Origin of the sequence: Vibrio nomapromontoriensis (genome assembly GCF_050337205.1) — a bacterium.
GTDB classification, from domain to species: domain Bacteria; phylum Pseudomonadota; class Gammaproteobacteria; order Enterobacterales; family Vibrionaceae; genus Vibrio; species Vibrio nomapromontoriensis.
Map to the genome: position 1 here is coordinate 57672 of NZ_JAKJSS010000007.1, position 57671 is coordinate 115342.

At 43.0% G+C, this 57671-nt stretch carries 50 protein-coding genes and 2 pseudogenes (2 of these 52 cut by a window edge); 27 read left to right on the top strand and 25 right to left on the bottom strand.

Features of this window, described 5'->3' with window-relative positions; all coding sequences use genetic code 11:
- The 3 genes from L4D05_RS04340 to L4D05_RS04350 all read left to right on the top strand — a co-directional run.
- Positions 1-982 carry the 3' portion of a TolC family outer membrane protein gene (locus tag L4D05_RS04340; RefSeq protein ID WP_428793149.1) on the top strand. It extends 338 nt beyond the left edge of the window, so the window shows 982 of its 1320 coding nt (coding positions 339-1320); its start codon lies beyond the left edge, outside the window; it ends in the stop codon at positions 980-982.
- 3 nt (positions 983-985) lie between these two features.
- Positions 986-1609 (top strand): OmpA family protein, encoded by a 624-nt coding sequence (locus L4D05_RS04345; protein WP_428750743.1) that lies wholly within the window; start codon positions 986-988, stop codon positions 1607-1609.
- A gap of 124 nt (positions 1610-1733) precedes the next feature.
- A complete protein-coding gene (locus tag L4D05_RS04350; RefSeq protein WP_428750744.1) occupies positions 1734-2087 on the top strand; it encodes a DUF2750 domain-containing protein in 354 nt (117 codons plus the stop codon).
- 98 nt (positions 2088-2185) lie between these two features.
- Here L4D05_RS04350 and queC read toward each other — a convergent pair whose 3' ends face one another.
- Both queC and queE read right to left on the bottom strand, forming a co-directional pair.
- A complete protein-coding gene (gene queC, locus L4D05_RS04355) occupies positions 2186-2875 on the bottom strand; it encodes a 7-cyano-7-deazaguanine synthase QueC (RefSeq protein ID WP_428793150.1) in 690 nt (229 codons plus the stop codon).
- A 20-nt stretch (positions 2876-2895) separates the two neighbouring features.
- Entirely contained in the window at positions 2896-3576 is a 681-nt protein-coding gene (gene queE, locus L4D05_RS04360) for a 7-carboxy-7-deazaguanine synthase QueE (RefSeq protein ID WP_428750746.1), read from the bottom strand.
- 153 nt (positions 3577-3729) lie between these two features.
- Between queE and L4D05_RS04365 the strand changes: the two genes are divergently transcribed.
- Both L4D05_RS04365 and yegS read left to right on the top strand, forming a co-directional pair.
- Positions 3730-4533, top strand: a complete 804-nt coding sequence (locus tag L4D05_RS04365) for a Cof-type HAD-IIB family hydrolase (protein WP_428793151.1) — start codon at positions 3730-3732, stop codon at positions 4531-4533.
- Between the two features lie 200 nt (positions 4534-4733).
- Entirely contained in the window at positions 4734-5645 is a 912-nt protein-coding gene (gene yegS, locus L4D05_RS04370) for a lipid kinase YegS (protein ID WP_428793152.1), read from the top strand.
- A gap of 90 nt (positions 5646-5735) precedes the next feature.
- Here the strand turns inward: yegS and L4D05_RS04375 are convergent, their stop codons facing one another.
- From L4D05_RS04375 to L4D05_RS04405, 7 genes are all read right to left on the bottom strand, one after another.
- A complete protein-coding gene (locus L4D05_RS04375; protein ID WP_428750749.1) occupies positions 5736-7037 on the bottom strand; it encodes a dicarboxylate/amino acid:cation symporter in 1302 nt (433 codons plus the stop codon).
- Positions 7038-7388: 351 nt separating this feature from the next.
- Complete coding sequence (locus tag L4D05_RS04380; RefSeq protein WP_428793153.1) at positions 7389-8000, bottom strand: FKBP-type peptidyl-prolyl cis-trans isomerase; 612 nt, start codon at positions 7998-8000, stop codon at positions 7389-7391.
- 365 nt (positions 8001-8365) lie between these two features.
- Complete coding sequence (gene phaC, locus L4D05_RS04385) at positions 8366-10192, bottom strand: class I poly(R)-hydroxyalkanoic acid synthase (RefSeq protein ID WP_428793154.1); 1827 nt, start codon at positions 10190-10192, stop codon at positions 8366-8368.
- Positions 10193-10277: 85 nt separating this feature from the next.
- Positions 10278-10625, bottom strand: a complete 348-nt coding sequence (locus L4D05_RS04390) for a phasin family protein (protein ID WP_428750752.1) — start codon at positions 10623-10625, stop codon at positions 10278-10280.
- Between the two features lie 72 nt (positions 10626-10697).
- Complete coding sequence (locus L4D05_RS04395) at positions 10698-11903, bottom strand: acetyl-CoA C-acetyltransferase (RefSeq protein WP_428793155.1); 1206 nt, start codon at positions 11901-11903, stop codon at positions 10698-10700.
- Between the two features lie 12 nt (positions 11904-11915).
- Positions 11916-12656 (bottom strand): SDR family oxidoreductase, encoded by a 741-nt coding sequence (locus L4D05_RS04400; protein WP_428750754.1) that lies wholly within the window; start codon positions 12654-12656, stop codon positions 11916-11918.
- Positions 12657-13263: 607 nt separating this feature from the next.
- A complete protein-coding gene (locus tag L4D05_RS04405; protein ID WP_428793156.1) occupies positions 13264-14907 on the bottom strand; it encodes a methyl-accepting chemotaxis protein in 1644 nt (547 codons plus the stop codon).
- A gap of 913 nt (positions 14908-15820) precedes the next feature.
- On the opposite strand from L4D05_RS04405, the pseudogene L4D05_RS04410 reads away from it, so the two are divergent.
- The 7 genes and pseudogenes from L4D05_RS04410 to purT form a co-directional block, all read left to right on the top strand.
- Positions 15821-16639, top strand: a pseudogene (locus L4D05_RS04410) (sensor histidine kinase); the annotation flags it as partial.
- A 315-nt stretch (positions 16640-16954) separates the two neighbouring features.
- Positions 16955-17434 (top strand): annotated as a pseudogene (locus tag L4D05_RS04415) (response regulator); the annotation flags it as partial.
- Positions 17435-17816: 382 nt separating this feature from the next.
- Positions 17817-19241 (top strand): exodeoxyribonuclease I, encoded by a 1425-nt coding sequence (gene sbcB, locus L4D05_RS04420; RefSeq protein WP_428793157.1) that lies wholly within the window; start codon positions 17817-17819, stop codon positions 19239-19241.
- Positions 19242-19381: 140 nt separating this feature from the next.
- Entirely contained in the window at positions 19382-19747 is a 366-nt protein-coding gene (locus L4D05_RS04425) for a CidA/LrgA family protein (RefSeq protein WP_265672908.1), read from the top strand.
- A complete protein-coding gene (locus tag L4D05_RS04430) occupies positions 19747-20430 on the top strand; it encodes a CidB/LrgB family autolysis modulator (protein ID WP_265672909.1) in 684 nt (227 codons plus the stop codon). Before L4D05_RS04425 ends, L4D05_RS04430 begins: the two co-directional genes overlap by 1 nt.
- Before the next feature lie 186 nt (positions 20431-20616).
- Positions 20617-21504: a cytidine deaminase gene (gene cdd, locus L4D05_RS04435; protein WP_428793158.1), complete on the top strand. Its 888-nt coding sequence runs from the start codon at positions 20617-20619 to the stop codon at positions 21502-21504.
- A gap of 204 nt (positions 21505-21708) precedes the next feature.
- Complete coding sequence (gene purT / locus L4D05_RS04440; RefSeq protein WP_428793159.1) at positions 21709-22884, top strand: formate-dependent phosphoribosylglycinamide formyltransferase; 1176 nt, start codon at positions 21709-21711, stop codon at positions 22882-22884.
- A 74-nt stretch (positions 22885-22958) separates the two neighbouring features.
- Here purT and L4D05_RS04445 read toward each other — a convergent pair whose 3' ends face one another.
- Positions 22959-24377, bottom strand: coding sequence for an aminotransferase-like domain-containing protein (locus tag L4D05_RS04445; protein ID WP_489686379.1), 1419 nt, complete (start codon positions 24375-24377; stop codon positions 22959-22961).
- A gap of 188 nt (positions 24378-24565) precedes the next feature.
- On the opposite strand from L4D05_RS04445, the gene L4D05_RS04450 reads away from it, so the two are divergent.
- A complete protein-coding gene (locus L4D05_RS04450) occupies positions 24566-24766 on the top strand; it encodes a hypothetical protein (RefSeq protein WP_265672913.1) in 201 nt (66 codons plus the stop codon).
- Positions 24767-24931: 165 nt separating this feature from the next.
- Here L4D05_RS04450 and L4D05_RS04455 read toward each other — a convergent pair whose 3' ends face one another.
- Positions 24932-25585 (bottom strand): thiopurine S-methyltransferase, encoded by a 654-nt coding sequence (locus L4D05_RS04455; protein WP_428793161.1) that lies wholly within the window; start codon positions 25583-25585, stop codon positions 24932-24934.
- Positions 25586-25816: 231 nt separating this feature from the next.
- Here L4D05_RS04455 and L4D05_RS04460 point away from each other — a divergent pair, with 231 nt between their 5' ends.
- Positions 25817-26593, top strand: coding sequence for a RelA/SpoT domain-containing protein (locus L4D05_RS04460; protein WP_265672915.1), 777 nt, complete (start codon positions 25817-25819; stop codon positions 26591-26593).
- A 72-nt stretch (positions 26594-26665) separates the two neighbouring features.
- On the opposite strand, the gene ihfA is transcribed toward L4D05_RS04460, so the two are convergent.
- From ihfA to L4D05_RS04485, 5 genes are all read right to left on the bottom strand, one after another.
- Positions 26666-26959: an integration host factor subunit alpha gene (gene ihfA, locus L4D05_RS04465; protein WP_102467832.1), complete on the bottom strand. Its 294-nt coding sequence runs from the start codon at positions 26957-26959 to the stop codon at positions 26666-26668.
- Between the two features lie 506 nt (positions 26960-27465).
- Entirely contained in the window at positions 27466-29886 is a 2421-nt protein-coding gene (gene pheT / locus L4D05_RS04470) for a phenylalanine--tRNA ligase subunit beta (RefSeq protein WP_428793162.1), read from the bottom strand.
- Between the two features lie 18 nt (positions 29887-29904).
- Positions 29905-30888 (bottom strand): phenylalanine--tRNA ligase subunit alpha, encoded by a 984-nt coding sequence (pheS, locus tag L4D05_RS04475; RefSeq protein WP_265672917.1) that lies wholly within the window; start codon positions 30886-30888, stop codon positions 29905-29907.
- Between the two features lie 188 nt (positions 30889-31076).
- Positions 31077-31781: a class I SAM-dependent DNA methyltransferase gene (locus L4D05_RS04480; protein ID WP_428793163.1), complete on the bottom strand. Its 705-nt coding sequence runs from the start codon at positions 31779-31781 to the stop codon at positions 31077-31079.
- Between the two features lie 15 nt (positions 31782-31796).
- Positions 31797-32294 carry a GNAT family N-acetyltransferase gene (locus L4D05_RS04485; protein WP_428793164.1) on the bottom strand — a complete coding sequence of 166 codons (498 nt, stop codon included), beginning with the start codon at positions 32292-32294 and terminating at the stop codon, positions 31797-31799.
- A 166-nt stretch (positions 32295-32460) separates the two neighbouring features.
- On the opposite strand from L4D05_RS04485, the gene L4D05_RS04490 reads away from it, so the two are divergent.
- The 8 genes from L4D05_RS04490 to L4D05_RS04525 all read left to right on the top strand — a co-directional run bounded on the left by L4D05_RS04490 (position 32461) and on the right by L4D05_RS04525 (position 43031).
- Entirely contained in the window at positions 32461-33084 is a 624-nt protein-coding gene (locus tag L4D05_RS04490; RefSeq protein ID WP_428793165.1) for an NAD(P)H-dependent oxidoreductase, read from the top strand.
- Positions 33081-35006 carry a monovalent cation:proton antiporter-2 (CPA2) family protein gene (locus L4D05_RS04495; RefSeq protein WP_428793166.1) on the top strand — a complete coding sequence of 642 codons (1926 nt, stop codon included), beginning with the start codon at positions 33081-33083 and terminating at the stop codon, positions 35004-35006. The genes L4D05_RS04490 and L4D05_RS04495 overlap by 4 nt, the downstream gene beginning before the upstream one ends.
- A 101-nt stretch (positions 35007-35107) precedes the next feature.
- Complete coding sequence (locus L4D05_RS04500; protein WP_428793549.1) at positions 35108-36397, top strand: MATE family efflux transporter; 1290 nt, start codon at positions 35108-35110, stop codon at positions 36395-36397.
- Positions 36398-36499: 102 nt separating this feature from the next.
- Positions 36500-36856 carry a rhodanese-like domain-containing protein gene (locus L4D05_RS04505; protein WP_428793167.1) on the top strand — a complete coding sequence of 119 codons (357 nt, stop codon included), beginning with the start codon at positions 36500-36502 and terminating at the stop codon, positions 36854-36856.
- A 548-nt stretch (positions 36857-37404) separates the two neighbouring features.
- Entirely contained in the window at positions 37405-39066 is a 1662-nt protein-coding gene (locus L4D05_RS04510; RefSeq protein WP_428793168.1) for a mechanosensitive ion channel family protein, read from the top strand.
- Positions 39067-39375: 309 nt separating this feature from the next.
- Positions 39376-41496 (top strand): diguanylate cyclase domain-containing protein, encoded by a 2121-nt coding sequence (locus tag L4D05_RS04515; protein ID WP_428793169.1) that lies wholly within the window; start codon positions 39376-39378, stop codon positions 41494-41496.
- Between the two features lie 353 nt (positions 41497-41849).
- Positions 41850-42491 (top strand): CatB-related O-acetyltransferase, encoded by a 642-nt coding sequence (locus tag L4D05_RS04520; protein WP_428793170.1) that lies wholly within the window; start codon positions 41850-41852, stop codon positions 42489-42491.
- 264 nt (positions 42492-42755) lie between these two features.
- Positions 42756-43031 (top strand): nitrogenase-stabilizing/protective protein NifW, encoded by a 276-nt coding sequence (locus L4D05_RS04525; RefSeq protein ID WP_428750773.1) that lies wholly within the window; start codon positions 42756-42758, stop codon positions 43029-43031.
- 201 nt (positions 43032-43232) lie between these two features.
- On the opposite strand, the gene L4D05_RS04530 is transcribed toward L4D05_RS04525, so the two are convergent.
- The gene (locus L4D05_RS04530) at positions 43233-44312 is read right to left on the bottom strand and encodes a TRAP transporter substrate-binding protein (protein ID WP_428750774.1); all 1080 of its coding nucleotides are present in this window, start codon (positions 44310-44312) and stop codon (positions 43233-43235) included.
- A 622-nt stretch (positions 44313-44934) separates the two neighbouring features.
- On the opposite strand from L4D05_RS04530, the gene L4D05_RS04535 reads away from it, so the two are divergent.
- A complete protein-coding gene (locus L4D05_RS04535; RefSeq protein WP_428793171.1) occupies positions 44935-45555 on the top strand; it encodes a LysE family translocator in 621 nt (206 codons plus the stop codon).
- Positions 45556-45619: 64 nt separating this feature from the next.
- Here L4D05_RS04535 and L4D05_RS04540 read toward each other — a convergent pair whose 3' ends face one another.
- Complete coding sequence (locus L4D05_RS04540) at positions 45620-47830, bottom strand: hypothetical protein (RefSeq protein WP_428793172.1); 2211 nt, start codon at positions 47828-47830, stop codon at positions 45620-45622.
- Positions 47817-47987 carry a hypothetical protein gene (locus tag L4D05_RS04545; RefSeq protein WP_428750777.1) on the bottom strand — a complete coding sequence of 57 codons (171 nt, stop codon included), beginning with the start codon at positions 47985-47987 and terminating at the stop codon, positions 47817-47819. Before L4D05_RS04545 ends, L4D05_RS04540 begins: the two co-directional genes overlap by 14 nt.
- Positions 47988-48411: 424 nt before the next feature.
- On the opposite strand from L4D05_RS04545, the gene nirB reads away from it, so the two are divergent.
- The 4 genes from nirB to cobA all read left to right on the top strand — a co-directional run bounded on the left by nirB (position 48412) and on the right by cobA (position 53170).
- Positions 48412-50970 carry a nitrite reductase large subunit NirB gene (gene nirB / locus L4D05_RS04550; RefSeq protein ID WP_428750778.1) on the top strand — a complete coding sequence of 853 codons (2559 nt, stop codon included), beginning with the start codon at positions 48412-48414 and terminating at the stop codon, positions 50968-50970.
- Positions 50971-50972: 2 nt separating this feature from the next.
- Positions 50973-51296 (top strand): nitrite reductase small subunit NirD, encoded by a 324-nt coding sequence (gene nirD, locus L4D05_RS04555; RefSeq protein ID WP_428750779.1) that lies wholly within the window; start codon positions 50973-50975, stop codon positions 51294-51296.
- A gap of 115 nt (positions 51297-51411) precedes the next feature.
- Positions 51412-52269, top strand: coding sequence for a formate/nitrite transporter family protein (locus L4D05_RS04560; RefSeq protein WP_428750780.1), 858 nt, complete (start codon positions 51412-51414; stop codon positions 52267-52269).
- A gap of 145 nt (positions 52270-52414) precedes the next feature.
- Complete coding sequence (gene cobA, locus L4D05_RS04565) at positions 52415-53170, top strand: uroporphyrinogen-III C-methyltransferase (RefSeq protein WP_428793173.1); 756 nt, start codon at positions 52415-52417, stop codon at positions 53168-53170.
- Positions 53171-53247: 77 nt separating this feature from the next.
- Here the strand turns inward: cobA and L4D05_RS04570 are convergent, their stop codons facing one another.
- The 6 genes in view from L4D05_RS04570 to L4D05_RS04595 are tightly spaced (at most 6 nt apart) and all read right to left on the bottom strand, a layout consistent with a single transcriptional unit that may run on beyond the window.
- A complete protein-coding gene (locus L4D05_RS04570; protein WP_428750782.1) occupies positions 53248-53928 on the bottom strand; it encodes an OmpA family protein in 681 nt (226 codons plus the stop codon).
- A 6-nt stretch (positions 53929-53934) separates the two neighbouring features.
- Entirely contained in the window at positions 53935-55518 is a 1584-nt protein-coding gene (locus tag L4D05_RS04575) for a TadE/TadG family type IV pilus assembly protein (protein WP_428793174.1), read from the bottom strand.
- Between the two features lies 1 nt (position 55519).
- On the bottom strand, positions 55520-56044 hold the full coding sequence (tadF, locus tag L4D05_RS04580; RefSeq protein WP_428750784.1) for a tight adherence pilus pseudopilin TadF: 525 nt from the start codon (positions 56042-56044) through the stop codon (positions 55520-55522).
- Positions 56041-56523, bottom strand: a complete 483-nt coding sequence (locus tag L4D05_RS04585) for a TadE family protein (RefSeq protein ID WP_428750785.1) — start codon at positions 56521-56523, stop codon at positions 56041-56043. Before L4D05_RS04585 ends, tadF begins: the two co-directional genes overlap by 4 nt.
- A 5-nt stretch (positions 56524-56528) precedes the next feature.
- On the bottom strand, positions 56529-57242 hold the full coding sequence (locus L4D05_RS04590) for a tetratricopeptide repeat protein (protein WP_428793175.1): 714 nt from the start codon (positions 57240-57242) through the stop codon (positions 56529-56531).
- Between the two features lie 2 nt (positions 57243-57244).
- Positions 57245-57671, bottom strand: partial view of a type II secretion system F family protein gene (locus tag L4D05_RS04595; RefSeq protein WP_428793176.1) — the 3' portion only. It continues 422 nt past the right edge of the window; only the last 427 of its 849 coding nucleotides appear in the window; its start codon lies beyond the right edge, outside the window; it ends in the stop codon at positions 57245-57247.

The following is a 57671-nucleotide window of genomic DNA, read 5'->3' on the forward strand; positions in this document are numbered from 1 at the left end:
CAGAACGGCGGCAGAAGCCGAGTCAGTGCGCTATCAACTTTTAGCTGACGCTTCTGATATCGCGTTAGAGGTCTCTAAGATTTATCTAGAGGCAACCAAAGCTTATGAAATACTCTCACTGTCTGAAGCTAACTTAGAAGTACACAAAAAAATATTTGCAGACATTAAAAAACGCGTGGATTCCGGAATCGGGTCTACTGCCGATTTATCGCAAGTTGAAGCCCGTATTGCAAAAGCTCACGGAAACTTACTTGCTGCCCAAAACAACTTATTTGACACCCACACGCAATTTAAACGTATCGTTGGACAAATACCACTTGGCCTGAAATACCCACAGGCGGACCTTAACGCTATTCCACCAACCGTCGATCAAGCCCTTGAAATTGCCATAGAGCAGCACCCCGTCATTCGAATTTCGCAAGTCGATGTCGACTCAGCTCGTTTTCAATATCAACAAACCAAAGGTGTAAACTACCCTACTTTCTACATCGATGCGGGTCACAATTGGCGTGATGACGCTGGCGGCAACATCGGCACTGATAACGAAACCAGAGCAATGGTTCGAATGCGTTACAATCTGTATAACGGTGGATCTGATTCCGACCGCACAGAAGCCGCAGCTTATCAATTAAACAAGGCCAAAGATTTCCGTGACCGCACGTTCCGTATGGTTGAAGAAGGGTTAAATCTGTCATGGACGGGACTTGAATTCACGGTGCAACAAAAAGAATTTTTAGCTGATCACGTAGATTCTGCATCCGATACCGTTGTTGCTTATCAAAAGCAATACAAAATAGGTAAACGAACGCTTCTTGACGTTCTCAATACAGAGAATGAATTGTTCGAAGCGAGAAAAGGTTATTTGGACGCAAAGTACGCTGAGCAATTGGCTAAATATCGCGTTATGAATGCCACTGGCAACTTGTTACAAGGGCTACGTATTGACACCCCAAAAGAGTGGAATGAAAAGGTGGAGTACTAAATCATGAAACTACAAAATTTACTGTTACTTTGTAGCCTAGTGGCGTTTTCAGCCACCTCAACCGCCACCACTCGTGATCAGGATGAGTACGACTACATACCTACTCCTTTAGCAGACCAGAAAGCAGATTTAATTGACGATGATAGTGACGGCGTTATCAATGCAAGAGATTTATGTGTTGTCACTCCTAATGGCTCAGTTATCGATAACGACGGCTGTGAAAAACATATCGATACCACACAATCAATGGCAATTAGAGTGTTGTTCGATAATAACTCAACGATAATCAAATCTGTTTTTCAAAATCAAATTCGACAAATGGCTGATTTTTTGAAAGCCTACCCAGATACCACGATTGAAATTCAAGGATATGCGAGTATCGTCGGCAACCCAGAAAAGAATTTGGTATTGTCACAAAACCGTGCCGACGTTGTTAGGCAAGCGATAATTAACAATGGAATCGCCCCCGACAGACTGACTATTATTGGCTTCGGAGACACAAAACCAGAAGAATTAGGAAACAATGAATTCTCCCATGCGATGAACCGCAAAGTGGTCGCCTCGGTTGTAGGATATAAGGGCGAAGTAGAAAAACAATGGACAATATTTACTAAAATAGATAAATAGCCCCTTCTTAAGCGCTATTTTTGCTAAGGGCGGTCAAATCGACTGCCCTTTTTAATGTCGCTCATTTAGTTCTTTTGAAACTCGTGCTACTCTTAACGCAGTTATTACTAAGAGTATAAAAATCATGAGCAAATTGACTTCAGATGTCGAGCAAAACCTAGAACTTTTCATTCGTGACACCAAAGCTACTGAGCTAGTTTGGGGTCTACGAAATGAAGAAGGTTGGTTGGCATGTGACTCAACGGAATTCGAAAATTCTGAAGTGATGCCATTTTGGTCTTCAGAAGAAGAAGCAAAATTACATAATGTTGAAGAGTGGGCCGATTTTGAAGTGTTACACATTCCGTTAGATATCTTTGTGGAAGATTGGTTACTAACTCTTGCAGAAGATGGTGTCTTAATTGGTGCAAACTGGAACACGCAGTTAGATGGTAAAGAATTAGAACCATCTGATCTCGCTAAGCTGTACCTGAAATAGAACCCATAACACATAATAAATAGAGGCTTTTGCCTCTATTTTTATGTCAGTACTAAATTACAGACCTATTAAACAATACCGTTTATAATCAATACCGTTTATCCCGCTTGCTTTTTCGTTAACGAGTCTGACACAGCTAGTTTGTTATCCAAGTAGTGCTGTAGCCCATTTTTCCGAAGATCACACGCAGGACAATCCCCACACCCATCTCCAATCACGCCATTATAACAAGTGAGCGTTTCTTCACGTACTAACGCTAACGCTTGATGCTGGTCAGCAAGAGCCCACGTTTCGGCTTTGTCCAACCACATAAGTGGTGTTTCAATGGTAAACGCTCTATCCATCCCTTGAATTAAAGCCGTATTCATCGACTTTACAAACTCATCACGACAGTCAGGGTAGCCCGAAAAATCCGTTTCACAAACCCCTGTAATAACACTCTGTGCGCCAATTTGATATGCATATATTCCAGCAAGAGTTAGAAACAAAATGTTACGGCCTGGCACAAATGAATTTGGTAAGCCATTTTCACCAAGTTCATGTGACACAGGAATATCATCGCGGGTAAGTGAGCTTATCGCGAGTTCATTTAGCAAGCCTACATCCATCACCTTATGCGCGGCAACACCCAGCTTTTTGGCCAATGCTTGTGCGACTTCAATTTCTAACTTATGACGCTGCCCATAGTCAAACGTAATGGCATGTACTTCATCGTACTCCTGCAACGCTTTCACTAAACACGTAGTGGAGTCTTGCCCCCCACTAAATACGACGACGGCTTTTTTCATTCTAGTTATTCCTAATCCTATTACGCGATACTGAGATATTTATGTGTTTGAACTGAGAGACGCCAGTTACGCTTAATACACGTTTCAATACACAGCTCAGTCGCCCGTAATTTTTGGCTGATGGGTTGTAAGGCAATCTCAACATTAGGCTTTAATGTCACACCTACGAGTAGTTCATCAAGCTGGTCTATATTTTTCTGCGTTGCCACTGGGTGCTTGATTTCATTTGCTCTTTCTAGCGCTGATGTCAGAACTGGTAGCTTGCCTTTCATCGCCACCTTTGGTGACACTGTCACCCATGTGTTTTCGGTAACGCTAACCGGGGCTGTACCACTGGTTTCAATCTGACACTGACAGCCAATCGATTCAAATGCCTGCGTTAAAGAAAGTAGATCAAACTCACAGGGTTCACCACCGGTGATGACAATGTGTTTAGCGTTATAGCCCAATGCTTTGTACTGGGTAATCACATCACTCGCGGAAGCAGAGTACCAAGTAGGATCATCGCCTTGCTTTGCAATTACTTCCCCAAATGTGCGTTCATCCCCCTTCTCAGCAAGCCATGTCTGCTTAGTATCACACCAAGCACAACCGACACTGCACCCCTGTAGACGAACAAACACCGCAGGGACACCAGTATAAACGCCCTCGCCTTGAATGGTCTCAAACATTTCGTTGATTTTGTATTGCGTAGTATTCATTAAAAGCTGCTAATCATGACTATTGATAACCGATGTGCAGACCTTAAAGTATGCGTATTAGAAATTCAACACAAAGTCACCACCTAAATGTCTGGTAGTTCTCTAAGAGTTTTTTTATTCTAGCGGCATTGTTTTAATTTAAGGTAAGTTACTGTGTATAAACTCATCGCCATTGATATGGATGGCACACTTCTCACATCTGATAAAAAAATTTCCGTGCGCACTAAGCGCGCTATTCAAGCGGCAAAAGACAAAGGCGTAACCGTCGTACTCGCCTCCGGGCGCCCAATCAATGGAATGCTTGATGCTGTTAATGAACTTGAACTAAATTCACCCGACGACTACATTATTCACTTCAATGGTGCGTTTGTTCAAAAAACGCAAAGCAGTGAAGTTCTTCACCAAAAAATCATAGATGGCCGCAGCGCAAAAGAAATCGCCGCTCTCGCTAAACAGCTTGGTTTATATTGCCATGCATTTAGCCAAGAGTTGGGCCTTATCACCACTGAGGCTAACCCTTACACCGATCATGAAGCCGAGATAAATAAACTCGATATTACCGTGTACGATTTCGACAAATTGGAAGACGACCATAGCATCATTAAAGCCATGATTGTGGGCGAACCAAGTCAGTTAACAGCAGGCATTACGCATATTCCGAGTTCGTTTAAAGATACTTATACTATTGTACAAAGTGCCCCATTCTTCTTAGAGTTTCTTAATCCTTTAAGCAATAAAGGAGAAGGCGTCAGTGTGGTCGCTAAACAGCTCGGTATTTCCCCAGACCAAGTAATGTGTTTTGGTGACGCGGAAAACGACCACCACATGATCCAGTTTGCTGGAAAAGGGGTTGCGATGGCAAACGCGATGGATGCAACCAAAGCCTTAGCCGATTACATCACAGATAGTAACGACGAAGATGGTGTCGCTAAAGCCATTGAAACGTTTGTACTATAGTAACAGTTATTCTAGTAACAACATTAGCGCTGTAATGATTAAATCTATTAGCCAGTACAGCGCTGCCATCAGTCCTAAACCCAGATTAAAGCACCTGAGCAACCAGATTAGGCCAAACAGAATTCACTTGTAACGCTAACAGTTAATCGCAGTAATCGTGCTTAAAATAGACCGTAATCAACCGATACGATGGAGCCATCATGACGACACGCCTACTTCTTAATGGCAAAAAAGCCGCCCAAGAAGATATTAGACAAGCTGTGAACCAACTTCGTACTGAAGGTTATGACATTGAAGTACGCGTGACATGGGAATCAGGCGACATGGACCGTTTAGTGACAGAAGCTTGCAAACAAGGTGTTCAACGTCTTATCGCAGGCGGTGGCGACGGCACTGTTAATGAAGTTGTCGACTCTCTGCTCAGAAACAAGGACGCTAACGTACAATTAGCGATTTTACCCTTGGGAACCGCCAATGACTTTGCAAGCGCTTGTACTATTCCAACCAACTCGCCTTATGACGCACTAAAACTTGCTCTAACAGGACAAGCATTCCCTGTAGACGCCGCACAAGCGAACCAACGACATTTTATTAATATCGCGACCGCTGGTTTTGGTGCACAAGTGACCGCGAACACCCCTATTGCGTTGAAAAACTTCCTCGGTGGCGGTGCCTACACGCTAGCCGGACTCGTTCAAGCGATTAACTTTCAACCCTTTCAAGGTACAGTAAAATATGATGGGCATGTCATTGATAGCCATATTGTCATAGGGGCGGTTTGCAATGGTCGCATGGCCGGAGGTGGTCAAGCTCTTGCCCCTATGGCATATATTGATGATGGTTATTTAGATGTTGTGTCTTTAGAAGAATTCACGCCTTCCGATATTCCAACCGTTCTCGATGAGTTGATACAAGAAGACGACTTTACCGGTCAATTTGTAAAACGTAACCAAGTTAAAACCATTGAATGGGTTTCAGACAATATCATGCCGACGAACTTAGATGGTGAACCACTGGCTGACACCACTATCACCTTTAGCATTTTGCCACTGGCAGTAATGTTGGTATTACCAACGAGCTGCCCACTTTTATTTAAAAATCGTCTACTTTAAACAAAAAAACCAGCGAATATTATCCGCTGGTTTTCAATTCACGCTTTAGCCATAATTGTTATCATGAATAACAATTATGGCTTACTCACGTTACGTTCGTGCTAACTCAACCGTTTCTTCTTTTTGTCCTGCGGCAGGGTCATTAAATTTATTGATATCTAACGAGCCCTCAGATTTAGCTACAATACACGTTACTGCGCTATCACCGGTAATATTAACCGCGGTACGAATCATATCAAGCAGGCGGTCAACACCCATAATCAACGCAATACCTTCAAGAGGTAAGCCTACTTGATTAAGAACCATTGCTAGCATAATCAAACCTACACCAGGAACACCAGCCGTACCAATTGACGCAATTGTCGCCGTTAGGATGACCGTTAGATAATCTCCCATTGTCAGGTCTATGTTAAACGCTTGAGCAATGAATGCCGTCGCCACACCTTGCATGATCGCGGTACCATCCATGTTGATGGTTGCCCCTAGAGGAATGGTGAACGATGAGACTCTATTGTCTACCCCTAAACGGTTTTGCGCCGTTTCCATTGTAACTGGAATCGTCGCGTTTGATGATGCTGTAGAAAATGCAAACATAATCGCATCTTCCATCTTCTTCATAAATGTCAACGGACTAAGGCCCGTGAATGACTTTAATAGTACGCTATAAGTAACTAGACCGTGTAGCAATAACGTTGCCGTCAAAACTAGGAAATATTCGGCCAAATTAAAAATGGCACTGATTCCCAAACCAGTAAACAACTTAGCCATAAGGAAGAAGACACCGAATGGTGCGATGTTCATTAGTAAAGCAACAAGCTTCATTATCACATCGTTCAGATCTCTAAACATGGCTGCAATACGCTCGCCAGGTTCACCCGCTGCACTGATAGCAATACCAAACAAAACCGCAAAGACAATAACTTGAAGCGTTTTGCCTTCTGCCATCGCGCTGATCGGGTTCGTTGGGAACATGTCAATAATCACCTGACCTAGGGACGGAGCCTCTGCAGAAGCAAAAGTACTAGCCGCGGTTAAGTCGGCCCCTTGTCCTGGCTGGAACAACGTTCCCATGGTCAGAGCTAATGTAATGGCAATTGCGGTTGTCGCAACGTAAAACAAAACCGTTTTACCGCCTAATCGACCGAGTGTCGTCACATCTTTCAGTGAACTAGTACCACAAACAAGAGAAACAAAGACCAGTGGCACAACAAGCATTTTAAGGCTGGCAATAAAAATCTGCCCGCCGACTTCAAAAAGACCATTTACAATGTATGCGTCGACAAATCCATTTTCAGCAAATAGGGCTCGAATTGCGAAACCCGTTAAAATACCAGCAACCATACCGATGATCACTCGTGTCGTGAGTGACATTGGTTTCTTTGCATTAGTCATAATTACTCCTTATTTTTATAGTGCTTAGTGATGGCGTCATCAAAAGCGCCTGCAGATTAGCAGCAAGACGCGCCAAATTAGAATGAGAAATTTGTTTCGCTAATCCGCATCGTGACCAACCTCACACTAAAATGACCGCACACCAACAAACCATTAACACAAATGGTCGTATAACAATAAAAATTCAGCGTAAAATTTTACATATGCTTATATTTTATATATTACTATCTTTTAATGATGACATTAGAAAAAATAATATCATCCTGTTTTTAAAATATTACAGGAAGACAAAGCCCAAAAAACCAGCGCTGAGCACTGGTTTTTTGGGTTATATCTCTCTACTAAAATCTATTACATCACTTGTTCTACGTGCAAATCAAAAATGACCGCAGTATCAGCAGGAACGGTTTGATGGGTGTTCTCTTTGTAAGCTAGATGACTAGGTACATACAGTCGCCACGTCGCACCAACATTCATTTCTTTCAACGCCACCATCCATGCAAGTGGTACTTGATGTAGCTGAACAGTCATCGGTTGAGGTAAATGCGCAGATCCATCAACTAACTGCCCATTCAATAGCCAAGTTTTATGACGCACGGATAAGGTACTCTGTGGTGTCACATCTACAGGATGATTTCCTTCGTTTAGAATTTCATACTGAATCCCGGAACTGTGGCTCAATACTGTGTCACGTTGGCCATTCTTGGTGAAGAACTCACGTTCATAATTGGCTTTTTGCTGCTCTAACGTGGTTTCTGCCTGTTTTCTTTGCTCTTCAAGTTCGGCTTTCAATGACTCCGCATTCTGGGGATCAAAAGGCCATTCTTTTTGCAAGAACGTATCCATAATGGCTTCTTGGATAATTTTGATGTTCATTTTAGGAAACGACTTTTTTGCTAACTCCGTGGCCACTTCTCGCCCAAGAATATAGCTGACTTTTTGTTCTAACGTTTCGATATCCATGACAACCTCAATACTTGAAAATACACTTAGTATTTTATGCATTTATTAAAGAGTTTAAAGTATTTTACGGATACACGCTAAGGCGTTACGTATTGCGCCTAGCTCGTTACTGACAGATAGACGAATCGATAAATAGGAAAAGTGATAAGCACTAAACTCAGGTCTAAGGTCTAAGGCCTAAAGGAGTTTTTAAATGCGTTCATTTCACTTTGTGAGGAAATACGTACGTAAGCAGTAAGCAGTAAGCAGTAAGCAGTGTAGAAACCATGATTTAGGCCTCCACACTCACTTTATCTGTACTGCATGTTTTGAATTGCTTTCATTTGATAAGGTGAACTATACCAATGACCAATTCAACTGCCGATTTATGTACTTTCTGAAACTTCAGCCTTTGAGTGATCGGCATTGGAACCTGCCGATGAGTTCTCAATGGGTAACGTTTGCAACACATACTGACCCGGCGCATCGCACAGTACCGGAAACGCTTCATTGCCCACAGAATAGGGAGCAACCTTCTCATCAGCATTAAATTGACTCAACCACTTATCCCAATGAATCCACCAAGACCCTTTTTGATGCTCTGCGTTGTTCATCCAATCATCAGCTGACTCTTCCAGTGTGGAGTTAGTCCAATAACCATATTTCTCCTTTGCAGGATGGTTGACAATGCCAGCAATATGACCAGATTCTCCCAATACAAATGTCTTGTTTCCACCAACCTGCAATGCACCTCGATAGGTACCTTGCCACAAAGCAATATGGTCTTCTTTAGTAGAAACAAAATAACTAGGGATACGAATTTTATTCAGATCAATCCACACGCCTCCTACTTTTACGCCCTTATTTTGGACTAACTGGTTTTCCAAATATAACTTCCGAAGTAAGAAATTGTGCGTTGATGCCGCTACATTGGTACTATCGCTGTTCCAATACAGTAAATCAAAATCAACCGGGCTGTTTCCCTTTAGATAGTTGTCTATATAGTAGTTCCAATACAAACTGTTCTCTCGCAACAAGCTAAACGTCACACTTAAAGAACGACCGTCCATATAACCCTGTTCATTATTTTGCGCTTCAATAGCGCTAACGATCGTGTCATTAATGTATGCTCCAACCTCACCGGGTTGTTCGAAATCCAAAAGCGTAGTGAAAAATGACGCCGACGCTATACGTTTTTTCATGCGTTTCGCAGCATAGTAAGCAACCGTTGAAGCAAGCACGGTTCCGCCAATGCAATAACCCGCAGCATTCACTTGTTCTTGCCCTGTGATTGCCTCGATTGCTGACACGGCTTTAACGACGCCTTCAGTGACATAATCACCAAATTCTATTGTTGCTTGTTCCGCTCCAGGGTTACGCCATGACATCATGAAAACCGGATGGCCTTGCTCTAAAAGCCACTTAACCATCGAGTTCTTTTCTCGAAGATCTAGTATGTAATACTTATTAATAAAAGGCGGAACAATGAGTAGCGGTGTCGAATTGACGGATTCTGTCAACGGTCGATATTGAATCAACTCAAAGAGATCATTCTTAAATACGACATCCCCCTTTGTGTTGGCTACGTGCTTGCCAATATCAAACGACTTAGTATTGGTCATTCTGATCTTAAGCACGTCGGCACTGGCCTCCATATCTTCTTGAAGCTGCTGCATACCGGAGAGCAAATTTTCCCCTTTTTGCTCCAACGTTAATTGAAGTAACTCAGGATTAGTTGCGATAAAGTTGCTTGGCGACAAGGCGTTCAAGGTTTGTCGAGAGAAAAAAGCTAACCTTTCTTTCGCCTTTTCATCAACACCTTCAACCGCATTTATGGTGTCGAGGTAGGTTTGACTAAACAGTACATAAGACTGTTTGATAACGCTGTAAAACGCTTCATCTCTCCATGCCGCATCTTCAAAGCGACGATCACCTTTCTCGACAGATATCACGTCTGTTTTATCATTTTGAAGGGCAGCGCGCTGCCAAATTTCTAACTGTTGCATCCACCATTTCATCTGAACATCAAGCATCGCTGCTGGCTGCTTAGATGCTTTATCCATGAATTCTGCAGTATCCTCTATATTGAGTTCTTGCATCGCTTTTGAAAGCGGATTATTAACGGCTGCCTTGCCCTGCTCGAAATCTTTCCACCATCGCTGGTTACTTTCCTGCAATGTTACAAGGTAGTCCGAAAAGAAGTTTTGAAACATAATTCAAACCCTTTTCTAAAAAATAAAAAAGGGGCACGAGATACGATGTACCCCGAAACCCCTAACATATACTTATATGGCCTAATTAAGCTGGCGTATTAGTTTTAATTGTCTCGGTCGTCAATGTTTCAATATCATCTTTAAACTCTTTAGCAACCTGTTGAAGCTTATTGCTATCATCCATCATTTGTTGTGATAAACGAGTTAGTGACGTAACTTGCTGCGTGTTAAAAACAGTCAAAGAAGAAATATCTTTCACTTCCGCTACAGCTTTCATCTGGGAAAGACCTAATTCACTATACGTTCGCATAGCATTTAGTTGTAACTCGGTCAATGTTTCAACATTTTTTGTCATTAACTTGCTAAATTTCGCATAAGGTTCGAGTGTTTTTTCTGATTGCTCGTTAATTACTTTAAAAATATCTGTGTACATAGTCGCTCTCCTAGAAATAACAGTTCAGTATTTAATTAATAATTTATAGCTGCATTACAATATATAAATTGATTAACAGCGTTTTAGAATAAGTGCCGTACCCATTCCACCACCCACACATAATGTCGCTGCACCATAAGTGTGATTTTCGCGCATCATTTCATGAATTAACGTCACCACAATTCGATTTCCCGATGCACCCAATGGATGTCCAAGTGCAATTGCACCACCATTAGGGTTGGATTTTTCTATAATCGACTCAGACGGCACTGAGCACTCCTCTGCCAGGCTTCTAATAACACCTAGAGCTTGTGCTGCAAACGCTTCGTTAAACTCAAATGTATCCACATCAGATAGCGAAAGTTCGGCTTTATTTAAAGCTTGCTTAACCGCTTCGACGGGTCCTAACCCCATAATTTTAGGGCTTAAGCCAGTTTGTGCCGTTGACACAATTTCACAAAGCGGGGTTAAACCTAATCGCTTAACGGCATCTTCAGAAGCAATCACGACAGCACTTGCTCCATCATTAATACCAGATGCATTCCCAGCCGTTACCGTCCCTTCCTTGTCAAATGCAGGCCTTAACTTAGTTAAGCCTGCCAACGTTGCATCAGATTTTGGATACTCATCTGTTGTAAACTGGGCGGGTTGGCGCCTAATTTTAATGTCAACAGGAACAATTTCATCATTGAAGCGCCCAGCTTCTATCGCGGCAACAGCCTTCATTTGGCTTTCTAATGCATACGCATCTTGATCCTCACGCGAAATATTGATTTCACGAGCGACGTTTTCTGCCGTTACCCCCATGTGGTAGCCATTGAATACATCTGTTAATCCGTCAGATACCAGTAAGTCTTTCGCTGACATATCGCCCATTTTATGCCCAGAGCGTACATTGGATGGTAGGGTAAATGGAATCTGCGACATTACCTCAACACCAGCAGCAACCACGACATCAGCTTCACTCGCCCTAATATGGGAGACTGAGTCCATGATTGACTTCATACCGCTGCCACAAACCATATTCAACGAATACGCAGGAACCTGCTCTGGAATATTCGCGTAGAGCGCAGCCTGTCGCCCAACCCCCATTCCTTGGTTTGCACTAATAACATTACCAACAATAACCTCATCAATGTCAGCTTCATTAACAGCACAAGATGCGAGCGCACCCTTTATGGCCTGAGCCGCTAACTGACCCGCTGAGCAATTTTTCAAACTGCCACCAAAACTACCAATCGGGGTTCGCTTCGCAGCGATGATATATACTTTTTTCATTGCCTACTCTCCTTAAGCCATGTATAAGCCGCCATTGACGGATAGCGTTTCACCCGTAATATACGCTGCGTCGTCGCTAGCTAAAAAGGCGACGGCCGCCGCTATTTCTTCAGGTTTAGCTAATCGCTTAAGAGGAATTGTGCTCTTGATCGAATCAAGCACATCTTCACGCATCGCTTCCACCATCGGTGTTCCAGTATAACCAGGCGCAATAACGTTGACGGTTACTCCTGAGCGAGCACCTTCTGCGGCTAATGCCTTGGTAAAACCAATCATGCCTGCTTTCGCGGCCGAATAGTTAGCTTGCCCAAACTGCCCTTTTTGACCGTTTACTGAGGAAATATTAATAACGCGTCCCCCTCCCTTTTCGCACATCGCCGCAAATAAGGGTTGCGTTACATTAAAGACACTATTTAAGTTGGTATTAATAACCTCGAACCATGCTTCTGCAGACATTTTTTTAAACTGTCCATCTCGAGTAATACCGGCATTATTAACAACTAAATCAAAAGTGCCTTCTTCTTCTTGAATTTCTTCAAGCTTTCTTTGGCACTCGTTCGTATTGGTCACATCAAGCTCAAATAAACGAACTTGCTCATCAGTAAAACCCTTTGATTCAAACCATTCTTTCGCACACTCATACTTACCTGTATAATAAGTCGCGATCAATCGATAATCGTTTTCCACAAGGCGAGAGGATATTGCTGAACCTATACCACCCTTTGACCCCGTAATTAACGCAAGTTTTTTCATTCCTTGACTCCATTCCTAACAACTAACTATTAACCAATCTCAAAATCTGTTCCACTCTATATTTAGAATGATGTTTATCTTTATTATTTAATTTACCTTGCAAATGTTACAACTTTTCTAAACAAATCGATGTTAATAAAAACTTAATATAGATACAGCAATTAAATTCAAACGATAGACAATTAGTAGCGAGTCATCACACATCAGTGTGAAATTGACAACTCACATATTTTCAATTTACCAAAGAAAAAATAGAAACCATAAGATGCTGATAAATATAGAAATTCAAATAGATGTTAGCGATGTGTTTCTTGCTTGTTAAAAGATATAAGCTAAATAACTGCACTCATAATGAACATATCAATTATTACACCTATTAGTTCTAACAATATAAGCGTGTGAATAATATAAGGATTACTATGTGCCATATTATTGGCATCACGAAAGGATGCAACCTGTTACATTTGCTCATTTGGTTGCACTGTTTTGGTGAGACTGGCTGGAAAGAAATACAACACTGATAAATACGATCAAAGTCACATAACCCGTAGGGGGTATGCGACTCTGTTTTAAACACTCATCATTCGATTATGAACCTAACAACTGATCAAACTTTAAATTGACCCACAGCTCTATCTAAGTTTTCACACCGTGATTCCAAAGTGATGCATGCATGCTCCGCTTGCTTAATGATATCTGACATTTTGTGGCTGTCGGAGGCTATTTTTTGAATGCTACCATTTAGCTCTTCACTGACTGCGGTTTGTTCAGTTGCAGCAGTCGCAATATGTGCATTCATTTCATTAATGATTGTAATTGAACTGGTAATTTCCGCTAAAGAGGTTGAAGCCGTCTGAACAAGACTGATCGTTTCATTGCTCGTTGAGCGGCTAGATTCCATTGCTTGCACCATTACCGATGCGCCTTGCTGCAAGCGCTCAATCATAGTTTGAATGTCGCCTGTACTTTCTTGGGTCTTACTGGCGAGAGAACGAACTTCATCAGCAACAACGGCAAAGCCTCGCCCTTGCTCACCTGCTCTCGCTGCCTCTATAGCCGCATTCAATGCCAATAAATTAGTTTGTTCAGCAATCCCTCGAATAACATCCAGCACAGACGCAATATTGGTGACATCACTCGTTAATCGGTGAACGCTTTCTTCGGACGTAATTAACTCTTGAGCCAAGCCTTCAATGGAAGATACGGTTAACCCGATGCCTTCATTCGCATGCCTTGCTTCGTCTGCGCTACGATCGGTTGCTTGTGCTGCCTCGTGTGCGTTTTGACTCACATTGTCGCTCGTGGCGCGCATTTCATTAATTGCAGTGGCGACCATTTCACTTTCTTGCTGTTGCGACTGTGAAGCTCGCGTAATCTGGCTGGCCAAGTTAATCAACACGTTCGTGTGCTCTCTTACCTCAGATGTGGACTCAACAACTTCAGAGACGGTGGTTTGGATGCGATCGACAAATTGATTAAACGATCCCGCTAAATGGCCAATTTCATCGGTCGATTCGACCTTTACGCGCTGTGTTAAATCACCATCACCAGAGGCAATTTCGGCCATTGATTTTTCGAGCACGATAACTGGTGCAACGATGAGCTTCGATACAAAAACCGCAACAACGAGAGCAATAAATATCGCAACGACAGTACCCACTTCTATTGCTAGTTCAGCTTCTGTTACCGCTTGTTCACTGTCAATTCGCGCTTGGTCTTGTAGACGCTCAATCTCGTCCAAAATCACCTTTAAGTTGCTTCTTATGTCGACAAATAGTCCAGTTATCGACTTTTCTCTGTCATTAAAACGCTGATAAGCATCACTAGGAGAGGCAAACAACGCTTCGTATTCACTCACAAATACCTTCGTATCAGCCAATAGCTGTTTTAAGTAAGGAGAAAAACGTCGGTCTAGTACACCTACGTCAATCAGTTCCTGAACCCGGCTCACTCGTGGCACGGCATTGTAAGCGTTATCTTCAAATTCAAAGCGCTGCTTCTCTACTTCTTCTTTGTTGTCTGTTGCAATTATAAACGCATATCCGGCCGTTGATACTTGGTAAAAATCGCGATAGGCATCTTCTAAAGCGTTCATTACCGGCTGAATTTCATTATTTAACTGATCATTAATAGCAGCCTGCTTACTAAACAACGACGCATTGTAAACTACCAATCCACCGAATATCGTCGCCATCAAAATTACCGGTACCATTACCTTAATTTTGAGGCTTAAATTGTTAAACCACATCATGTCACTCTCCAAAAAGGTCCCTTTTGTCTAAATGTGACATTTTTGTTACTCTCTATATTCACGACAACAAATGACACTCGTGGTACGACTTAAAGGACTTGGAACCATGCCTCAAGCTGAACCGTTTCATGCACGTAATATTCGAAAAACGTTGGTGGTGGGTGCCGCAACAATATTGGGCTTTTTGGCGCTATTTTTTTATACGGAATATAGTGTTGAGCGTTCAAAGAATCAGTTGATGTCACTTAAGAGTGATATTTTGACTGCGTCTAATGGCATGTTGTTAATGAGGCGACATGAAAAAGACTTTATCGCTCGAGTGGATAGTCAGTACATTGAAAAGATGCAAGACAGCTACGTAACGTTAACGGAGCAATTAAGCAAAGTTAATGAGCAAATTCAACGCTCTGGTATAGACACCGATTACTCTAACCAGCATGCCCTTAATTACATAGACAATTACGTTCAATCCTTTCTGTCGCTCGCTGACCTTGTTGTCGTTATTCATGGTAGTGACCACCAAAACGGACTCATCGATAACCTAAGGGATAGCTCACTTAGCTTGGGGCATGAGCTTATTAAGAGCAATGACCCCTCATTAGATCATATTGCCTTAACGACGCAAGACTTGATGTATCAGTTTTTTTCCGATTTTGACGTTAAGGTTTTACCACGCATCGATCGTACTTTGAATCAGATGGAAAGCGAAATTGCTGCTCAGCAACATTCTTTCGAATTATTTAATGCCTTTGCTAAATTCAAATTAGCTTTTTATACGCTGCAATCAGCGTATAAAGATTTTGGTTACACTCACAACGACGGACGCCACGGTGACTTACGCACCACGGTTCATCAGCTTGAAGCCAAACTCAATACGCTATTTGACATTTTACCTAACCAAATTACCAATAAAATGGCGACTTACGAAAACTACCGAACCTTGACCACGATCGCTTTGATTGCGGCCATCATTCTCACGTTGCTCTACGTCATTCGCCAAACATCATTACTAGAAAAGCAATTAATAGACGCAAGAGAACACGAAAGGCAAGCTAATCGTGCTAAAAGCGCTTTCTTAGCAAATATGTCTCATGAAATCAGAACCCCGCTGAATGGCATTTTGGGGATGACCGAAATCCTCACAGATTCAAAGCTTAACGCCATTCAAAAAGACTACCTCTCAACGATTAGTTCTTCGTCGCAAACTTTACTAATGCTTATCAATGACATTTTGGATCTTTCTAAGATTGAATCCGGGCATCTCGAGATCTGCCCCCATACCTGTGCAATTAAAGAAGTGTTGTTCGATACGGCTGCACTCATCGTGCCTAAAGCGCAACAAAAATCCATAGAGATTGCTATCGATATTGACCCCCAATTACCCAACTATATAAAAGCAGACGAACAAAAAGTAAGACAAGTGCTTATGAACCTCGCTTCAAATGCGATCAAGTTTACGGAAACGGGCACTATCACTTTTACCGCTAGAATGATGGAACAACAGAGTTCTACCGTGACGATCCATCTTGCAGTTCGAGATACTGGCGTTGGTATTGACCCAAAGAAACAAACACATATCTTTGAGGAGTTTAGACAGGAGGATTCATCAACCTCTCAACAATACGGCGGAACCGGACTTGGCTTAGCAATTTCATCAAAAATGATCACCATGATGGGCGGAAACATTCAATTGAGCTCAACCAAAGGGCAAGGCAGTGAATTTTCTTTTTCATTACAGTTTGAGCGAGACGACCAGCAACTTACCCAGCAATCACACATATCCGTACTGTACATTACCCATCACGCGAACTCGCTGTTTGTTGAAGAGCTGCGTCGATTTGGTTTCCAGTCTACCGTCGTTGCACCTAACGCTTTAGTGTCAGAAAGCGCCACCCCACGACGGGTCGTCATCCTTGATGATATTAAGGTCTACCGTCAACACGCAGCACAGTTAACGTCCCACCCTATCGTTTTTCTAAGAGATAACCAGCTAACCAACGCTCATGATGAACTCGATGTTGCTGCATTTATCACCTCGCCAGTATTTGGCATGAGACTGAGTCACACCATAAGATCAGCATTTGAACAAGAGCCAGCCCAAGTGCCTCAGGCAATCATCGAATCCCTACCATTATCAAACTCCAAGATCCTAATTGTTGAAGACAACAAGGTGAATCAACAAATAGTGTCCATCAATTTGAAAAAGCTCGGTATCGAGTTTGTCATCGCAAACAATGGACAAGAGGCCAGTACAATTTATCAACAGCAACATGAACGTATTGGGCTTATTCTAATGGATTGCATGATGCCCATTATGGACGGTTTTGACGCCACGGTTGCCATTCGCCAATACGAATCTTCTAAAAATTTAGCTCGTAAGCACATCATCGCCCTCACCGCTTCCGTTCTAGATGACGACATACAAAAGTGTTTTGATTGTGGTATGGATGATTACCTCCCTAAACCATTTAAACGAGATGTATTGCTTGAGAAACTAGACAAACAAGTAAATATCCGAGTGCAATAACACACGCTCCAAGGTGTCCGTATAAGTAAACCATTACCTGTCGTTACGTAAAACTTGTCGGACACCGGAGCCTCGAATCACAGCCTAAGCAACAGAAACCGAGCGATATTCATGCAAGATCAAGACTTTCCGCATTCCATCACTCATCTGAGCTGGATTAAACCGTGATCTCGTTTGCCATGAACTTAGCTCAGTGGTCTAATAGATGTTATCTCTGTACCAAACCACTTGATATTGCTGATGGTTGTGCCATTCCCTTTAAACCTGCATCTTCGCTTGCTTAAGGGCTATACCTAATAACTTACCATCACTTCAAGTAGAGTCAGTGTACTTCAGTAATAACCTCCATCAGCCACTCTCTGATAGGAACTAAGGAAAGACCATGTCACAGCAACACGAACCCAGCTATTTCTTTTTTGATTATGAAACTTGGGGAATTAGTCCAGCTAACGATCGTCCCTGTCAATTTGCTGGTGTTAGAACAGATATGGATTTCAATATCATTGGTGAGCCTCTTGTCATCTACTGCCAGCCACCCTCTGATTACTTGCCTTCCCCAGAAGCGGCACTGATCACAGGCATTACACCACAATTGTGCATGGAAAAAGGGCTAAGCGAACCTGAATTCATCAAAAAAATACACCATGAATTGGCGACACCAAACACCACTAACCTTGGTTATAACAGTATACGCTTTGATGACGAAGTAACGCGTTATACTTGCTATCGTAACTTTATCGACCCATACGCTTGGAGTTGGAAAAATGGCAACTCTCGTTGGGATTTATTGGACTTAATGCGAACCTGCCACGCGTTGCGTCCAGAGGGTATTGAATGGCCTGAAAATGAAGATGGCTTTACCAGTTTCAAACTGGAACATTTATCGGTAGCAAATGGCATTGAACATAGTAACGCTCATGACGCAATGGCTGACGTCATCGCCACGATAGAACTGGCAAAAAAAGTTAAGAACGCGCAACCCAAGCTGTTTGATTACTTTTACTCCATGCGTAATAAGCGCAAACTCAATGAACTCGTCGACATCGTAAACATGACGCCCCTTATGCATGTATCAGGTATGCTCGGAAGAGAATGTCAATATACCAGTTGGGTAGTGCCTATTGCTTGGCATCCGACTAACCAAAATGCGGTCATTGTTGCTGACCTTGCGAAAGACCCTCAACCTATTTTGGATTTATCGGTTGAAGAATTACATGCTCGACTCTACACCAAACGCGAAGACTTAGCGCCGAATGAGCTACCCGTGCCACTGAAGCTGATTCACTTAAATAAATGCCCAATTTTGGCTCCAGCCAAAACACTCACCGCTGAAAACGCTGAAATCATTGGAATAGACCGCCAGCAATGTCTTACCAATCTCTCACGTCTTAAGCAGAACCCTGAAATTCGTGAAAAACTTATCGGGCTATACAACATCGAACGTGAGTTTGATAACGACAACGATGTAGATACTCAACTCTATAGTGCGTTCTTCTCTCCATCTGATCGCGCGGCAATGGATATTATTCTAGAAACCGAACCGAATAATCTGGCGGCGCTAGACATCTCATTTAGTGATTCAAGAATTGAGCCGTTACTTTTCAGATATCGTGCTCGCCACTATCCTTGGACACTCGACGAACATGAACAATTGAAGTGGGCAAACCATTGTAGAGAACAATTTGAAAACCGAATTGAAGACTACATGCTTGGTCTTGAAAATCTGGTACTAGACAACGAATCTGACGAGCAAAAAATGACGGTATTGAAATCCGTCTACCGCTATGTTGAAAAGCTAGTCTCGTAGAACTTGCCCAACCGTCACATATGGAGGCTTTCATAGCGCATCCATACGTGAATTATCTATGACTGCACGTCATTCAATCACTAACTTTACTGATAACTAGTACTGACCTGTCACTAGTTCCAAACCGAAATGAGGGTGCCATGATCAAAACTGCGCTTCATTATATTTTGTCATTCACTGTGATTTTTGCTGCACTGTTCGCGGGAAACACCATTCAAACCCTGCTCAATGTGTCTATCCCAGGTAGCGTCTTTGGCATGTTATTACTATTTATACTGATGGCTGCCGGGGTTATTCCAGTCAAAGTCGTACAGCCTGGTGCCCATGCATTTATTCGCTATATGATTTTGCTTTTTGTGCCCGTCAGTGTCGGATTGATGAACCACTTCGACACCTTAATTAACAACGCATTGCCTATATTAGCCAGCGCAATTGGTGGCACGATGATCGTCCTCATTGGGCTCTCTGTCTTCCTTGACCGTTTTCTAAAGAAGGGGAATAAATAATGTGGATTTTTGCGACCATTATTGTGTTCTTTTTCGCTCGCTTTATCGCTCAGAAAGTAAAGAACCCATTGTTCAACCCGCTACTTATTAGCATCGTCATATTGATTCCGGTACTGCTTGCTTTCAACGTACCATTTGACACTTATTATCAAGACAACGAATGGATAAGCTTTCTTCTGCAACCCGCGGTTGTCGCCCTTGCCTATCCACTGTATGAACAAATACCTCAGATTCGAGCCAATTGGCGCATTATTCTTCTAGCCTGCAGCGTTGGTAGTATTGGGTCAATGTTCACCGCCTCGCTAATCGCAGTGTGGCTAGGTGCTGACATGACATTAGTCGCAAGCTTGTTGGGTAAATCTGTCACCACCCCAATCGCGATGGAAGTGTCCAGCCATTTAGGTGGAGAACCGGCTATTGCTGCTATCCTCGTCTTACTCGTTGGACTATTTGGTGCCATCTTAGCTTACCCACTCTATCAATTACTCGGTGTGACTCACCCTATTGCCAAAGGGTTAACAATGGGAACCGTCTCTCACGCATTAGGAACCGCAACTTGCGCAGAGAAAGATTCAAAAGATGCTGCATTCAGCTCTCTCGCTTTGGTTATTTGCGGTGTCATAACCTCAGTGCTCGCACCTTCATTTTTTGCATTTTCGCTTTGGCTAGGGCAATTAATGTGAAGCCAGCTCATCGACGAGATGTCCGTTGCTCAAATCGTAAACCTCAGTGCAACAATGGTGTGACATCACTCTAATTGTGAAATGTTAACCATCGTTACATCAAATAGAGTGATCTTCATCACTCTATTTTTTCACTAAGTTACATAGAATGAATAAAAACACATTAGCCAAATTAGAGGAACAAGCATGACGGATCGTTTCGATTCAGTGTTAGCCGAAGCACCAGAAGCTATTAGTCGATACCTAAAGCCTATCGTCACTCACGAAAATTTCGACGCTACATTAACTCCAGCACAGTTCGAGGCGTTATTATCTGTGTCTGGGCTCGCCGATAACGAATTACGCGTTGCATTGCTGCCTTTCGCAGCTGCGTACTCATACGCACCTATTTCCGACTTTTATGTTGGAGCTATCGTGAGAGGGTTATCAGGCAAACTCTATTTTGGTGCAAATATGGAGTTTCTTGGCGCGCAACTTGGCCAGACTGTTCATGCCGAACAGTCCGCAATCAGCCACGCATGGATGAAAGGCGAGACCGGCGTAAAAGACATTACCATTAACTTCAGTCCTTGCGGTCACTGTCGTCAGTTTATGAACGAGCTTACCACCGCTCAAGATCTTGTTATCCAATTGCCTGAACGTGACGCAAAGACATTACAAGAATACCTACCTGAATCGTTTGGCCCTAAAGATCTCGGGATCACTGAAGGATTGATGACACCAGTTAAACACAATAATTCTATTGATAACGTCAGCACCCTAATGGAAAAAGCGCTGGTTGCACTGAATCGTAGCCACGCCCCTTATACGAGTAACCTTAGCGGTGTCTCAGTTGAGCTGAACGGTGGCAGCACTTTTCAAGGTGCCTATGCTGAAAATGCAGCTTTCAACCCTAGTCTACCACCGCTACAAGTTGCACTTGGACAACTGTTGTTGGCAGGTAAATCAATCAATGACATTAAAACCGCTGCGTTAGTAGAGCTCGCCAACGGTAAAATTAGCCACCTTGCTGATACTCAAGCCACATTAGAGGCTATTAACCCTGATATTCAAATTGAGTACGCGACGATTTAAGTTTGTGTTTATCAATAAATATTCAGTAACCTAGTATTTGCTCCTCTATTGGTGTCCATGGCTTCAGCCGCGGACACCCCTACATCTCTACGAATAAACCCTCCTTACTTCCACCAATAAAAACACCAGCGCAAACGTTTGCTTTCCTTGTAAAATCCAGTATGATTCACCCAAATTTTCCTGAAGAATGTGCAAGGATTTTATATGTTTGGTACCGCAACTCGTGAAAGTGCTACCCGTGTGTTATTGCTAGGCTCCGGTGAGCTTGGTAAAGAAGTCGCCATCGAATGCCAACGTTTAGGCTTAGAAGTCATCGCTTGCGATCGATACCCAGATGCGCCAGCCATGCAGGTTGCTCACCGTAGCTACGTACTAGACATGCTTGATGGTGATGCACTAGAGGCTCTGATTCAGAAAGAACAACCAGACTACGTCGTACCCGAGATTGAAGCGATTGCGACAGATAAGCTCGTTGAGTTAGAAAAACAAGGCCTAAACGTCGTTCCAACCGCTAACGCGACTAAGCTGACAATGAATCGTGAGGGGATCCGTCGCCTTGCCGCGGAAGAGCTAGGTTTAAACACTTCGCCTTATCGCTTTGCAGATAACTACGACGATTTCGTCAGTGCCGTTGAATTTGTTGGCATACCATGTGTCGTAAAACCTGTAATGAGCTCATCGGGTAAAGGACAAAGTGTTATCAAAACTAAAGAAGATATTGATAACGCGTGGAAATACGCTCAAGAAGGCGGTCGTACGGGGGCTGGACGTGTCATTGTTGAGGGCTTTATAGATTTTGATTACGAAATCACACTACTGACTGTTCGAGCTGTCGATGGCGTGTACTTCTGCGCACCAATCGGACACCGCCAAGAAGATGGCGACTACAGAGAATCTTGGCAGCCTCAAGTCATGTCAGAAAATGCGAAGAAAGCCGCTGAATACAGTGCTGAGCAAGTCGTCAATGCATTAGGTGGCTATGGTCTATTTGGTGTCGAATTGTTCGTTAAGGGCGATAAAGTCATCTTTAACGAAGTGTCCCCTCGCCCACATGATACGGGTCTTGTTACACTCATTTCCCAAGAAATGTCTGAGTTTGCTCTTCACGTCCGTGCATTTACCGGTATGCCAATTAATGCTATCCCACAGTACGGACCGTCTGCATCCGCAGTTATCTTGGGGCAAGGCACTTCAGAGAACCTTCGTTTCACAGGCGTGAGTGAAGCCGTATCTGCACCGCAAACCCAAGTTCGCTTGTTTGGTAAACCAGATATCGATGGCCGTCGCCGCTTAGGTGTGAGCCTTACGCGTCGCAAGTCTATCGAATCGGCCATTGACGATGCTATCGATAGCGCAAAGCAAGTAAAAGTCATTTACTAAGCATAAAGGCTGTCGAGTTTCTCGACAGCCTTTAATTATTAAGCATTATCGGAAAGATATGCGAGTAAGGCTCGTTACAATAATTGTCTGATCAGCATCCCCAAACGCTCAATAGCCCTGACGACAGAGTCTGTTGCTTGCAAAGAAGCATTCATTCTAAAACAATGCTGAAACTGTTGTGTCGTCGCAAACATTTCCCCTGGAGCGATACTAATATCATCGCTAATCGCTATTTTATATAACTCTGTCGCATTAACATGAGTGGGTAGCACCACCCAAATAAAATAACCACCCGATGAGTAATGTACTTGGGCTTCTTTAGGTAGATATTCTCGCAGCAATTGCCAAATCTGATACTTGCGCTGTTCTAACTTTCTTCTCAATAGCCTTAAATGACGCTCATAATGCCGAGTAGATAAGTAGTCTGCGAGCGTCAGTTGAACCGGTGCACTGGTTGACAGCGTGCTCATCAGTTGGATCTTTTGAATTGGCAAAGCTCGGCTGCCGGCCGCTACCCAACCAATTCGAAACCCTGCAACCAAAGATTTTGAAAAAGAAGCACAATGCAACACGATGCCACTATCATCAAACGCTTTCGCAGGTAAAGGCTTCGCCGCACCATAATACAATTCGTTATAAACGTCATCTTCGATCAAATAGACGTTATATTGCTGAAGTAGCTTAACAAGGCGACGCTTCTTGTCATCTGAAAGGCTAAAACCGAGGGGATTTTGGAAATTGGTCATTAACCAACACGCTTTCACTTGATGCGTTTGGAGAGCTTTCTCTAGATCTTTAAGATCGATCCCCTCCGTTGGGTGCGTGTTAACTGAAAGCGCGCGTAAATTTAGACGTTCAAGCGATTGTAATGCGCCATAAAAACAGGGCGACTCTACAATCACCCAATCACCAGCTTTCGTCACCGACTGCAGGCTTAAATTAAGCGCTTCCAACGCACCCGCTGTAATAACAATTTCATCAGGGTGAATATTCACGCCTTGAGCAGCATAGCGCTTGGCTATGATATGTCGTAACGTTTCATTTCCAGGTGGGAAATTGTCGAGATCATGAGACGTGGTTATTTTACGCGCTGCCCGTACCAAAGATTTATTCACTTGATTCTGCGGATATAAATTGGCTTCAGGATAAGCAAAACCAAAATTTGTCACCGTGTTTTTACGACTCGCTTGCAGAATATCGAAGACGAAATCGTTGATATCAACTGATTCCGTTTCATGTAAGTGCTGTTTAGGAAACAGCGCAGCAACATCTTGAACCGGAGGAGCAACAACATAGCCGGATCGAGAGTGAGAAACGACCCAACCTTGACTCTCTAACAACTGATAAGCGTTCATCACCGTCATTAAACTCAGCCCAGACAGCTCTGTTTGCTTCCGTAACGATGGTAATTTAGTCCCTACTTGCCAGACATTGTTCTGAATTTGCTCTTTAATCTGATTTGCCAGCTCAACGTACTTGGCCAATAGGTACACTCTTTTTCGATAAACGTAACGATCATACTACCTTAAACGCTAACTGTTATACATATTTACTAGAAATCTGTATCTATTATAGCTACCGCTCGCGAGCGTATAATCCAATGGTGTTAGCCGCAACTCAATCACCGATCTTAATCACCGTTCTCAATCACCAATAGGAAGTGCCTGCGATGGAAAATAGCATGACTAATAATAGCGTTAAGAAAGAACTACTTTTGTGCACCATTGCTGCTGCCTTAGTGCTACTCAATATTGGTGCACACCTGCTCTGCACCAAAATGTTCATTGATTTACCTTTGACTGAAATCACTCTCGCCTTGATACCGATGACAATGCTGGCGTTGTGTTTTATCGGCTTCAAAATGGCGGCGAAAGAAGAATAATCCCCTCTCGCCGTTTAAATTGGAATGCTGATTTGCTGACTGCTTCAGCTGGTACAGTTCTGACTGGCTATGCGTCAATTACGATGATTTCGGCTCAGACTATCTTTACTAAAGGTAGTTAAACTGAAGGTAATTATACCTAAAGATAACTAGGCTAATAGCTTACTAAACCAGAGCCTCAATTAGCCAAACTTCCTCAGCAAAACGGGTCAGCCCTTGCTTAATACGACGATGTTCACTGCCTGCTTCGTCTCGCGCTAAACGAGTAATTCGATAGCCTTCATCAAAATACGCGGCAACTTCAGCTTCTGGAACACTATAAGGAGGTCCTGCTAGCTGATCTTGGATATAGTCCAAGGTTACCAGCAATATTTTTCCTCCTGGCTTAAGCACCTGCTTGAGCTTTTCCACATACATCGCTCGTAGATCATGGGGGATGGCTATTAGCGCTGCTCTGTCATAAATCAAATCGACACTTTCAACTGGAGCTGAAAAATAATCTCCGGCATAAATGCTTAGTTCATCAAACTGATACAGCTCAAACTGGCTATTTAAGGTAGTCACTAGAGGGGTATAAAAGTGTTCCGCAAAAAATGAACGAACCGCAATTTGGCTTAGCTCTACACCCTGCACATTGTCATGTCGCGCAGCAAGCCACACTAGGTCCTCTGATTTACCACACAAAGGGACAAATACACTTTGCTCTCGAGTTGGCGTTAGCTTGTTCCAGTGCTCGATAAGTAAGGGATTAACATCATCAAGATGAAAACCAATTTTGTTCGCCGCCCATTTATCGTGCCAAAGTTCATAATCGTTCATTTTATATTCATTTTAGATCTGCATAATGATTAACGTAGAGTTTACAGATTGAGGACAAAAAGTCATGTCTCCTTAGGGTAATATTTCTATGAGACAGGCTTCACAGTTTACTCAACGCTACAAAATATGGACTTGGTAATGCCATTTAAAACCCCATATCATAGGTAGCACTGCTCCACACGTTATAGCACCCTTTTTTACACCGTTTTTGTAACGTAATCAGGAGAGAGCATGAGCATGTTTTTCCGTGCCGCAGCACTAACGCTGCTGGTACTCAGCCGCGCACCAGCATTTGCGGCACCGCTTGATCAATCCAATTCTAACCAAACGAAAGGGAACCAAGAACAGAACCAGATAAGCCCGTCGAACTTTAAACATAGTCTCAGTGGTCTTTATGGTATTGACCCCATTGACAGTCGCGTTGCGCAACCACACGACGACTTTGACGTCTTATACAGTAAATCTCATCAAGCTCAACACGAACTAGAGTCTCTGTGTAAAACGACCGCTCTGTTAACTCAAACAGAGTCACACTTCGCCGGTGTGAAATCCTCTGACCGTGCCTTGAAAAAAATAAACACGGAATTAAACGGTCAAGTTGATCAAATCACCGATCTCGCTCGGGCAACAATCATAGCAAATGATGTATCGTCATTAGTTAGTGCATTCGAAACATTAAGCAGAGAAGCCAAAGTAGTGCGAGTTAAGAACCGATTTAAATCACCTAACCCATCTGGCTATCGTGATTTGAATATCCTTGTCGAGCTTCCAAAAACTCGTATCATCGCTGAAGTTCAGCTACACCTAAAAGCGATTGCTGAAGTAAAAAGCGGCCCCGAACACGATTTATATCAAATTATACAAGGTATTGAGCGTAATGCTGCGTCACATGGACGCTCACTTAACGATATTGAAACCGCTCAAATCACCAGCCTACGACGACAATCAATGGAACTCTATCAAAACGCATGGCAACCCTATATCACCACGCATATTCAAGCTGCTTAATCTTATTAAGTTACCACCTTCCCTAAAACAAAAAGACCACGCATTGCGTGGTCTTTTTGTAACAATCAAATACTAATCTAGTTTGATGTTTTCAACACGAGCCTTCAGTTTTTGGCCTGGACGAAACGTCACAACACGTCGCGCAGAGATTGGAATATCCTCTCCGGTCTTAGGGTTACGACCCGGACGTTCATTTTTGTCTCGAAGGTCAAAATTACCGAAACCAGACAGCTTTACCTGCTCGCCATTTTCGAGTGATTTTCTGACTTCTTCAAAAAATACTTCTACCGTTTCCTTGGCATCCCGTTTACTAAACCCGAGTTTCTCAAAAAGGTTCTCAGCCAAATCGGCTTTTGTGAGCGCCATAAAACTCCCCTCAAAGCTATTTCATACTTAGCTGCTACAATAGCAACACCACATATTTAGTTCGACCAATCAACAACATAACGGTCTTACTTTGAAAAGTGTAAGCCAACCTTATGATTTTCGCCAACTTTTTTATTTCATGGAAATGTCAGGACTTCATTGCCACCAACCAATGGGTTACCATAATTTCAGAATTTAACACCAAAACCCAAACAAAATTACAATTAAAAAAGAATAAACAACTACAAAATAAAATCACATCAGAACAAACATTTAGTCGCACAAATTATAAAAACCTTAAGATAGGGCACACTTTTACGATAAATTACAAGTAAAAACAGTCAGTTGCGTCTAAATGCACAATATGAAACACGTTTAATCCCCTGTTAAATTTTACGCAAAATATCGTAAACCCAACTAGAATTTTAAATTGATTTTTGTATTGATATAAAAAAGACGAACCCAAAAGGGTTCGTCTTTTCAGATTTATGTTCAGTTAGTGTTCATTAATCTCTTAAAGAAGCACCAAATTTTTCTGAGATTGAAGCGACAATCGCATCTACTGAACCAGCTATGTCCGCATCTTCAAGTGTGCGCTCTACAGACTGTAGGCTAAGTGCAATAGCCAGGCTCTTCTTGCCTTCTTCTACGCCTTTACCTACATAAACGTCAAACAGTTTAGCGTCTGTTAGGAATTCGCCACCAGCTGCGATACACGCATCAACGATGTCGCCAGAAGCCACAGCTTCATCAACAACAACGGCGATATCACGACGGTTTGCTGGGAACTTAGATACTGCTACTGCTTCTGGAAGCACGCGAGTGTTGATAGCTGCCCATTCTACTTCGAACACGATAGTACGGCCGTTAAGACCAAACTTACGCTCTAGTTCTGGGTGAACAGTACCAATGATACCCACTTCTCTCTCAGTTTCGAGACCGGCGTCGACTACGATCGCTGCAGTTTGACCTGGGTGAAGTGCTGGGTGCTTAGCGGCTTTAAAGCTGTATGCTTTTTCGTTTGCGGAAAGCTCAAGAATTGCTTCTAAGTCACCTTTAAGATCGAAGAAATCTACAGTGCTAGTCGCCATGTCCCAGTGCTCTTCGCCACGCGTACCAGAGATAACACCCGCAAGCATCATTTCTTGGCGCATGCCGTTTTCAGCCGTTGCTTCAGGGATGAAACGTAGGCCTGATTCGAATAGACGAACGCGAGACTGTTGACGCTTCTGGTTGTGAACAACGGTATTTAGAAGACCTTGGATTAGGCCAAGACGCATTGCTGACATGTCCGCAGAGATTGGGAATGGCAGGATTAGCGGCTCAACACCAGGTACAACCAATTTTTGCTGTTCAGGTTCTACGAAGCTGTATGTGATTGCTTCGTGGTAGCCACGGTCGACAAGAAGGTCACGAACGCGCTTAAGCGGTTGGTTAGCTTCTTTGTGGTCATTCATTTTAAGTGCCGCTTTAGGCGCTTGGTTTGGAATGTTATCGTAACCGTAGATACGACCTACTTCTTCAATTAGGTCTTGCTCGATTGCGATATCAAAACGCCAAGATGGAGACGTTGCCGTCCAACCAGCTTCTGTCGTTTCCGTATCTTCTACAACAGAAACGTTACAACCTAGACGAGTCAGAATTTCCACTACGTCTGTAGATGGGATTTCGTGACCTAGTAGGCTGTCTAGCTTAGCGCGACGTAGAGCGACTACGTTTGCTTTAGGAAGATCAGCTTCAGATTCGCTGCCGTTTACTGGCGCAACTTCACCACCACAGATTTCAACTAGCAGCTGTGTTGCACGCTCCATTGCCGCTAGCTGTAGCGTTGAATCAACACCACGTTCGAAACGTAGAGAAGAATCTGTGTGAAGACCGTAAGCACGTGCGCGACCACGGATGTGATCCGGTGCGAAGAATGCAGCTTCAAGAAGTACGTCTGTCGTTTCAGTAGTAACACCTGAATCTTGACCGCCAAAGATACCAGCGATGGCTAGTGCTTTGTTGTGGTCAGCGATAACAAGTGTGTTGCTGTTTAGTTCAGCTTCGTTACCATCTAGAAGTGTTAGCTTTTCGCCCTGCTCTGCACGGCGAACTACGATGCCGCCTTCGATCTTAGCAAGATCAAATGCGTGCATTGGTTGGCCTTGCTCTAGCATCACGTAGTTTGTGATGTCTACCACTGGGTCGATTGAACGGATGCCACAACGACGCAGTTTTTCTTGCATCCAGATTGGAGATTCCGCTTTCACGTTTACGTTCTTAACCACACGGCCAAGGTAACGTGGACACGCGTCTGTTGCTTTGATTTCAACAGACACTGTGTCTTCAATGCTTGTTGCAACAGCTTCAACTGTTGGCTCTGTCACGTCTGCGCGGTTTAGTACGCCAACTTCACGAGCAAGACCACGGATACTGAAGCAGTCTGCGCGGTTTGCTGTTAGGTCTACATCGATAGTGACGTCGTTAAGCTCTAGAAGCTCGCGAACATCCATACCAAGCGTCGTGCCTTCTGGCAGCTCAAGGATGCCGTCAGACTCTACGTCGATACCTAGCTCAGAGAAAGAACAAAGCATGCCGTGCGATGGAACGCCACGTAGTTTTGCTTTCTTGATTTTGAAGTCACCAGGCAGTACTGCGCCAACTGTCGCTACTGCTACAGTTAGGCCAAGACGACAGTTAGATGCACCACATACGATGTCTAAAAGCTCTTCTTCGCCGATATCAATTTTTGTAACTTGTAGTTTGTCTGCGTCTGGGTGCTGACCGCACTCAACCACTTTACCTACTTTAACGCCGGTGAATTCACCAGCAACAGGTTCTACATCGTCAACTTCCAAACCAGCCATAGTGATTTGGTGAGCTAGCTCTTCGCTGTTAATTGCAGGTTTAACCCACTCGCGTAGCCAAGATTCACTGAATTTCATAGTTTTGACTGCCCCGGATTACTTGAATTGTTTAAGGAAACGAAGGTCGTTCTCAAAGAACGCACGAAGGTCATTTACGCCGTAACGAAGCATCGTTAGACGCTCTACACCCATACCGAATGCAAAACCAGAGTATTTCTCAGGGTCGATGCCAACAGAGCGAAGTACGTTAGGGTGAACCATGCCACAACCTAGAACTTCTAGCCATTTGCCATCTTTACGTTTCACGTCAACTTCAGCTGAAGGCTCTGTGAACGGGAAGAATGAAGGACGGAAACGCACTTCAACTTCTTCTTCAAAGAAGTTACAAAGGAAATCGTTAAGAATGCCTTTAAGTTGTGCGAAGTTTACGTTCTCGTCCACTAACATACCTTCCACTTGGTGGAACATTGGCGTGTGAGTTTGATCGTAGTCGTTACGGTAAACACGACCCGGAGCAATGAAGCGGAATGGCGGCTTGCCGTTTTCCATCGTACGAATTTGAACACCAGAAGTGTGAGTACGTAGCATTAGATCAGGGTTGAAGAAGAAAGTATCGTGATCAGTACGAGCTGGGTGATCGTCTGCGATGTTTAGTGCATCAAAGTTGTGGAATGCATCTTCAATCTCAGGGCCAGACTCAGTATTAAAACCAAGCTCACCAAAGAACTGTTCGATACGCTCAACAGTGCGAGTCACTGGGTGAAGACCACCGTTCTCAATGCGACGACCTGGTAGGCTCACATCAATAGTTTCTTCAGCAAGTTTCGCTTCAAGCTCTGCGCGTTGTAATTCGTCTTTACGCGCGACGATCGCTTGCTGAACCGCACCTTTCGCTTTGTTGATCTCTTGACCAGCAGTGCGACGCTCTTCCGGTGGTAATTTACCTAGGCTTTGTAGTTGAAGAGTGAGTTCACCCTTCTTACCTAAATACTGAACGCGCACTTCGTCTAGTGCGACTAGCGACTCGGCAGCTTCAATCGCAGCCGTTGCGTTAGCAATAATCTCTTCTAGATGTTGCATCGTATCCTCATCTACCTACTGGTAGTGTTCATAACGGTGTTTTTTGATAGCTGTACATAGTAATCAAACACGCCAGCAAAGCCAAATTGATTTGTAATTTGAACGGGTTACTGGGCAAAAAAAAGCCGTTTTTTGTTAATTCAATACCAAATCACTATTTAATTGGAAAAGTTTTCTTATTTCTAGCGTCATTGGCTGAGCTTTTTGGCACGAATAAACACAAAATTTGGACGGCGAGAAAGGGTTTCAAACGTCTCTGGTGCAACGGATTTCATTTTTATATCCGGTACGCCTTCAGAAAAGCGCTCCATAACAAAGCCACAATCACTTAACGCAGAAAAAATAGACGTAAGTGAGCGACGGAAAAAGCTTACTTCAACTGGCTCTCCCGTGGTGTCCCAGTCTTCTGTAATTTGTTCAACCGCAAAGTAGTTGCTGTTATTGTCTGAGGGATCAAAGTCAATAATCGGATGATGGGTTGAAAACACGAATACCCCCTCTTTCTTCAATACACGTGATATATCTAAAAATAGAGGTCTAAGGTCTTCTAAATAGTGAATCATAAGCGGGCACACCACAACATCAAACTGCTCGTCGTGCTCTTTTGGTAAACCTATAGATAAGTCTTGCGCATAAGCGTGTACCTGTTCCTTGAGTTTACTGCGCGTAATGGCAACCATTTCTTGCGACGCATCAATTGCTGTAACGCGTGCGCCTTGCTCGGTAAATAATTGCGCATAAATACCCGGACCACACCCCAAGTCCAACACATCTTTATCAGTGACATCACCAATCAGTGCCAATGTTGTTGGGCGTTCGTACAATGCATTATAAGCATTATCTTGAATGGCCTCGTCATACTTAGTCGCATGAACTGTGTACATTTTACCCATCAAATCCTCACTTACTTACTTACTTATGTGACCCGGCGCGAACCATACTAATCGCAACATGTCTTTATGTTGAATACCCGATTCTATTATCGCTTGCGGGTAATGATCGAGGAAAAAATCTTTGACCACTCGGTCTACTCTAAAACCATGGCGTTGATAAAAGGTTAATTGATAGCCAAAGGTTCCCGTTCCCAACTCTACGCGCGTGACGCCTTCTTTTGCCATGCATTCTAGCGCGGTCGATAACAACTGACTACCTAGCCCTCTCTTCTGCCAGTTAGGGGCTACCGATATATTATAAAGTTCCGCATGTTTTTTATTACCATTCACCCCGATAAAAATCAGAAGTACGGCCACCGTTTGGTTATTATTCTCTTGGCTATGCTCTCCGTCAGATATTACGAACGCAGTGCAGTCATTGCGATAGCTTTCAATGACCTTACGGTCTGGGTCAGCCTCTAAAAGTAGCTCAATGGGTACGCAAGACCCACTACATCTCCTAACGTCTAACATGCTAAATACATCCTAACTCTACTATTGACTTATCTAGGCACTCTATCACGACCAGGTCATAACATTAACTAATTGAAATACCTTAACCAATTGAATTATCTTAAATTGTGTACTAAGTATTAGTTCAATAACATTAAACCTTCACCCTAGAAGTGAGTCAAATTTCATGACAAATAAGAAAAATAAAGTCTTGGTTCTATACGCACATCCGTCGCCACGTCGGTCTGAAGTTAACGCTCCTATGTACAGAGATGCCTGTAATATTCAGGGGGTAACCGTTGTCGATTTATACTCAGAATACCCGACGTACCATATTGATATCGACCGAGAACAAAAACGGCTAGTCGAACACGATGTCGTTGTTTTCCAGTTCCCACTGTATTGGTATTCTACGCCTTCAATTCTGAAAGAGTGGCAAGATCTTGTCTTGGAATATGGGTTCGCCTATGGGCAAGATGGCACATCCTTGGTTGGAAAGCCTTTTTTTTGTGCCATTTCAGCAGGAGGCAAAGAAGAAGCTTACCAAACCGACGGGTACAACCACTTTACTATTCGCGAGCTGTTACAGCCCCTTGAACAAATGGCGAATCTAACTGGATTCATCTACCTTCCTCCATTGGTATTATTTGGCTCTCGAACAGCCAAAGAAGAACATAGAATTTCCAAGCATAGAGAGCAATGGAAAGCGTTGTTGACCTCTTTAGTTAACGATGAATTTGACATTCAAATAGCCAAACCGTTAGACAAACTTAACCACTACTGGCCAAAAGACTCGGAGCAATCCCTATGACCGGATATTTTTTGCAAGCCTTCATTTACCTATTTGCCGCGGTTATTGCCGTACCCATTGCCAAACGCCTTGGGCTAGGCTCGGTACTTGGGTACTTAATCGCCGGCGTGGTCATTGGCCCCATAATCGGCTTAGTTGGCGAAGAAACCACAACCATTCAGCATTTCGCTGAGTTTGGCGTTGTCATGATGCTTTTCCTTGTCGGCCTTGAGCTAGAACCTAAGATGCTTTGGGCTATGCGACATCGTTTGATCGGACTTGGTGGACTGCAAGTAGGTGGTTCAACAGCGGTCGTCATGACGATCGCAGTACTCATGGGATTATCATGGACGATATCACTCACCATCGGACTTATTTTTGCTCTGTCATCAACCGCAATCGTGCTACAAACCTTCAATGAAAAGGGGCTAACGAAAACAGAAGGCGGAAAAAATGCGTTCTCTGTTTTACTTTTTCAAGATATCGCTGTCATTCCTATGCTGGCTTTCATCCCATTACTTGCCTTACCGGAGCTTGTCGCACAGGCACAAACAGCCGTTACCGATGCCGCTCAACATCACGAAGAATTTAGTCTGGTCGCAGGTTTACCTGGTTGGGCGTATGGTTCGGTCATCATTATATCTATCGCTATTGTTGTTGTCGGCGGACACTATCTAAGCCGACCACTCTTTCGCTTCGTGGCGTCTTCTGGGCTTCGTGAGATTTTCACTGCTACGGCTTTAATGCTGGTTATCGGTATCGCAGCGTTGATGAGTTTAGTGGGCCTTTCTCCCGCATTGGGCACCTTTCTTGCCGGCGTTGTATTAGCGAATAGTGAGTTTAGGCACGAATTAGAATCGAATATTGACCCATTTAAAGGGCTATTATTAGGGTTGTTTTTTATCACCGTAGGCGCTGGTATAAATTTTGGTATTCTATTTGACGACATTGCGCTCATTCTCGCGCTGACCTTCGGCGTGATGGCCATTAAAGCAGCTGTCCTCTACGGGTTAGCCTTGATCTTCAAAATCAAAGGCAGTGACCGTTGGTTGTTTACTCTCAGCCTTGCTCAAGCCGGTGAATTTGGGTTTGTCTTGTTGAGTTTTTCCGTACAAAATCACGTATTACCCACCGACATTGCGCAGATATTGTCACTGGTTGTCGCGCTCTCCATGTTTTTAACACCAGCACTTTTCATTTTCTTCGACAAAGTCATTTTGCCGAAATTTGAAAAAGACACCAATGATCGCGAAGAAGATACCATTGATGAACAAGGTAGCGTTGTTATTGCGGGGATCGGCCGCTTTGGTCAGATTGTAAATCGATTGCTTGTCGCCAATAATGTCAACACGGTCGTCTTAGATATTCGCGCAGAACAAGTCGACCTGATGCGGCAAATTGAAACTAAGTCTTTCTTTGGTGACGCCACTAAACCTGACATGTTACACACAGCAAAACTAGAAGAAGCCAAGCTGTTTGTTATTGCTATGGACAACTATGAGGCCAGCGTCGAACTTGTAAAATACGTCAAACATACGTACCCTCACGTCAAAGTATTAGTTCGAGCTTATGATAGAGGCCATGGCTATCGTTTGAGACAGGCTGGCGCCGACTATATCGAGTCAGAAACCTATCACTCAGCTCTCGAGCTTGGCTCAAAAGCCATGCGCTGCCTTGGTTTTCATCCGTTCTTTGTGGAACAACAAAAAACCATCTATAAAACCATTGAAAATAAACACTCGGATACCTTATACAATGGCTGGACCAACGTGGCCGAGGGAGCACGATATGACAACAACTATCGCCAGCTTTTCATGGAGTTGGAAGATCTAATTAAAGACGCCATGAAAGTTGACCGGAACGACAAACATTCTCGAGAACGTGGATGGACACCGCCTCCTAAAGGTTATGCCGACGATTTAAACGAATCAAAAGACTTATGATTCTACAAGAAGCGGGTAGTAATACTCGCTTCTTGGACACACTAATAAAAGAAGATAACGTGAATACAGACACCAAAAACCTCGCTCAACAACTTTTCAAAATGACACTCCCGATGGTTTTGGGCGTTCTCTCCCTGATGAGCTTTCAACTTGTAGATAGTGCTTTTATTGGTCAACTCGGTGTTTTACCTCTTGCTGCCCAAGGTTTTACCCTACCCATGCAGATGGTGATCATTGGTATTCAGGTTGGTCTAGGCATTGCAACTACCGCCATTATTTCCCGCGCCTTAGGGGCAGATAATCAACGCTATGCTCAACAACTCGGCGGTCTCATTTTACTGTTTGGTAGCCTTGGTGTCAGTGCGATTGGCATCCTGATTTGGCTCTTGCGCTACCCTATTTTGGCCATATTGAGTGCCCCTGAATCTGTCTATCCCGTAATAGACAGCTACTGGCCATTTTGGCTGTTGAGCTCGTGGGTTGGTGCAGTACTGTATTTCTATTACAGCGTTTGTCGCTCCAACGGCAACACCGTTTTACCCGGCATGATGATGATGGTCACAAGCCTAGTTAACTTAGCGCTTGACCCACTGTTCATTTTTACCTTTGACATGGGCATCAATGGCGCCGCGATCGCGACTATCGTCGCTTTTGGTGTTGGGATTCTTGTGGTCGCACCGAAAGTTATGAGGAAACAATGGGCAACTTTTGATTGGAGTGATCTCAACATTGTCACCAGCCTCAAGTCTATTTGGAGCATTATGGCGCCAGCCATGGTAAGCCAGCTGTTGCCACCGCTGTCATCCATGCTAGCCACTAAATTATTGGCCACTTTTGGTACGGCGGCTGTCGCCGCATGGGCGGTCGGGTCTCGTTATGAGTTTTTCGCTATTGTAACGGTACTTGCATTAACCATGTCGATGCCGCCAATGGTCGGCAAACTATTAGGCAGAAAGAACCTGCAAGACATCAAAAAACTTGTCAACATCGCCGTTATCTATATTTTGGCATTTCAATTTCTGGTTGCTATCGCCACCTTTATTTTTGCGCAACCTTTAGCGCAGCTAATGACGAGCGAAGATAACGTATATCGAGTTCTGCATTATCACTTACTCCTTGTCCCATTTAGTTTAGGTCCGCTTGGTGTATGTATGTTAATGGTGTCAATTTCAAACGCACTAGGTAAAGCAAAAACCGCACTGACTATCTCGACGCTACGACTATTTGCCTTCTTCTTACCTTGTTTATGGATAGGCTCTCAACTCGGTGGCATCCAAGGACTCTTTTACGGGGCCTTTGTTGGCAACATTTTAGCTGGTCTAAGCGCATGGCTGACTTACAGTTATTCGGTGAAACAGCTCGAGCGGACACTCGCGCAACCGCAATCTTAGGTTTATTTTGTTATTATTCATCGACAATCATCATGTTCTCACAAACTGCGAACACTCAAACCACTATGATTGAGCAAACACCCTTACCAATAGGAACCGGTTATGAAGCGTACCTTATCCACACTACTTGCAGCACTTTGTTTGGCAAGTGTCAGTTTTAATGGACTTGCAACTGAGCGTGCCCAACAAGGCTGGCAGCTCATTGAACAAGGTGCAATGCTTGTGGACGTCAGAACACCACAAGAATTCGTCGACGGTCATATAGACAACTCGGTCAACTATCCTTTATCTGAGATTGAAAAGCACTTTAGTCACGTTGATAAGTCAACATCGATCGTTTTATATTGCCGTAGTGGTAACCGCTCCGGGCAAGCCTATCGCTATTTGCAATCACAAGGGTTTACACAGCTTCATAACGCAGGTGGCCTCGAGGAAATGCTGGCACAAAAACAAGACTAATTTACGCATTTTTACATCAACATTTTTATCATCAGCCTAAGTCACAAGGGACAGTGTTTTCGAGTGACTTAGCACGTTAATACTCAACTACTTTAGCTACTCAACTGCTTTACCCGCTCATCACCTCTCTTTTCACAAACACCGAATTACTTCCCTGACCACAATATCAACAGACTGGATTATACAACCCCCTCACTACACTTATCTCATTTTGCATCGTTATTACGTTACGTTGTTGCGTTGAAGTTCTATTAGGTGAGTTTCTATCAGGTGAATGGTGAGTTGGCACAAAATGGTAATCCTTAATATTCCAGCTCGTTATGATACACCCCAACGAACAGGAGCCCAGCAATGACCTACCGCGATTTTCAAAATACTGACGCATATAAACTACTTCTTGGTACCAACCAACTAATAACAACAGTCGGAATATTTACTTTTACCGCTTTAAAAGCCACAGCAAAATTACTGATTTGGGCTATCAAAAAAACGTATTTCTGGATCGCTAAGCGATAGTTGTAATTAGACTAATCAATATAGGAAAACGAATGAAGAGCAAATTTCTACTCTTGCTAACATTGGCTGTTGGTAGTGCGGTTTCAACGCTTGTCGTGGCGGGACAAACTATCATCGACCAACAGTCGGCTTTGCAAACCGACATAGAAAAACTCGCAAGCCATGCGATACTAAATCGCTTTGAAGAAAGCATCATCCACAGGAAAAACTCTGCGATCAGGCACAACATCGCGGAGTCCCTAACAGACGACGTTGCGGATGAACGCATCCAACAAATAGTGACGAATCAACTGTTCTTTATGCAGACTCTGCTAGGTGCAAATGAGCAAGAACTCAAACGACTCTCCGTTTTATCAAAGAAGGGTAATACCACCAAACGAGATGAAATCCAATTCGCAATACAAAAACGTATTAAAACAATGGACGAGTACTATGCCGAGTTATCACAAACGATATCATGGGGCAAAAAACTCGGTCTTGATACTCAAAAAGCAGAAGCATCCCTCGAAAAAGATTTGGCATCAAGGGCTGAATTTCTCTATAACAGTGTCCTATTCCTCGACAGCCAACTTGAAGACACACGAGAACGCTTAACCTATACGTCAGAGGGCGACAAAGCCGCGTTAGAAGAACAAGCTATTCGTACTTCTGCGCAGATCAATCTATTTATTCTAAGTCTGGAATCGAGTATTTCTTTACTTGAAAATTATGGCGTAGACACGACCGAATATAAACAACTGTTATTTACCGTTACCGGTGACATCAGCACAGACGTGCTTGATTTGAGTGTTCTGATGGGATTGGTGAGTGAATGGGTTACCGCATTTAAAAACTGGGCGATGGAGCATACCCCATCATTTATTGTGAAAGTATTCGTGTTCGTCGTCATCTTGTGGCTGTCGCGTTCATTCGCAAAAATTGTAGGCAAAGCGGTACGAAAAAGTGTCAGTCATTCAACAATGAAGTTCAGTATTTTGATGCAAGACTTCTTTGTTTCCATCGCTCAAAAAGGCGTAACTGCGCTTGGATTACTGATCGCACTTTCACAACTCGGCATCGAGCTGGGTCCCTTATTGACAGGTTTCGGAGTCGCGGGTGTCATTATTGGTTTTGCTCTGCAAGATACGCTATCCAATTTTGCATCTGGGATGATGATTCTTATTTACCGCCCGTTTGATGTAGGTGACTTAGTCAACGTTGCTGGGACATCCGGCACCGTTAATCATATGAGTTTAGTATCAACCACAATACGAACCGTCGACAATCAACGATTAGTGATTCCAAACAATAAGATTTGGGGAGACACCATCAACAATATCACCGCAGAAAAAACACGGAGAGTTGATATGACTTTTGGGATTGGTTATAACGATGATATCGACCAAGCTAAAGCAATCTTCAATGAGATACTATCGCAGCACCCTAAAGTCCTAACATCACCTGCACCAATGATATATGTCCATACATTAAATGAAAGTTCCGTCGATTTCATAGTACGCCCGTGGGTAAACACCGAAGATTACTGGGATGTGTACTGGGAAGTCACTGAAAGTGTTAAGAAGAGTCTAGATAGCAACGGGATTAGTATTCCGTTCCCACAACGAGATGTTCATATATACCAACACAATGCTGAACATTCCACTGAGTTATCAAGCAAAATGAAGCTAGATGCCGTCAATAAACAACTAGCATAATAATTCCCCCACTATCACTGCTCTAATAGGCCATGTTATATTTGGTTCAAAATAGTGATGGTGGGAAAGCTATTCACGCAACGTAAAAATTTAGTCCACGTAGCTACGATATGACAAGCAACCATACTCAATAGCACCAATACACCAAGCAATCACTGAGCGATAAAGTATTTTCATTGTGAATAAGTAAATTATATACTTAACAACCGATTTGGATTTAATATTCAGTAAGTTAACATTGTATTATATCAAATTAGCGTTAATATTAAGCGTAACGTCGAATCCAAACCATGGAAGGAATCATTGGAATTGAGCAACAAGCCCTATCGTTTTCTTGAAGTACTCGCCATACTGTTGGTCAGCACTTGGATTTTACTCCAAGCCCCTCAAGCAGCGGCAAACGAGCTCAAAAAAACGTATGTCGTTGCGGCTCATAAGCACGATTTTTTAGCACGATTTATCTTCTCCACTATCGAACAACATACCGATGTCACGTTCAAGTATTTAGACTACCCGATATTTAGTGAACGACTTAGTGCTGTAGAGAACAAAGAACTCGATTTTGTTGCCAATATTACGTTCACACAAAGCAGAGCAAGTCGCTTTGCCTTTTCTCCCCCCACCAATATAGAGCCAACTTACGTATTTAGTATTGACGGACAGTCTTTCGATAATCTTGGCACCATTGGCACCACCATGGGCACGGCATTTACTGATATTATTCAAAAGTATTACCCTGATAAAAGAGTGTTGGATTTTAATGATAACAATGTTGCCTTTGATGCTATCAATGCAGGGTATATCGATGGGTTTATTGGCACCTTCCTACAGCTAGAAGACTTTCTAAATGCTGGCTTTAAACCCGTACTGATCAACGATCAAGTCACCATTCCCCCAGTGTCGCTTATCACAAACAAGGCCGAAAATATTTCATTTCTCAATCTATTTAGCGATATTATTTTACAAGAGCACGTACAAAAACAATTAAGACAGTACATTGAAAATTACATCAACGATATTGCAATTAACCAACTTAAACAAAAAATCAAGACATCGAACTTAGACTTAAGTAAACCTATTACTATCTACTTAAACCCGCGCCAACCTTACGTATTCTCAGATTCAGAAGGGCAACCGGAAGGCATTGCAGTGGATTTTGCCAAAGAGATATGTACGCTAAATATGCTTACCTGTGCGTTTAACTATGAGCCAAATGAATCATGGTCTACCAGCATTGAAAAGCTCAAACAAGGTGACAGAGATGTGACGACCCCTATCGCATCTTCAAGAGATCGCAAGTCTTTCGCGTATTTTAGTCGACCATTTGACTCTATCGATGGCGTGATAGCAAAACGAATTGGCTATAAAGAAGAAGTGCACAAACACATCTCTGAACTCTTTGCTGAAAAAATCGGGGTCGTCAAAAACGACATATTCGCTCTAATCACCCAGCGCTTACTTCCAAATAAAGTTCTCACTTATTACTCTGATACCCCAGCGATGTTAGCCGGATTAGCGAATAAGGAGATAAATTATGCCGTTACCAATAGAGTAACACTGAACAAAATGTTATTCGATGAGCAGGTATCGAATATCATTGAAGATCGATATTTCTATCCTTTTTACAGTTCTAAGCTTAGCTTCGGTTTCCCTAGAACAGAGCGAGGCGAAGCTCTCATGCAGCTATTTAATCGTACGCTTGACTTCATTGATGCCGACAGCATTAGCAAGCGCTACCTGCCGCCGGCGAACTGGCGCGAACTGCATGAAAAAGAACAAGAAAGGCAGCGTTTAGATGTGATCATAGCGTTACTTATGCTACTAGTATTGGTTTGCGTATTTTTCTGGTTAGTTACCCATTCGCGCGCGAATCGAGATGCTTTAACCAAGCTGAAAAACCGGCACGCGTTGAACCGTATTAGAAAACAAGCGTTAGGCAAGGGCAATTATCTCATCTATATTGACCTAAACAAATTTAAACACATTAATGATACCTACGGGCACAATGTCGGTGACCAAGTATTACGCTGTTATACTAAACGTCTTAATCAAACGATTAAAGGAGATATCTATCGTATTGGTGGTGACGAGTTTGTCGCAATCAGTAACCTTTCAGGTAAGCACCTTGATGATATTTTGCCTAACTTAGAAGCCTTTGAGTTTCTAGTTAGAGGAAAGGAAACAACACTTGCACTATCCGCATCTATTGGCGTATTTCTACCCGATACCAGTAACCTAAGCATCAAACAATTACTTATCTACACTGATTTTGCGATGTACGAAGCAAAAAATGACGAGCAAAAGCAAAGCGTTGTAGTCGATAAACAAAAGCTCACAGAACTCATCGCGATACACGAGCCTATGCTTCGCAGTCGACGGACACCTACGCCCTCTTCAGCACAAGACGCGAATATGTCACCACACTCCTAATGCTATTGTCTGTTTTAATACAGTTGTTACAGGGTAACTCATTTTAGCTTTGTGCTCGTTTATAAAAACTCATTTTACAATAGAGCTATTTCGTGAAAATTCAGGCATAGTCGTCATTTGTTTAGTACTGGTGAATATTTCACCTTAAAACCTATCACCGAAAATATATGTTGTCCTAATGTCAGCGTAAGTGAGCTCCTGCTCTTCCTAACAAGGAATAATCCGTCATGTTGTTTAATCCACTACTGAATCAACCCCGTATTCATTGACGTTTTTTTCCATCCATTGTGGCGTTGCAACTCACCTGTTGCGTAACGCTTAGTTAGGTAAAAAATGAAATAGGATGAATAATAATGACGAATAAACATTGGTCAAAATTTCAGCTTTTGCATGATGTCGTGCAAAACGAAAACATTGAGATTAAAGGGAAACACAGCTATTACAGTGATTGTTGGGATAACGGCTTCGAAGAATCCGTAATTCGATACTTACACGGTGATGCAGTCAGCAAGAAGTGGGATCCGCGTTGGGCGATAGACAAGCTTTACATCGGTGACTATGTCTGTATTGCAGCAGAAGCAATCATTCTTATGGGCGGGAATCATAACCACAGATCAGACTGGTTTTGCCTCTACCCATTTATGGAAGACATAGAGCAGTCATACCAAAGTAAAGGGCCAACAACAATACATGATGCCGTTTGGTTGGGAATGCGCTGCATGATAATGCCCGGAGTCACTATTGGTGAAGGTGCCATAGTCGCCGCCAACAGCGTGGTCACCAAAGATGTCGAACCCTATAGCGTTGTAGCAGGCTCACCTGCCACTCACGTAAAATATCGTTTTGATACTGATACGATTAATACTCTGCTATCGTTAAACATTTACAATTGGCCTGAAGAAAAATTTATGGCTCTCAGACCCTACTTATGTAGCGCCGTTCTCACTCACTTGCAACAAGCTATTGATGACTACGATCTCGCATGCTCGAAGTAATTCGCTAATGTAGGCAAGAACCGTTCGCTCTTTGTTTCTTTTCCACTGAACAACGCACTGATTTCTTTTACCAATCAGTGCGTTTGTTGTACCAGTAATTGCGGCAGCCTAAGTCGCTAACTTGGTCGGTACTTAATTGAACATGTGATTAATTAAATGAGACAAGGGGAAACACACTAGTTATCGAAATTTGCGTTAACATCAATGTTGCCCTTTCCAAAACAAGTTATATTTTTATCCATAGAAACGGCAACTTCAATCACCATGCAAAAATCAGATATTCAACAAACAATTGAAAGCTTTACATCCATTGAGCAAGCATTAGAGTACTTTGACATTGGTTTTGATAGTCGTTTTATCGCGGCAAATCGCCTTCAACTCATTAAACGCTTTAATGGGTACTTACTGTTGGAAAAACCAGATGACTGGTTCTCTGCCAGACGAGCGCTGAAAAACGCTTACTGTAAAGTGCAGCGCAGCCTGTTAGATAAACATACTCGCTCAGCTTGTAGAGGCTGCACCTCTTGCCAAAGAAGGTAAGTCTGAGACAACTAGATACCCCAGCGAAGATTCCTAGCGTTATTAATCATTCCAGTCGCGATGAGCAATAAAAAATCAGCCTCAATATCCCCGGAATTTCAGGCTATTAAAGCTGATTTAGCAGCGGTTAGGCGCTTAGTGAGTTCGAGAGACTAAAACTTCACCACTTTTGCTTTTACCGCAACGCCTAATACGAACGCGCTAATCTTGGTCGTTTAAGTACGCTTGAAGCGACATATTAGTCCACTCACGCATCTTAGCTAAGTAATTTGCCTGCGAGTCCAAAATTTCTTTCGCTAACTCATCATTATCGGCTTGCTCTTTGAGTAAGGTTTCATTTGCCTGTTTAAGTTCATTAATGACCTCAGGCGGGAAGCTGCGAACTTTAATATTGGGGTATTCGGTACTCATTTTCGACCAACTTTGTGCATTTTCATGCAATGCCTGAGTATACATATCAAACGCAGCAACACGGAATGAGGTTTCTAAGATGATTTTTAGGTCCTCGGGCAATTTGGACCACACCTTTTTATTCACCAAAAACTGCGTTTCTGATCCCGGCTCATGCCATGCGGTGTAGTAATAAGGGGCAATTTTTTGGAAACCCATTCTTAAGTCGAACGCCGGCCCTACCCATTCAAGCGCATCGATTGTGCCGCGCTCCAGAGAAGTATATAGTTCGCCGGGTGCTATATTCGTTGGCTTTGCTCCGACCTTAGCTAATACTTCGCCCGCAAAACCTGGAATACGCATTTTTAGACCTTGTAGATCCTCAATAGAGTTAATTTCTTTTTTAAACCATCCCCCCATTTGTATATCTGAGTTACCACCAGGGAATGAAAGTAGATTGTGCGGTGCATAAACTTGCTGCATCAATTCAATACCACCACCGTGGTAGAACCACGAATACTGTTCCATCGTTGTCATACCAAAAGGCATCGAAGAAAAGTATAACGTGTTTGGCACCTTCCCTTTCCAGTAATACGAACTTGAATGGCCTAAATCGTATTGTCCAGATTTCACCATATCAAAAACACCGAGTGGCGCCTTGTGCTTATTGGCAGAGTCAATTCGGATAATTAGTCGCCCATTTGACATTTCCTTGGCAAGCTTAGCCATATTTTTACTGGCGTCGCCCAAGATTGGCGTATTAGGCCCCCAAGTTTCAGCCAACTTTAACCGGTAAACCTCTTGGGCCGCTTGCGCAGTAGAGATGCCCAACGCTACACCACTAACAATAAGCAGCGTGCTCACTCGACGAATGGTATTTTTGAATTCCATTTCTTTGATTCCTTTCTACTTTATTGGATTACTGTTACACCATGAGGGCTTGATGTGCCTATGTCAAAACGTTCATTCAAACTAACGGCCAAGACAAGCCGACACTTCCTCTCTATGGGTATCTAATAACAACGTATTTCACTAGATAAGCTACCTATCGCACTCTTCTCGACCCCAATTTGGGATATTCCTAGTACTCTTTGCATTTTTAAAATTGCGTTATTTATCACGATATTCGAAAAACGAAGAGTACCTATTTTGAAGTTGGTACTAAGTTTCTCAATAATCCGTCTACCACCTATTTCATAGAGGATACACAAGCAATAATGGAAAGAGTGAAGCGTAACTATATTGAACGACTCTTTGCGGTAAAAAATACCGATATGCCGGTAAAATAATCTACACCTTCCGCTGGCAATAGTCGTGCGATAACATGAATAATAATGTCTATGGCTAGGCATGCCCATAGGGATTGGGCAACCCTTACTTGCTCCCTGTCCACTACACAACGTCATATTTTCTCTGATAGGGACTTTGTTTACCTATCTTACGTACTTTCTATAGTGTTTGTTCCGCAACTCTGTTAAAAATAGCAAACTGATTTCTTTATCAATTGAACGCTATGAACTTGTCAACACTCAGTATTTTCATCCCCACTTTTTTCTTTGTCTCTATTACGCCAGGAATGTGTATGACACTTGCACTGACAATGGGTATGAGTATTGGGTATCGTAGAACGTTATGGATGATGATAGGCGAGCTGGTTGGGGTTGCGTTAGTAGCGCTTGCGGCCATACTTGGCGTCGCGGCCGTTATGCTGCGTTATCCAGATATTTTCGTGGTATTTAAAACCGTCGGTGCCAGTTATCTATTTTATCTTGGCATTCAAATGTGGCGTTCAAAAGGCAAGCTTGCTATTTCAGCCGATTCAACCAATGAAAAAGCACACAACGACTGGGACTTAGTCGTGCAGGGTTTTGTCACTGCCATTGCTAACCCGAAAGGTTGGGCCTTCATGATCTCGCTATTACCACCGTTTATCGACCAATCCCAACCTATGACTGGACAAGTGTCTATCATGCTAGGAATCATCCTTCTAAGTGAATTTGTCTGTATGACCATCTATGCCACTGGCGGCAAAGGGTTAAAACGCACACTTGGAAACGCAAACAATGTACAGACCATGAATCGTATCGCAGGCACATTAATGTGTGGCGTCGGGGTATGGCTATTCTTAGGTTAAAATAAAGGCTCCTATAACAGGAGCCTTTGCCTTCATTGCGAACCCATCTCTATGCCTTACCCTTTTATTGAGTCACACCTGCAATAACCGCCGGCTCCCCCTCGACAAAAGGCATACTGCCAATATCAGCACTACCCGTAACTGACGTCGGCACATCAACAGCAGGATCTTGCAGAATGAGTGTGCTGCACTCTGAGCTGGATAACGGCGTCATCAATTCTTCGATTTCTCGAGCTTTAATCACGTATTGCTGAGAACCACCCATTAATACACCATCATTAATTGAGAATGCCGCACGATAGTGACTATTCTCACCGTTTTTGATACTTGGGATCCCCCAAAGGTCACCGTTACCACCGTAATTAATCATAAACGTTTGGCTAGTATAATCGCCAGCATCGCCACTACGGTCATTGAGTGAACTATGGATATAACTAAATTGAATGGGTCGATCAAAGCTAACGATATCGCCATTACCATCTCGTACTGTCGTTAATCGGTTCCACTCGTTTAGCCCCGTTTCCCAGACATAAAACTCTTGAACGATTTGTGGGTCATACATTTTCCACGAGTCCGTTACCGATTGACTTGAAAGTACCATAGGGCCCGTTCTTACCCCCCAATGGTGAGGCGTCGGTTCTAACATGGTTGTGGTAACAGCGGAGTCAAACTCAACTCGCTCGCCGCTTGCGACACTCACCAATGTTAACGCATTATCGCCACTAATTGAGAAGGTATAACTGTACGGTGCGTCATTGCCCGTTTCGAATGGGCTACTTTCCCCCCAATACTCGGCGACATGTTGCGCATCAATGTTACCAATTGGGCAATTGTCAAAACAAGTGAGCGTGATAGTGCCGTTGTTTGGTATTTGCGCATCACCGTTTTGGGAACCGTCGATAAACGTTTGCACATAATAAGTCATGTTGTCTTCACCACTTAAATACTTCACTTCTCCACCAAGTTGCTCCGAATACATATGAAGACTGTCGTATGCGTTTAACGAAATGGCAATCGGTGTGTCAAGTTGAACAATGCTCGGGCCATTATCTTGCCAAGACAACTTAGCAACCTTCACAAATTGCTGATTACTATAATTCACTACCCATTGATCAAACGAACCATCTTGATACACAGCATCATCCCAATATTGGAAATCAATACCGTCTAGCTCCGTTAAAGCCAATGACTTGACACTATTTTTGATAAGGCGACCTGGCGCCGCGACAATTGTGAGTGATTCTTGCTGATTATCACTTTCTCTGATCACACCATCACCGTGGTTGAACTGATGACCGTTTTCCGTCCAAACTCCCCAATAGCCGACAAACCCATAACTATCGGGATTACCGTTATCGGTCGAGTCATAGCGAATTGGAAAACCACTATTGATTTCCACCACTTCGCCCGTACTAGAGTCATATAAATCATAGCGATGGACATAAGCGGTTAACTCAGTTCGGCTAAGGCACTGTGTAGCAGTAACATGATCCCCAGATTTATAAGGCAAATCATCAAAGCCACCATTTGTACTTTGTACTAATACTCTGTTTTCATTAAACGCCAATGCAAAAGATTGTCCCCCACTGCCATTGGAACCTGAATACTCTCTTCCCGTCAGTGCGACACCGTGAGTGCGGTCGTCAGACATGACGACACTCGCGCATTGTTTATAGCTTTCATTACCGCCATGATTACCTTGTTCATATAACGTAAATCCTATTTTTCCTTCTAACCCAGATATCGTTTTGACTTCACCGCCACCGGATTGATTGTTTTGAGCAAAGTTATCAAAAAAATCAAAATTAAAAGTAAAGTCACCAAACGGATTCGCCTCCGTTGCTCCATCTCGTATTTGTGCTTTGAACTTGATGGCCTGCTCTCCTTCGTCACTCTTGCCCATATCAGGGAGCCAAACACTCACGTTCAAAGGGACATCATCTGAAATACGCTCAACAGTGCTGACCGCTTTCATTAATTTCGTTTGATTACCTCCCCCCGACGATTGACCAGTAGCACCTGATTTTTCCTCATCAAAACAAAGTGATTCGTCCGCTAACACCAGGTAAGCCCCCTGATTCGCAAACTCAACACTGTTGAATTGAGCAGTAAAACACAAAATACTATTCACCAGCTCAATCGGCTCTAGCGCTTCATTCCAAACATGAGTTCGTTGCTCCGCTAACGTGTACTCAGTATCCGTATCGTCATAAGCGCCATAAAGACCAAAAGGCGACAACATAAGTAAGATAAGAATTACATTATTCGTTTTCATTGGTCACTACCTCCAGTTGTTCAGGCAGCGTCAGCTGAGAAGTGGGTATAGTTTGATTCTGTGTATTCGTCTTTGAATCTCCGCCACTGCCATTACAACCAACCAATAAGGCGAGGACAAAGGTAATGATTACTACTTGGATATGAAAGATATTCATATTCCCTCCTTGTAAATCATGTCACGATTAAGCGTCTACCAACTGACTTTATTTATAATGTTATTAGCAATAAGCTAGGATAATGTGAGCTAAGGTTTATAGAATAAAATCCCATATAGTTATGGCTTTTCCTTATAAACCACACAAGTAGAAGGGTTTATGTAAGTAAATTACAATATAAGTAAAAATATCACTAATAGTAACGTCTCAGAATATGAGCATTATTAACAAACGGTCGAACTTAACCGTTTGCCATTCGAAACAACCGCATATAACCCCACCTACCATCAATTTGGCGATTAGTTACTCAAATCATCTACCCCTTTAGAGTAGTTTATTTCTGTAATTGATTTACATCATATATTAATTTTCTTTCACAATTAACAATGCGCGTAGACTTGAAGAATAACCCTTAGGTATTAATATGAGCAAGATGAAGCTTGTCGTGATCGGTAACGGCATGGTCGGTCATCGGTATCTTGAAGACTTAGTCGACAAGACCGATGTGTCCAACTTAGACATTACCGTTTTTTGCGAAGAACCGCGCGTCGCCTATGACCGTGTCCACCTCTCCTCTTATTTCTCTCACCATACGGCAGACGAACTTTCTTTAGTTAAAGAAGGCTTTTATGAAAAACACGGTGTTAATGTGTTAATCGGCGAACGCGCGATAAACATTAACCGTGAGAATAAAATCGTTTACTCCAGTACTGGTCGTGAAATCAAGTACGACAAGCTCATCCTAGCAACCGGTTCTTACCCGTTTGTCCCGCCAATCAAAGGCAATGAAAGTAAAGACTGCTTTGTCTACCGTACTATCGAGGATCTTAAGTCGATTGAAGCGACGGCTAAGAAAAGTAAAAGCGGCGTTGTTATCGGTGGCGGTTTACTTGGCTTAGAAGCTGCTGGTGCGTTGAAAGCGCTAGGAGTCACCACGCACGTTATCGAGTTTGCGCCAGTACTAATGGCAGAGCAACTTGACCTTCAAGGTGGTATGCAACTTCGTAACAAAATTGAACGCATGGGCGTTCAAGTCCATACCAGTAAAAATACGCTAGAGATCAAGCCTGAAGGTGAGACTGCGCGTAACACTATGGTATTTGCTGACGGCACAGACCTAGAAGTTGATTTCATCGTATTCTCGGCAGGTATTCGTCCACAAGACAAGCTTGCGCGTCAGATGGGACTTGGCATTGCACCGCGTGGCGGCATTGAAATCAATAACCACTGTCAAACTACCGACGCCGACGTCTACGCGATTGGTGAATGTGCTTCTTGGAACCGTACATTCTACGGCCTCGTTGCTCCAGGTTATAAGATGGCAACCGTGGCTGTCGATCACCTTGTTGGCAACGACAGTCAGTTCGAAGGTGCTGACATGAGCGCGAAGTTAAAACTTCTTGGCGTGAAAGTTGGATCGATTGGCGATGCAAACGGTCGTACTCCAGGCTGTAAAAGTTACGTTTACCAAAACGAAGAACAAGAAGTATATAAACGCATCATTGTATCTGAAGACGGTAAGCAATTACTTGGCGCAGTAATGGTCGGTGACACGTCGGATTATGGCGACTTATTACAACTGAAACTCAACAACATCGAGCTTCCAGAACACCCAGACACCCTAATTCTTCCTGCTCACGCGGGTGCAGAAAAACCATCATTAGGCGCAGATTCACTGCCTGAAACAGCGGTTATTTGTTCTTGTTTCGACGTAACAAAAGGCAAAATAGCTCAAGCTGTTGCTGATGGTCACCACACCATTGGTGATATCAAAGCAGTCACGGGTGCAGGTACTGGTTGTGGCGGTTGTATTCCACTTGTGACTTCAGTACTCAATGCTGAGTTAGCCAAATCAGGTATTGAAGTTAAAAATGACGTTTGTGAGCACTTTGCTTACTCTCGCCAAGAACTGTTCCACCTGATTCGTATTGAAGAAATCAAAACGTTCGAAGAGCTGCTAGAAAAGCACGGCAAAGGCTACGGCTGTGAAGTATGTAAGCCACTAGCGGGTTCTATTCTAGCGTCTTGCTGGGGTGAGCATATTCTCAAGCCTGAGCTGGTTAAGCTTCATGATACCAATGATAACTTCCTCGGCAACATCCAAAAAGACGGAACCTACTCAGTCATTCCTCGTATGGCTGGCGGCGAAGTCACACCACAGGCCCTTAAGGTACTGGCGGAAGTGGCAGCTGAATACAACCTATATACCAAAGTGACAGGAGCACAGCGTATTGGCCTATTTGGCGCGCAAAAAGATGATCTTCCAACCATTTGGAAAAAATTAATTGCTGCGGGTTACGAAACAGGACAAGCGTACGCAAAAGCACTGCGTATGGCGAAAACTTGCGTTGGTTCAACATGGTGTCGTTATGGTGTGCAGGACTCTGTCGGCCTTGGCTCTCGTATCGAGAATCGCTACAAAGGCATTCGTACTCCTCATAAGATGAAGTTTGGTGTCTCTGGCTGTACTCGTGAGTGTGCGGAAGCGCAAGGTAAAGATTTAGGTATCATCGCAACTGATGCAGGTTGGAACATGTACGTGTGTGGTAATGGCGGTATGAAACCTCGTCATGCCGACCTACTAGCTTCTGACTTAGACGAAGCAACATTGATCCAATACATCGACCGTTTCATGATGTTTTACATTCGTACCGCTGCGCCATTACAACGTACTTCTGTATGGATGGACAACATGGAAGGTGGTGTTGATTATCTTCGCGAAGTGATTGTAGACAACAAGCTTGGCATTAATGAGCAGCTTGAAGCAGACGTCGCGAAGCTTATCGGTAACTTCAGTTGTGAATGGACAAATGCGGTTGAAGACGAATCTCAACATAAACGTTTTGCTCACTTCATTAACAGTGATTTACGTGATGACAATGTTGTTTTCGTACAAGAGCGTGAACAACACCGTCCAGCCACTTACACAGAGAAGCACCCTGATGCTAAGGGCGACATCCTACACGTAGAGCTGGAGAAATAATCATGGCCTTTCAAAAAGTATGCGATATCCAAGACATCATTCCTGGAACTGGCGTTTGTGCATTGATTGATGGACAACAAGTAGCAATCTTCCGTCCAAGAAATAACGAAGAAGTCTTTGCTATTAGTAACATGGACCCATTTGCTCGCTCAAACGTGCTCTCTCGTGGTTTGACTTGTGAACACCAAGGGGAACTTTGGGTAGCAAGCCCACTAAAGAAGCAACGCTTTAATCTAAGCACAGGTCTATGTCTGGAAGACGAACGTTTTAGCGTAAAAGCGTACAAGACACGAGTGACGAAAGGCAAAGTAGAAATCTCAGCCTAATTTCAAAGATTAAATAGCCTATAGGGGTTGTCCGTTCTAGCAACTAAGAACACGTTTCAGCCCCTATCACTATTCAATCTTAACTTTTAACTTAAACTTTTATAGGGACAATTCTATGTCTGATGATTTTAAACCTGCACAGTTCGTGCAAACCATGATCAACGTTGGCGAAGCAAAAACAAACACCAGCACTCGTGATCTACTCATCCGTAGTACGATGGCAGGTATCATTCTCTCTCTTGCCGTCGTGGTCGCAATCACCACGATCGTTCAAACTGGCATGGGCGTTGTTGGCGCACTCGTCTTCCCTGTGGGCTTTGTTATCTTAAGTGTAATGGGCTACGACCTTGTAACAGGTGTGTTTGGTCTAGCGCCACTAGCTAAATTTGCTAATCGCCCAGGTATTACTTGGAATCGTATTTTCCGTTGCTGGGGCATTGTTGGCTTAGGTAACCTAATCGGTTCTTTGATCGTCGCTTACCTTGTTGCTGTATCGCTGACAGGCAACTTCTCTCTTGAACTTAACGCAGTAGCAAAAAAATTCATCGCTGTTTCTACTGCTCGCAGCTTAGGTTTTGAAAACATGGGTATGGACGGCTGGATTACCTGTTTTGTACGTGGCATCTTTTGTAACCTTATGGTTTGCCTAGGCGTAATCGGTAACATGACGGCACGCTCTGTATCAGGACGCGTAGCAATGATGTGGTTCCCTATCTTCATCTTCTTCGCATTAGTGTTTGAGCACACGGTTGTTAACATGTTCCTATTCCCACTGGGTATGATTTTAGGTGCTGACTTTGGTATTGCAACGTGGTTAAACTTCAACTTAATCCCAACCATTCTAGGTAACATCGTTGGTGGCTTGGTGATGACGTGTATTCCTCTATACTTAACGCACGCTAAAACAGCACCAGCAATCAATGCAGAGACAGAGACTGCTGTTAATGCTGAACCTGCACTAAGCACTAAGTAGCTGACACTGTAATAATTAACATAATAAGTGCAGTCCCACGCAAGCGTGAGATTGCACTTAACTTGATTTGGCGATAAAAAGTAGCGACTCTATTCAGTCTTTTGAGTGTTACTCTTTATAATCAAATTTGACGGATAGGTATTATATGACCACCACTCCTAACCCAATAACGCGCGGCTTTGTTTCATTGGTTGGTGCAGGCCCCGGCGACCCTGACTTATTAACCGTAAAAGGCTATCGCGTCATTCAAGCCGCAGATGTTGTGGTTTACGATAGGCTTGTTTCAACCGAAATACTTGCCCTAGCAAAACCTAATGCTGAACTTATCTATGTGGGGAAAAAACTCGATTTTCACTGTGTTCCTCAAGAACAAATTAATCAAATTTTAGTTGATAAAGCCTTAGCAGGGAAAAAAGTCGTCAGGCTTAAAGGTGGGGATTCGTTTATCTTTGGCCGCGGTGGTGAAGAACTGGAAACGTTGGCAGAAAATGACGTTAACTTTGAAGTGGTACCGGGCATTACTGCGGCTGCAGGTGCCACCGCTTACGCAGGTATTCCTCTCACCCACCGAGATCATGCACAAAGTGTGCAATTTATTACTGGTCACGTACAAAAAGACGGACGTGAAATAGAGTGGAGTGCGTTAGCTCAATCGAACAACACGTTAGTCTTCTATATGGGCTTAAAGCAAAGTGGTCATATTACCAAACAGCTTATCTCTCACGGTTTAGAAGCTAATACGCCTTGCGCCATTATTGAAAATGGAACACGCAGGGAGCAGCGCGTATTTCAAGGTGAACTCCACACCTTGCCACAAATGGCGAGCGAAGCGCAAAGCCCTGCCCTTATCGTCGTTGGTGGCGTGACGCAATTGCACAATAAATTAAAATGGTTTGAGTAAGCTCATATATCACTGTAGTACCCTCCCCTTCTAATAATAAAACCAGCATTCATCGCTGGTTTTATTATTAATGGAGATTATGGTGCAGGGTTGGACACATCCCCCTCAGGCTCTTCCACCGGAATATACACATCTGAGCGTCGATTTTGAGATCGCCCATCTTTGGATTTATTCGATGCTATTGGCTCTGACTCACCAAAAGACTTCAATGTGGTATTTTGTTTCTCAATACCATACGCATAGAGTTCGTCTGCGGTACTCTGAGCACGATTGAGACCTAAGGCTTGATTGTAAGACTCACTACCGACCCAGTCTGTGTGCCCTTCAACTGTCACCTGAAAGTTATTATCAGCAAGTTGTCGTGCAACACCTGACAACACATCTTTAGCTAGCGGTGTAAGATGATATTTATCAAATGCAAAATGTACCCGTGCGACCAAGTACCCTTTATCCGTCGCCTCACCAAACGAAGCAATGCCGAGATTTGAGATGTAAGTAAGGCAGTCACTTGGATCGGTCAATAAGGATGAGCGTTTTAGTAACAACATTTTTAGTTCATCGTCATTACTTGTCTCAGTCACCTGTATATAACCTTGCCGATGAGAGCCAACCCCCGTTATCTCCCCAATGGTGATCTTGTGGGAATATTCATAGTGCTTAGTTCCACAATATTCATTAATGAAAGTACTGGGGTCCTCTGCTAAGGCAAAAGAAGACACGAATACGCTGGTTGCAATCAATGCATTTAGTTTTGACATTCCTAATCACCCATACAGTCTCGTTACACCTGTACCACGAGATCCTTTTTTAATTAACTCTTCCAATACTTCGATAAAATCATCGGTATCAGTCACATCAATGATGTCTTCATCAACATCGATCACGCAGTCTTGAAAACCACTTTGTTCCGATGCCTGAAAATCAATACCAATAACCGCGATGTACAAACCCGGTATCTCTTCTCGTGCCTTATCACACATCCCTTCTGTCACTAGAGCACTCAATATCCCATTATTGGGGCTTTCCACACCATCACTTAAAACAATCACCATTTTGATTTTTTCGTCATAAGTGGCAAGCTCATCTTCGTCTGTCGTGTCAGGCTTACCAGCAGCAAGATGCTGAAATCCTCTTAACATTCCTTGGAATGCGGCGGTACTACCACTAGCAAACATATCGTCAATTTGGTCGATGTTATCCCTATCGCTCGTCAAAGCGATACTAAAAAACTGGCCAACACTTGAACTCCCATAACCACGATAAAGTTCATTATCCGTGACTCGATATTTAGTTTTTAAATCAGGAAAAGTACTCTCAAACATCTCACTAACGGTAAGTGAAAAGTTCACGTAATCATAAACATCTGCATGATATGAACTATTATCATCGTCCTCATCGATATCAAAGATACTCACCAATCGTTGCGCTTGCTTTCTCTCTCCTGACTTCTGATTTGGACACTCACTCTGATCATCTGAACAATCATAGACTACCTCTGAGCTGTATTTTCTCCATTTATTCCAGTTCACCTCTTCATAGCTTCGTTCAGAATCAGACGTGTCAACATCATCTCTATATCGTAGCTGGCTAACTGCAAATTCAGTGCCTGAATCATTCGTCTCACGCGTCCGAATATTAAAAGGTACAACTGCAATACGATTATCTAACTTACTGGATAGCCCACTTTGGTCGTCATCACTGCATGCATCTTCACCCGTTACAGGATCCGAGGTTATATCAGAACAAAGCAACTTATCTGCTATCGCCTTCACTGACACTTTTAAGTCAGTAATTTTACAGTTTGAGCTGGTACAAGATGAACTGCTTCCCCACTGCCAACCCATTGAGCCAGAAAAGTCAGAAACAAAAACAATGTCGATATTTTTATCACCCAAAATGATTGGGTATTTTTTTGCAACACCAATACCGTTTAAATCTTCAGTTGTATCAAAGGAAGGAATAAGATTGCTTGCAAACCATGAATTGTGAGTCGTCGTCGCATTCACTGAATATTGTATGTATTCATCTTGTGTATCTGTTTGTGGCTGATGAACCCACTCTACGGCGACATTAGAAACTTGAATATTACGTACGTAGTCATGAATATAGGCACCTGAGATCCTCTGCTCATCAGCAGCATACGTATCCCGCTTATCTTCAATCGTTTCAGCTATTGAAGCCGCTTTTGCGGCGTCTCTTAATCGGTTCGTTTCCTGAATGTAGCGCGTCCCTTCTACTGCCCAGAACGTCACTCCCAGAACAGGTACCAATGTAAAAGCCATCCAAACAGCGGCGATTCCCCGCTGCGCCTTCATCTTATTTCGTGTTAGTGCATTTCGGTACTTCATATTACCTCCCCGCCACTACTGAACTAGATGTGATCGTGAAAGTAGGTGTTCCAGAGTTTCCCCAAAAATTTGCAAACCAAGAATCCGCTTGGTCACATAACGTCACTTGATACAACGAATAAATCGTACCTTCTTCTACAGGAGCCAATGCACCTTTTTCAGATATATCGGTAGCTTGACAACCTAATGCCTCATACGGTGCACTTGTATAGACGTCAACGCTCGTTTTATTGTGAAGGGCTTCTATCTTAATCGCCAAATCTGATTCTTCTTTTCCGAGCATTCTATACGCCAACGCCTGCATATCATCTCGGTCAGAATCATTTAATGTCGCGACTCCTCCATAAAACCTTGTTCGTTCTTTCAAAATATTAACTAACGCAAAGCTCACACGATCAAGTTGAGAACGAACCAATAATTTATGACTGATGTCAGTCATAAAAAGGTAAATTCCGAGAAACACGATCAAAACCATGGTCAGCTCAATGGCAAATGCGCCCTTCTGACTTCGTTTACTGTTATTCATTCTTCCCACCCCTCATGCTCAAGGTTTAACACGGTGGTTCTTGAAATAGTCTGTGGTCCGTTACCAAAAATGTTAATAATAGGCGTGTACTCATATGACAACGTCAGTTCAGCTAAGGTATATGCTCCGGTAAACCCTTCATCATCTTCTGATAGCCCAGTATTATTCACAAAGTCGCTGTAAGAATTGAAGTATTTACCTGTTAATGTAAAATTTTCATGCGGAGCCATAAAATTCCATAAATGGCCGTCTCCAGTCACCAAGTCATCAATACGAGTTTTGTAGTTATCATGAGTGCTACTACCCGCATAAAACTGGGTATTTCGCACGGTTTCTCGTAATGCATAATCGACAAGATTGTTCACATAAATGTGGTAACTCGACTCGAATATCATCAACGTCGTAAGAATCAACACCATAGCACCGATTGCAAACTCGACTGTTGTTACCCCTTTCTGACGCTTTTTTTGAGCACACATAACAACTAACCATCAAATTCATAGAGTTGTCTTGAAATTAACGACACTTGCGATTCGGTATAGTCACCATCCAAGAGTTCTCTTGCTTGTCCAAATTGACCAAGTTTGAAAAAAGCTATCGCTAAATTCGCCTTGACCACCTCATTATTTGGATTCTCCTTGAAAACAGGGGCTAACAACTCCGTCACTTGCACATAGTTTCCTTGTGCAAGAAAAATTACTGCCAAATTGTTCTTCACTGTGACATCGTTATGTCCTTTTAATCTCGCCTGATTAAATTCCTGTTTTGCTAATTCAAAGTTGTCCAACTTACTGTATGAAATTCCCGATAGAACATGAATTTCACTGGTTTTATTTCCTAAACTGGTTGAGTGTATATAGCGCTCAATCGCCAATTCACTTTCACCTTTCTTGTCATGAATTTGCCCTCTTAACTGATGCAACTGCCAATTATTCACGCCTTGCTCTAAAAGGTGATCAGCATAAAATCTTGCAGACTCTACATCACCTTTACCGAAATAGACTTCTGCTAACTCTTGTGTCACTTTGAGGTCATCTGGGTTATTCTGAAGGTGCGTTTTATAATGCTGAATAAGTCCTTCATGATTATCTACTCTTTGCATACTCGCCACCAACTCTTGCTCAGTCGGTGCGGTGCTAGTGGCGCAACCAGATAACCACATCGTTGCAATAAGCATCAAAATCCATTTAACATTCATGTTCACTGTCCTACATTAAAATCGACCTGCATCACACCAGGCGCTAGAATTAAAATGACAATCGGAAACATAATTAACAAAATGAGCGGGACACTCATTTTGGCCGCTAGTTTCCCTACTTTTTCTTCGATATTTAGTAATTGTATCCGTCTCATATCTTCTGCTAGATCACTTAGGATATTAGCCACAGACGTTCCATAGTGAAGGTTTTGAACAATCGTAAGTACAAAGCTCTGAACCTCTGGAGCAGGAAGTCGAATGTTTAAGTCATGAAGCGCTTTCTCTATACCGTGTATTTTGCTGGCATCAGACGTTTTTTTAATTTGATAACTTAAATGTTTATCAAACGCCGATAGTTCCTTATGTAAATAACTAAACGACGCTTCAATTGTCATACCAGTCTGCACACAAACGGACATCATATCGAGC

Excerpts from the sequence above, each read along its gene's own strand:
- L4D05_RS04390 (WP_428750752.1), bottom strand. The coding sequence starts at position 10,625 with ATGTACACAGATATTTTTAAAGTAATTAACGAGCAATCAGAAAAAACA.
- L4D05_RS04575 (WP_428793174.1), bottom strand. The coding sequence starts at position 55,518 with ATGAAGTACCGAAATGCACTAACACGAAATAAGATGAAGGCGCAGCGG.
- queE (WP_428750746.1), bottom strand. The coding sequence starts at position 3,576 with ATGAATACTACGCAATACAAAATCAACGAAATGTTTGAGACCATTCAA.
- L4D05_RS04520 (WP_428793170.1), top strand. The coding sequence starts at position 41,850 with ATGACGAATAAACATTGGTCAAAATTTCAGCTTTTGCATGATGTCGTG.
- phaC (WP_428793154.1), bottom strand. The coding sequence starts at position 10,192 with ATGTTTCAAAACTTCTTTTCGGACTACCTTGTAACATTGCAGGAAAGT.
- nirD (WP_428750779.1), top strand. The coding sequence starts at position 50,973 with ATGGCCTTTCAAAAAGTATGCGATATCCAAGACATCATTCCTGGAACT.
- ihfA (WP_102467832.1), bottom strand. The coding sequence starts at position 26,959 with ATGGCGCTCACAAAAGCCGATTTGGCTGAGAACCTTTTTGAGAAACTC.
- L4D05_RS04490 (WP_428793165.1), top strand. The coding sequence starts at position 32,461 with ATGACAAATAAGAAAAATAAAGTCTTGGTTCTATACGCACATCCGTCG.
- L4D05_RS04395 (WP_428793155.1), bottom strand. The coding sequence starts at position 11,903 with ATGAAAAAAGTATATATCATCGCTGCGAAGCGAACCCCGATTGGTAGT.
- L4D05_RS04585 (WP_428750785.1), bottom strand. The coding sequence starts at position 56,523 with ATGTGTGCTCAAAAAAAGCGTCAGAAAGGGGTAACAACAGTCGAGTTT.
- L4D05_RS04425 (WP_265672908.1), top strand. The coding sequence starts at position 19,382 with ATGATCAAAACTGCGCTTCATTATATTTTGTCATTCACTGTGATTTTT.
- L4D05_RS04540 (WP_428793172.1), bottom strand. The coding sequence starts at position 47,830 with ATGAAAACGAATAATGTAATTCTTATCTTACTTATGTTGTCGCCTTTT.
- cobA (WP_428793173.1), top strand. The coding sequence starts at position 52,415 with ATGACCACCACTCCTAACCCAATAACGCGCGGCTTTGTTTCATTGGTT.
- cdd (WP_428793158.1), top strand. The coding sequence starts at position 20,617 with ATGACGGATCGTTTCGATTCAGTGTTAGCCGAAGCACCAGAAGCTATT.
- tadF (WP_428750784.1), bottom strand. The coding sequence starts at position 56,044 with ATGAATAACAGTAAACGAAGTCAGAAGGGCGCATTTGCCATTGAGCTG.
- yegS (WP_428793152.1), top strand. The coding sequence starts at position 4,734 with ATGACGACACGCCTACTTCTTAATGGCAAAAAAGCCGCCCAAGAAGAT.
- L4D05_RS04525 (WP_428750773.1), top strand. The coding sequence starts at position 42,756 with ATGCAAAAATCAGATATTCAACAAACAATTGAAAGCTTTACATCCATT.
- L4D05_RS04485 (WP_428793164.1), bottom strand. The coding sequence starts at position 32,294 with ATGTTAGACGTTAGGAGATGTAGTGGGTCTTGCGTACCCATTGAGCTA.
- L4D05_RS04535 (WP_428793171.1), top strand. The coding sequence starts at position 44,935 with ATGAACTTGTCAACACTCAGTATTTTCATCCCCACTTTTTTCTTTGTC.
- L4D05_RS04460 (WP_265672915.1), top strand. The coding sequence starts at position 25,817 with ATGAGCATGTTTTTCCGTGCCGCAGCACTAACGCTGCTGGTACTCAGC.
- L4D05_RS04455 (WP_428793161.1), bottom strand. The coding sequence starts at position 25,585 with ATGAACGATTATGAACTTTGGCACGATAAATGGGCGGCGAACAAAATT.
- queC (WP_428793150.1), bottom strand. The coding sequence starts at position 2,875 with ATGAAAAAAGCCGTCGTCGTATTTAGTGGGGGGCAAGACTCCACTACG.
- pheT (WP_428793162.1), bottom strand. The coding sequence starts at position 29,886 with ATGAAATTCAGTGAATCTTGGCTACGCGAGTGGGTTAAACCTGCAATT.
- sbcB (WP_428793157.1), top strand. The coding sequence starts at position 17,817 with ATGTCACAGCAACACGAACCCAGCTATTTCTTTTTTGATTATGAAACT.
- L4D05_RS04405 (WP_428793156.1), bottom strand. The coding sequence starts at position 14,907 with ATGATGTGGTTTAACAATTTAAGCCTCAAAATTAAGGTAATGGTACCG.
- L4D05_RS04545 (WP_428750777.1), bottom strand. The coding sequence starts at position 47,987 with ATGAATATCTTTCATATCCAAGTAGTAATCATTACCTTTGTCCTCGCC.
- L4D05_RS04350 (WP_428750744.1), top strand. The coding sequence starts at position 1,734 with ATGAGCAAATTGACTTCAGATGTCGAGCAAAACCTAGAACTTTTCATT.
- L4D05_RS04505 (WP_428793167.1), top strand. The coding sequence starts at position 36,500 with ATGAAGCGTACCTTATCCACACTACTTGCAGCACTTTGTTTGGCAAGT.
- L4D05_RS04570 (WP_428750782.1), bottom strand. The coding sequence starts at position 53,928 with ATGTCAAAACTAAATGCATTGATTGCAACCAGCGTATTCGTGTCTTCT.
- L4D05_RS04500 (WP_428793549.1), top strand. The coding sequence starts at position 35,108 with ATGACACTCCCGATGGTTTTGGGCGTTCTCTCCCTGATGAGCTTTCAA.
- purT (WP_428793159.1), top strand. The coding sequence starts at position 21,709 with ATGTTTGGTACCGCAACTCGTGAAAGTGCTACCCGTGTGTTATTGCTA.
- L4D05_RS04480 (WP_428793163.1), bottom strand. The coding sequence starts at position 31,781 with ATGGGTAAAATGTACACAGTTCATGCGACTAAGTATGACGAGGCCATT.
- L4D05_RS04450 (WP_265672913.1), top strand. The coding sequence starts at position 24,566 with ATGACTAATAATAGCGTTAAGAAAGAACTACTTTTGTGCACCATTGCT.
- L4D05_RS04375 (WP_428750749.1), bottom strand. The coding sequence starts at position 7,037 with ATGACTAATGCAAAGAAACCAATGTCACTCACGACACGAGTGATCATC.
- L4D05_RS04380 (WP_428793153.1), bottom strand. The coding sequence starts at position 8,000 with ATGGATATCGAAACGTTAGAACAAAAAGTCAGCTATATTCTTGGGCGA.
- L4D05_RS04430 (WP_265672909.1), top strand. The coding sequence starts at position 19,747 with ATGTGGATTTTTGCGACCATTATTGTGTTCTTTTTCGCTCGCTTTATC.
- L4D05_RS04345 (WP_428750743.1), top strand. The coding sequence starts at position 986 with ATGAAACTACAAAATTTACTGTTACTTTGTAGCCTAGTGGCGTTTTCA.
- nirB (WP_428750778.1), top strand. The coding sequence starts at position 48,412 with ATGAGCAAGATGAAGCTTGTCGTGATCGGTAACGGCATGGTCGGTCAT.
- L4D05_RS04530 (WP_428750774.1), bottom strand. The coding sequence starts at position 44,312 with ATGGAATTCAAAAATACCATTCGTCGAGTGAGCACGCTGCTTATTGTT.
- pheS (WP_265672917.1), bottom strand. The coding sequence starts at position 30,888 with ATGCAACATCTAGAAGAGATTATTGCTAACGCAACGGCTGCGATTGAA.
- L4D05_RS04400 (WP_428750754.1), bottom strand. The coding sequence starts at position 12,656 with ATGAAAAAACTTGCGTTAATTACGGGGTCAAAGGGTGGTATAGGTTCA.
- L4D05_RS04495 (WP_428793166.1), top strand. The coding sequence starts at position 33,081 with ATGACCGGATATTTTTTGCAAGCCTTCATTTACCTATTTGCCGCGGTT.
- L4D05_RS04560 (WP_428750780.1), top strand. The coding sequence starts at position 51,412 with ATGTCTGATGATTTTAAACCTGCACAGTTCGTGCAAACCATGATCAAC.
- L4D05_RS04510 (WP_428793168.1), top strand. The coding sequence starts at position 37,405 with ATGAAGAGCAAATTTCTACTCTTGCTAACATTGGCTGTTGGTAGTGCG.
- L4D05_RS04590 (WP_428793175.1), bottom strand. The coding sequence starts at position 57,242 with ATGAATGTTAAATGGATTTTGATGCTTATTGCAACGATGTGGTTATCT.